The organism is Imperialibacter sp. (assembly GCF_040222385.1).
Taxonomy (GTDB): Bacteria; Bacteroidota; Bacteroidia; order Cytophagales; family Cyclobacteriaceae; genus Imperialibacter.
In genome coordinates, this window is record NZ_JAVKDF010000017.1 from 227,923 (window position 1) to 285,593 (window position 57,671).

The 57,671-nt window shown below is 46.5% G+C and carries 42 protein-coding genes (1 of these 42 running past the window's edge); 14 read left to right on the forward strand and 28 right to left on the reverse strand.

The features are described 5' to 3' along the window. The first annotated feature begins 133 nt into the window (after positions 1–133). Complete coding sequence (gene crtD / locus RIG68_RS04680) at positions 134–1,606, forward strand: 1-hydroxycarotenoid 3,4-desaturase CrtD (RefSeq protein ID WP_350119211.1); 1,473 nt, start codon at positions 134–136, stop codon at positions 1,604–1,606. Here the strand turns inward: crtD and RIG68_RS04685 are convergent. From RIG68_RS04685 to RIG68_RS04710, 6 genes are all read right to left on the reverse strand, one after another. After that, positions 1,598–3,094, reverse strand: coding sequence for an MltF family protein (locus RIG68_RS04685; RefSeq protein ID WP_350119214.1), 1,497 nt, complete (start codon positions 3,092–3,094; stop codon positions 1,598–1,600). The genes crtD and RIG68_RS04685 overlap by 9 nt on opposite strands. Positions 3,095–3,179: 85 nt before the next feature. After that, a complete protein-coding gene (locus RIG68_RS04690) occupies positions 3,180–4,508 on the reverse strand; it encodes a TolC family protein (protein ID WP_350119217.1) in 1,329 nt (442 codons plus the stop codon). A gap of 15 nt (positions 4,509–4,523) precedes the next feature. Further along, on the reverse strand, positions 4,524–7,583 hold the full coding sequence (locus RIG68_RS04695) for an efflux RND transporter permease subunit (protein ID WP_350119220.1): 3,060 nt from the start codon (positions 7,581–7,583) through the stop codon (positions 4,524–4,526). 12 nt (positions 7,584–7,595) lie between these two features. Further along, on the reverse strand, positions 7,596–8,669 hold the full coding sequence (locus RIG68_RS04700; protein WP_350119223.1) for an efflux RND transporter periplasmic adaptor subunit: 1,074 nt from the start codon (positions 8,667–8,669) through the stop codon (positions 7,596–7,598). A gap of 143 nt (positions 8,670–8,812) precedes the next feature. Continuing rightward, positions 8,813–9,622, reverse strand: a complete 810-nt coding sequence (locus RIG68_RS04705) for an alpha/beta fold hydrolase (protein WP_350119226.1) — start codon at positions 9,620–9,622, stop codon at positions 8,813–8,815. Positions 9,623–9,731: 109 nt separating this feature from the next. Beyond that, positions 9,732–12,956, reverse strand: coding sequence for a TonB-dependent receptor (locus RIG68_RS04710; RefSeq protein WP_350119229.1), 3,225 nt, complete (start codon positions 12,954–12,956; stop codon positions 9,732–9,734). 481 nt (positions 12,957–13,437) lie between these two features. Here RIG68_RS04710 and RIG68_RS04715 point away from each other — a divergent pair, with 481 nt between their 5' ends. Next, positions 13,438–13,950, forward strand: coding sequence for a hypothetical protein (locus tag RIG68_RS04715; protein WP_350078362.1), 513 nt, complete (start codon positions 13,438–13,440; stop codon positions 13,948–13,950). Here the strand turns inward: RIG68_RS04715 and RIG68_RS04720 are convergent. The 5 genes from RIG68_RS04720 to hppD all read right to left on the reverse strand — a co-directional run bounded on the left by RIG68_RS04720 (position 13,947) and on the right by hppD (position 17,042). Beyond that, entirely contained in the window at positions 13,947–14,216 is a 270-nt protein-coding gene (locus RIG68_RS04720; RefSeq protein ID WP_350078364.1) for an acylphosphatase, read from the reverse strand. The two genes, RIG68_RS04715 and RIG68_RS04720, sit on opposite strands and share 4 nt — an antisense overlap. 84 nt (positions 14,217–14,300) lie before the next feature. Beyond that, entirely contained in the window at positions 14,301–14,963 is a 663-nt protein-coding gene (gene deoC, locus RIG68_RS04725) for a deoxyribose-phosphate aldolase (protein ID WP_350119233.1), read from the reverse strand. A gap of 39 nt (positions 14,964–15,002) precedes the next feature. Continuing rightward, positions 15,003–15,341, reverse strand: a complete 339-nt coding sequence (locus RIG68_RS04730; protein WP_350119236.1) for a hypothetical protein — start codon at positions 15,339–15,341, stop codon at positions 15,003–15,005. Positions 15,342–15,413: 72 nt separating this feature from the next. Next, entirely contained in the window at positions 15,414–15,887 is a 474-nt protein-coding gene (locus tag RIG68_RS04735) for a MarR family winged helix-turn-helix transcriptional regulator (protein WP_350119239.1), read from the reverse strand. 21 nt (positions 15,888–15,908) lie between these two features. Beyond that, positions 15,909–17,042 (reverse strand): 4-hydroxyphenylpyruvate dioxygenase, encoded by a 1,134-nt coding sequence (hppD, locus tag RIG68_RS04740; protein ID WP_350119242.1) that lies wholly within the window; start codon positions 17,040–17,042, stop codon positions 15,909–15,911. Positions 17,043–17,209: 167 nt separating this feature from the next. Between hppD and RIG68_RS04745 the strand changes: the two genes are divergently transcribed. After that, positions 17,210–18,322, forward strand: a complete 1,113-nt coding sequence (locus RIG68_RS04745) for an amidohydrolase family protein (RefSeq protein ID WP_350119245.1) — start codon at positions 17,210–17,212, stop codon at positions 18,320–18,322. A 53-nt stretch (positions 18,323–18,375) separates the two neighbouring features. On the opposite strand, the gene RIG68_RS04750 is transcribed toward RIG68_RS04745, so the two are convergent. From RIG68_RS04750 to RIG68_RS04765, 4 genes are all read right to left on the reverse strand, one after another. After that, positions 18,376–19,845, reverse strand: a complete 1,470-nt coding sequence (locus RIG68_RS04750; RefSeq protein ID WP_350119248.1) for a c-type cytochrome domain-containing protein — start codon at positions 19,843–19,845, stop codon at positions 18,376–18,378. Positions 19,846–19,874: 29 nt separating this feature from the next. Continuing rightward, entirely contained in the window at positions 19,875–21,254 is a 1,380-nt protein-coding gene (locus tag RIG68_RS04755; RefSeq protein ID WP_350119251.1) for a DUF1552 domain-containing protein, read from the reverse strand. Further along, positions 21,251–23,221, reverse strand: coding sequence for a DUF1592 domain-containing protein (locus RIG68_RS04760; protein ID WP_350119254.1), 1,971 nt, complete (start codon positions 23,219–23,221; stop codon positions 21,251–21,253). The genes RIG68_RS04755 and RIG68_RS04760 overlap by 4 nt, the downstream gene beginning before the upstream one ends. Before the next feature lie 154 nt (positions 23,222–23,375). Then, on the reverse strand, positions 23,376–24,752 hold the full coding sequence (locus RIG68_RS04765; RefSeq protein ID WP_350119256.1) for a 3'-5' exonuclease family protein: 1,377 nt from the start codon (positions 24,750–24,752) through the stop codon (positions 23,376–23,378). Between the two features lie 242 nt (positions 24,753–24,994). On the opposite strand from RIG68_RS04765, the gene RIG68_RS04770 reads away from it, so the two are divergent. From RIG68_RS04770 to RIG68_RS04810, 9 genes are all read left to right on the forward strand, one after another. Further along, positions 24,995–25,453, forward strand: coding sequence for a GbsR/MarR family transcriptional regulator (locus tag RIG68_RS04770; protein ID WP_350119258.1), 459 nt, complete (start codon positions 24,995–24,997; stop codon positions 25,451–25,453). A 46-nt stretch (positions 25,454–25,499) separates the two neighbouring features. After that, positions 25,500–26,870 (forward strand): TolC family protein, encoded by a 1,371-nt coding sequence (locus RIG68_RS04775; RefSeq protein WP_350119261.1) that lies wholly within the window; start codon positions 25,500–25,502, stop codon positions 26,868–26,870. A gap of 16 nt (positions 26,871–26,886) precedes the next feature. Next, a complete protein-coding gene (locus RIG68_RS04780; RefSeq protein ID WP_350119264.1) occupies positions 26,887–27,945 on the forward strand; it encodes an efflux RND transporter periplasmic adaptor subunit in 1,059 nt (352 codons plus the stop codon). Positions 27,946–27,957: 12 nt separating this feature from the next. Beyond that, the gene (locus RIG68_RS04785) at positions 27,958–31,131 is read left to right on the forward strand and encodes an efflux RND transporter permease subunit (protein ID WP_350119266.1); all 3,174 of its coding nucleotides are present in this window, start codon (positions 27,958–27,960) and stop codon (positions 31,129–31,131) included. Between the two features lie 66 nt (positions 31,132–31,197). After that, positions 31,198–31,809: a TetR/AcrR family transcriptional regulator gene (locus RIG68_RS04790; RefSeq protein WP_350119269.1), complete on the forward strand. Its 612-nt coding sequence runs from the start codon at positions 31,198–31,200 to the stop codon at positions 31,807–31,809. Between the two features lie 71 nt (positions 31,810–31,880). Continuing rightward, on the forward strand, positions 31,881–34,430 hold the full coding sequence (locus RIG68_RS04795; RefSeq protein WP_350119272.1) for a M14 family zinc carboxypeptidase: 2,550 nt from the start codon (positions 31,881–31,883) through the stop codon (positions 34,428–34,430). Positions 34,431–34,544: 114 nt separating this feature from the next. Further along, positions 34,545–36,245, forward strand: a complete 1,701-nt coding sequence (locus RIG68_RS04800; RefSeq protein WP_350119275.1) for a GMC oxidoreductase — start codon at positions 34,545–34,547, stop codon at positions 36,243–36,245. A gap of 11 nt (positions 36,246–36,256) precedes the next feature. Further along, a complete protein-coding gene (locus RIG68_RS04805) occupies positions 36,257–36,823 on the forward strand; it encodes a gluconate 2-dehydrogenase subunit 3 family protein (protein WP_350119278.1) in 567 nt (188 codons plus the stop codon). 176 nt (positions 36,824–36,999) lie between these two features. Further along, on the forward strand, positions 37,000–37,533 hold the full coding sequence (locus RIG68_RS04810) for a DUF4136 domain-containing protein (protein ID WP_350119281.1): 534 nt from the start codon (positions 37,000–37,002) through the stop codon (positions 37,531–37,533). 33 nt (positions 37,534–37,566) lie between these two features. Here the strand turns inward: RIG68_RS04810 and RIG68_RS04815 are convergent, their stop codons facing one another. Together RIG68_RS04815 and RIG68_RS04820 are read right to left on the reverse strand one after the other, a co-directional pair. Continuing rightward, positions 37,567–38,982, reverse strand: coding sequence for a L,D-transpeptidase family protein (locus RIG68_RS04815; RefSeq protein WP_350119284.1), 1,416 nt, complete (start codon positions 38,980–38,982; stop codon positions 37,567–37,569). 33 nt (positions 38,983–39,015) lie between these two features. Then, entirely contained in the window at positions 39,016–39,429 is a 414-nt protein-coding gene (locus tag RIG68_RS04820) for a hypothetical protein (protein ID WP_350078395.1), read from the reverse strand. A gap of 219 nt (positions 39,430–39,648) precedes the next feature. On the opposite strand from RIG68_RS04820, the gene RIG68_RS04825 reads away from it, so the two are divergent. After that, positions 39,649–40,683, forward strand: a complete 1,035-nt coding sequence (locus RIG68_RS04825; protein ID WP_350119287.1) for a TolB-like translocation protein — start codon at positions 39,649–39,651, stop codon at positions 40,681–40,683. A 6-nt stretch (positions 40,684–40,689) separates the two neighbouring features. Here the strand turns inward: RIG68_RS04825 and RIG68_RS04830 are convergent, their stop codons facing one another. The 7 genes from RIG68_RS04830 to RIG68_RS04860 form a co-directional block, all read right to left on the reverse strand. Continuing rightward, on the reverse strand, positions 40,690–41,253 hold the full coding sequence (locus tag RIG68_RS04830; protein ID WP_350119290.1) for a transposase: 564 nt from the start codon (positions 41,251–41,253) through the stop codon (positions 40,690–40,692). Positions 41,254–41,301: 48 nt separating this feature from the next. Further along, positions 41,302–41,580 (reverse strand): hypothetical protein, encoded by a 279-nt coding sequence (locus RIG68_RS04835; RefSeq protein ID WP_350119293.1) that lies wholly within the window; start codon positions 41,578–41,580, stop codon positions 41,302–41,304. Positions 41,581–41,787: 207 nt separating this feature from the next. Beyond that, a complete protein-coding gene (locus RIG68_RS04840; protein ID WP_350119296.1) occupies positions 41,788–42,663 on the reverse strand; it encodes a hydroxypyruvate isomerase family protein in 876 nt (291 codons plus the stop codon). 21 nt (positions 42,664–42,684) lie between these two features. Continuing rightward, positions 42,685–43,614 carry a polysaccharide deacetylase family protein gene (locus tag RIG68_RS04845; protein WP_350119299.1) on the reverse strand — a complete coding sequence of 310 codons (930 nt, stop codon included), beginning with the start codon at positions 43,612–43,614 and terminating at the stop codon, positions 42,685–42,687. 58 nt (positions 43,615–43,672) lie between these two features. Then, positions 43,673–44,725 (reverse strand): mechanosensitive ion channel family protein, encoded by a 1,053-nt coding sequence (locus tag RIG68_RS04850; protein WP_350119302.1) that lies wholly within the window; start codon positions 44,723–44,725, stop codon positions 43,673–43,675. Beyond that, positions 44,722–45,129, reverse strand: coding sequence for a gamma-glutamylcyclotransferase family protein (locus RIG68_RS04855; RefSeq protein WP_350119304.1), 408 nt, complete (start codon positions 45,127–45,129; stop codon positions 44,722–44,724). The genes RIG68_RS04850 and RIG68_RS04855 overlap by 4 nt, the downstream gene beginning before the upstream one ends. Further along, positions 45,116–49,402 carry a hypothetical protein gene (locus RIG68_RS04860; protein ID WP_350119307.1) on the reverse strand — a complete coding sequence of 1,429 codons (4,287 nt, stop codon included), beginning with the start codon at positions 49,400–49,402 and terminating at the stop codon, positions 45,116–45,118. Before RIG68_RS04860 ends, RIG68_RS04855 begins: the two co-directional genes overlap by 14 nt. Positions 49,403–49,576: 174 nt before the next feature. On the opposite strand from RIG68_RS04860, the gene RIG68_RS04865 reads away from it, so the two are divergent. Further along, entirely contained in the window at positions 49,577–52,198 is a 2,622-nt protein-coding gene (locus tag RIG68_RS04865) for a WG repeat-containing protein (protein WP_350119310.1), read from the forward strand. A 35-nt stretch (positions 52,199–52,233) separates the two neighbouring features. Here the strand turns inward: RIG68_RS04865 and RIG68_RS04870 are convergent, their stop codons facing one another. From RIG68_RS04870 to RIG68_RS04885, 4 genes are all read right to left on the reverse strand, one after another. Further along, positions 52,234–53,697 carry a glycoside hydrolase family 32 protein gene (locus RIG68_RS04870; RefSeq protein ID WP_350119313.1) on the reverse strand — a complete coding sequence of 488 codons (1,464 nt, stop codon included), beginning with the start codon at positions 53,695–53,697 and terminating at the stop codon, positions 52,234–52,236. A gap of 153 nt (positions 53,698–53,850) precedes the next feature. After that, entirely contained in the window at positions 53,851–56,211 is a 2,361-nt protein-coding gene (locus RIG68_RS04875; protein ID WP_350119316.1) for a caspase family protein, read from the reverse strand. 22 nt (positions 56,212–56,233) lie between these two features. Then, the gene (locus RIG68_RS04880) at positions 56,234–57,127 is read right to left on the reverse strand and encodes an SDR family oxidoreductase (protein WP_350119319.1); all 894 of its coding nucleotides are present in this window, start codon (positions 57,125–57,127) and stop codon (positions 56,234–56,236) included. 3 nt (positions 57,128–57,130) lie between these two features. Continuing rightward, positions 57,131–57,671, reverse strand: the 3' portion of a protein-coding gene (locus RIG68_RS04885) for a peptidylprolyl isomerase (RefSeq protein ID WP_502880616.1). 323 nt of this gene lie beyond the right edge of the window; the window shows 541 of its 864 coding nt (coding positions 324–864); its start codon lies beyond the right edge, outside the window — the gene reads right to left on this strand; the stop codon is at positions 57,131–57,133.

Consider the following 57,671-nt stretch of genomic DNA (forward strand, 5'->3'; position numbering starts at 1 on the left):
ATAAAGGTAACCAATTTTTAGAAACTATCTTATAAAAAATATAATTTTTTTTAGTAAAATTTTCCTGTGCGAAAAAATTGTGCTCAGAGAATAACCTAAGCCTGACTTTAATGTTACTAAGAAAATACATTTAATGGAAAAAACCGTCGGAATTATTGGAGCGGGTATAGCAGGCATGGCTACGGGTATCAGGTTGGCTAACAAAGGATACAAGGTCACAATTTTTGACATAAATAATTATCCTGGAGGCAAATTGACTGAACTCAGGCTTGGGAAATATAGATTTGATGCTGGCCCTTCCCTATTTACAATGCCAGACTATGTCGATGAATTATTCAGAATATCAAAAAAAGATCCAAAAAATCACTTCAACTATAGGCCACTCTCTAACACCGCTAATTACTTCTTCGATGACGGGATTTCTCTGCAGGCTTCTGCCAACCCACAACTATTGGCCGCAGAGCTCGAGGACAAACTGGGAGAGCCAGCCGCAAACACACTGGCAGCTCTCAAGCACAGCTCATTTTTGTACGAGCACCTGGCCGACCTCTTTATTCACAGGTCGTTGCACGATGTAAAGACGTTTTTCAACAAGCAGGCGCTTAAGGCTTACAAAGTGCTGCACAAGCTTGACCTTTTCAGGACCATGCACGCTGCCAACCGACAAAGGTTCGCCAGGGACAAAACCACGCAACTATTCAACAGGTATGCGACCTACAATGGCTCCAGTCCATATTTAACGCCGGCCACGATGAATATCATTCCTCACCTGGAGTTTGGTGTGGGTGCATTCATACCAGAAAAAGGCATGCACCAAATAACAGAAAGCCTCTTTAAGCTTGCGAAAGAGAGTGGGGTAGAATTCCGCTTCAATAGCTCGGTGCAAAAAATCAATCTGAAAAATGGTAAGGTAACCGGCCTCAGGGCTAACGGCCACGATCATCCATTTGACAACATAGTCAGCAATATGGACATGGTGGCGACCTACAAGCGCTTGCTCCCGGAAACAAAAGCGCCAGCGAGGCTTTTGAACCAGCCAAAATCCAGCTCAGCCCTTATCTTCTACTGGGGAATTAAAAAGAATTTTAAGCAACTCGATCTCCACAATATTTTCTTTAGCAGTGACTATAAAAAGGAGTTTGATCATATATTCTCCAAGGGAGACATTTATGCCGACCCTACAGTATATGTAAACATTACATCAAAAGAAGTGAGCGGCGATGCGCCAGCAGGTTGTGAAAACTGGTTTGTGATGATCAACGTCCCTCACAATTCAGGGCAAGATTGGGAGCTGCTGAAAGCCCAGGCAAAAGAGCACATCCTTACAAAGCTTTCCAAGGTTTTGAAGACCGACATATCGGAACTGATTGAAGAAGAAGCAGTGCTTGACCCCATCAGCATTGAGTCAAAAACATCTTCCTCGCAAGGAGCCCTGTATGGCAACAGCTCTAACAATAGGTTTGCTGCCTTTCTCCGTCATCCCAACAGAAGCCGGAGGGTGAAAAATCTTTATTTCTGCGGAGGAAGCGTACACCCAGGAGGTGGCATTCCGCTGTGTCTATCGTCTGCCAAGATTGTGGCAAGCTATTTTCCAGACCTACACTGAAATCATTTGAGAATACTGATCGAACAGAGACAAGATGTCGGCAACGTAATTGACCGGCTCGGCTCCACGGCAGTAGCCAAATTCGGCCACGGGATCATTAAAATAATTCGGTTCTGACTTTTTAAGAAGATACTCCGAAACATCGTTCCAGCTAGTAGCATCTCCATGATACTTCTCAGTGAGCTTAACCGCATCTATCACATGGCCCTGGCCAACATTATACGATGCCAATACAAACTTTATCCGCTCCTTTTTATCGGGAATGCGCTTAGTCCACAATTTATCCAGCCATAGCAAGTACTTAACTCCTGCGTTGATACTCTGAGTGGGATCTGTCAGGTCTTTTGCTCCATAAAGCTCGCCAGTGTCAGGCACCAACTGCATGAGTCCGACAGCCCCAGCCCACGATTTTGCTTTGGGTTTAAACTGAGACTCCTTAAATACCATTGCAGCCAGCAGCTTCCAATCCCAGCCCAGTTCATGAGAAGCTGCTTTAATTTCCTCATCGTAAGGAGAAATGGTGTTGCTGTTCAGGTTAGAAAAGTCACTTTGAGCCAGCAATGTATATGTCTTCGTGTTCTTGAAATACCGGTTATAAATAACATAGTAATCGGCCGTTTTCCGCATATCATCGATCCAAAGGTTCAAAGACTCCTGCAGCTGGCTTGCGTTTTTTCTTACACCCCAGGCTATTTGCTGCGGCAGGCTAATAGCGGTATTGACGTCGAGAATAGGGAAATAAGTGGCGTTGAGCAGGGCAACATTCTCTTCTGCAACCGTGTATTGAATTTTGCCTGTAGCCACCTCATGAATCAGGTTCTCCGTCGTCTGCTCGGCGAAAGCCGGAACAAGCACAATGTCGCCACCAATTTCGTCGCTTAGGTTCTCCAGCCGGCTTATGTATGACGATCCCTTGCGCACAACAACCTCTTTGCCAATGAGGTCGACTGGGTTCGTCAAAAGCTGATCCTCAATCTCATGAAGCTTCATCTGGTACCAATTTTCAGGCTTTCGTTGTATAAGCACCAGCCTTACAAGGTTGTGGTAGTGTGTAAACGCAATCCTTTCCTTTCTTTCTTTTGTAACTGTGAGGTTGTAGGCAAGAATATCTCCTTCCCCGCTGTTGAGCTTCCTGAAGCTTTCTTCCAGATCCTGAGAAATGATGAACTGTAGCCTCACTCCTATGGATCTGGCGTACCTTCGCAGCAGTTCATAATCATAGCCCATGGGCTGGCCTTTATATATAAAGTAGCTTGTCGAACTGTTTTCGATGATGACTTTCAACAATCCCCTGGCCATGATCTTGTCAAGGTCGAGGTTGGCTACTTCTTCGGTCGCTTTCTTATTCTTGTCAATGGCTTTCGAATCAGAAGAAGTCCTGCCGCATCCAGCAAAAAGACACAGGGAGAAGCAAAGGAGCAATCGATAGTGAATGCTAAATGTGCGTAGGCACAACAGCGTTATCAGGGTACGTTTGCAAAGAAACATATCCTAAAATAGGCTTTTTTTGGTAAAAAGCTAGTTTTGATTTCTAAAGACACAGGAAGGGAGGTCACGCCACCCTTTCTGCAACCTACTCTGAGAACGTCGTGATCAGGCTCCCGCTCAGCCTGAGCAGCTCAATTTCAGCCAGCTTTGTTGAGAAGGCGGCATTGATAAGACGGCTCTCAGCCTGTACGGCGTTTATTTGTGCTTCTCTTAGCTCCAAAGGCGTATAATTACCAAGCTGATATCTCTCCAACGCAATGCTTTCATTTTCTCGGGCGACCTCGAGATTTTGCCGTTCAATATTAATAAGGTCCAGGCTTGTGATGTACCTATTGTACATCTTGTTAATGTCGGCTTCAAGAGACAATCTCAAATCTGCTATTGAGTATTCTGCCGTCTCCATTAGCACCTTTGCGTTCTGCACTCTTCGGTTAAGATTAAAGCCATTGAAGATATTTACGCTTGCAGTCACCCCGTAGTTAAAACCATTCGTTCTGGTCAGCGCAGCAAAGCCAACCTGCGAACTGCTATTGCCTTTTGAATATGCTGTAGTTAGAGAGACAATTGGGAATCGATCACTTTTCAATTCCCTCATTTGTAAGTGAGCAATGTTCAGTTGTCTTTGCGACTGAAGCAAAGAAGGGTTCTTCATGTTTGCCGATTCAAGCAGCTCGCCCAAAACCAAATTTTCGTTGATATCAATCGTTTGGTCAACTTCAACGCCTGCCTCGATTTCTCTTGCCAGTACTCTGTTAAGATCTACCTTGGCTTGGTATAGCAACTGTTCCTCATTGATCAACAAAGTTTTGTCGGTATTGAAGTCGACTTGAGCAGCTAGGAACTCAACCTTGCTCGCTTTACCTATTTCATATTTATTCTGAGCTATCTCAAGCCTTCTTTCGGATAGCTGCAACGAGTTGTTTAGCACCTTTATTCGCTCCACTTCCAGGGCTACAGTATAGTAAGTGGACAGCACTTCTGCTACTGTGTTCTCCATTGTCACTTTCATCAACAAGTTGCTGGCTTCGTTCTGCTGCCCCAACCTGTCATAGGCATAAAACATTCCTAATCCATCGAAAACAACCCAGTTAAATGAGGCACCTATACTAGCCTGCTCCGACTTTGCCCCCTGAATATCAACTATTGTCCGGTTCGCATCGTTTCGCTCCTGATAAGTATCATTGGATGCAAAGTTTTTAAATGCTGTAACTCCAACAGTCGGTAAAAACCCAGCATTGCCCCTTGTAACATCATTTTCAGAAATTTCCCGGGTATTGTCAGCTATTTTAATGTTGTAGTTGCTTTCGAGCGCTATCCTTACCGCCTCTGGCAGGCTCATTATGTCCTGAGACATCAAGCTCTCTGATAGCAGCAGCGCACCCAGAACGAAAAACGCAATCCTCACTTTGTTCATATTATTATTTAAAAATTAAAATCTAGCCATTCGTTTTTCCTTGCCAGAGATATAGACGTACATGGCAGGTATTACATAAAGGGTGAGTATTGTAGCAAATAATAGTCCTCCAATGATGGCGATACCCATCGACACACGGCTTTCTGAGCCTGCACCAAGTGCCAATGCAATTGGCAGAATACCCAGGATAGTCGAAAGACTCGTCATAAGAATGGGGCGGAATCTTTGCTGTGCCGCACCCACTATGGCTTCTGTCACCGGCATGTCATGGGCTTTGCGCTGGTTGGCAAATTCTACTATAAGGATACCATTCTTTGTTACCAAGCCAATCAGCATGATGATACCTATCTGGCTGAAAATGTTAAGTGTCTGGTCAAAGTACCATAGCGATAGAAATGCTCCTGCAATTGCCATTGGCACTGTAAGCATAATGATAAAAGGGTCTCTGAAGCTTTCAAACTGAGCCGCCAGCACCAGGTAAATCAAAATAAGAGCAAATATAAAAGCGAAGTACAAACTTGAAGAGGAGTCTCTGAACTCTGCCGAAGGGCCCGACAGCTCTGTTTGAAAAGTGCCGTCAAGAACACGGGCTGCAATGGCATCCATAGCATCAATTCCATCCTTGATTGTGTAGCCGGGCACCAACGATGCTGATACAGTTGCAGACACAAATCTGTTGTAGCGATAGAGTTGAGGTGGTGTGCTTTGCTCAGTAATCTTTACCAGGTTATCCATCTGGATAAGGTCTCCTACCTGGTTCTTTACATAAAGTGCCTTCAGGTCTAGTGGGTCGTTGCGATCTTCTCTGTCCACCTGCCCTATTATTTGGTACTGCTTTCCGTCTTTGATGAAATAACCAAACCTGGAACCGCTCAATCCAAGTTGGAGCGTTTGAGCGACATCCCGGATCGATACATTCAAACTACGGGCCTTGTCACGGTCTATTTCTATGTTGATCTCAGGCTTTGTAAATTTCAGGTCGAGATCAACAAAATCGAAATGCTCGTCGTCAGTTGCGGCATCGACAAAGGCTGGCAACACTTCTTTCAATTTCTCAATGGTAGTAGCCTGTATCACATACTGGACAGGTAGTCCGCCCCTTCTGTTACCTATCGATTGGCTTTGAGAAACAAAAGAACGGGCTTCTGTCATTCTCATAACCAATGGGCTGATAGCATTCACCACATCCTGCTGTGACCGGGTTCTCTCCGACGGGTCGACCATCATCACCCTCACATTTCCAGAATTCACGGATCCCGATGATCCAAAGCTCGGACTGGTCATGCTTATGAGCGCCTCTTTTTCAGGCACTGCCTCACTGATCAACGCAAGCATCTTATCAAGGTAGGCGTCCATATACTCGAAGGTGGCTCCCTCCGGGCCGGTGCTGTTAATCCTGAACTCACCCCGGTCTTCCATGGGAGACAGCTCGCTTTGGATATTATTATTGAGCAGGTAAATGCCCCCAAAAGAAAGTACGAGAATGACCAAAGCGAGCCATTTACGAGCCATAAAGTTTTCAAGCGACTTGTTGTAGCCTTCGTTCATCCAATCGAAGAATGGCTCCGTCACTCGATACAGCCACTGCTTTTTCTCTCTTTTCTTAAGAATTTTGGTAGAGAGCATTGGCGTAAGCGTAAGGGCAACAAACGACGATATTATTACCGCCCCTGCCACGACGATGCCAAACTCCCTGAAAAGTCGGCCTGTGAGCCCGTCAAGAAACACAACAGGCATAAACACCGCCACCAAAGCCACGGTGGTGGAGATAACAGCGAAGAATATCTCTGTCGAGCCCTTTAGTCCGGCCTCCAGCGGCGACATCCCATCTTCTATCTTGGTGTAAATATTCTCCAACACCACAATTGTGTCATCCACCACGAGTCCTATTGACAGCACGATGCCGAGAAGCGTAAGTACGTTGATGGTGAACCCGGCAAGGTACATGATGAAGAAAGTACCTATCAGGGAAATTGGGATGGTGGCGACAGGAATTAGCGTGGTTCGCCAATCACGCAGGAAAGCGAAAATGATCAACACCACCAGCACAAAAGCCATGAAAATAGTCTCCTGCACCTCAGTAATAGATTGCCTCACATACTCCGTGACATCAAACCCGATTCCGAGTTCAATATCGGCGGGGAGATCCTTCTTGATAAACTCCAGCCTGCGGTAAAACTCGTCTACAATCTCTATGATATTAGTTCCGGGCTGTGCCTGAAGCACAACGCCAACCATGGGTACGCCATCTCTTTTAAGTATGGTTCGGTTGTTTTCTGGTCCCAGCTCAGCTCTCCCAACATCCTGAAAACGTACAACATTGTTGTCGTCCTCTTTGACAATAAGTTGGTTGAATTCTTCTGGCGTGGAAATGCGGCCCATGGTTCTCACCGTGAGTTCCATGTTGGTGCCTTCTACCAGTCCCGAAGGAAGTTCGACGTTGTCACGTGTAACTGCATTCAGCACCTCCAATGGCGTAAGTGAGTAAGCCGCCAGCTTGGCTGGATCCATCCAAAGTCTCATAGAATAGCGGCGCTCACCCCAAATCTGGACGGCCGCCACTCCTTTTATCGTCTGAAGTCGCTCCTTAAAAATATTCTCTGCTACATCGGAAAGGCCCAAAAGAGTTCTTTTGTCACTTTTTACATTCAAAAAAACAAGGGGCATAGCATCTGCATCCGCTTTTCTCACCGACGGCGGATCACAGTCGGGTGGAAGGTTTCTGGTAGCCCTCGACACCCGGTCTCTGACGTCGTTGGCGGCAGCTTCCAGGTCAATTTCCAGGTCAAACTCAACCCTGATAGAGCTGGCTCCATCCCTACTTGTGGACGTAAGACTTTTGATACCGGCGATTCCGTTGATCGACTCTTCCAGGGGCTCGGTGATCTGCGACTCAATGATGCTCGCATTGGCTCCGGTGTAAGAGGTGCTTACTGAGATAATAGGCGGATCGACACTAGGATACTCTCTGATGCCCAGAAAGTTGAATCCTATGATGCCAAAAATGATGATAATGATGGACATTACCACCGCCAGCACGGGTCTGTTAATACTGATGTTGGATAGACCTGCCATAGTTTTAATGTTTTAGTTAAAATCCGTGATCTCCACAACAGAATTCGGGCGAATCTGGAGTAGCCCTGAAGTGATCACTGTGTCGCCTTCCTTAATGCCCTCAATTATTTCAATGCTGTTGGCAGTACGTATACCTATTGTAACGGGCTGCTCAACCACTTTTCCTCCTCTCTCAAGGAACACTTTATGGCCAGCCAGGTCATTTACCACTGCTATAGACGGCACCATTAACGCATTGTCCTTGTGGTTCAATACTACCTCCACCCTCGTAAACAACCCCGGAAACAGTTCACCTTTGGAGTTGTCGCTGGTTGCCCTTATCCTCATGGTTCTGGTAGCCTGGTCAATTTGTGGCTCAACAGCGTAAACAGTACCCTGATAGGTCTTATCGGAAGCGTCGGTAGTAAAGAAAATCGGGTCGCCGTCATTTATCACTGTTCCATACTTTCCAGGAATTGAAAACTCTACCTTGATGGGATTGATGTTAATTAAACTTGCAATGCGGGAGCTTGAGTTGATGAAGGCTCCATCACTGATGTACCTCAAGCCAATAGTACCATTGAACGGTGCCCTGATCTTGCTTTTTGCAATTTGAGCTTCCAGCACTTTGATGTCGGCGGACGCTGTGTTTAACTCAGTCAATGCCACGTCGTACTCCTCCTGGCTAATTGCTTCCTTTTCAAGCAGCTGACGTTGGCGATATTCACTGGTCTCTCTCAGCTTCTTCGAGAATTTCAATTTCTCCAACTGGGCCTCCTGGTCTTCTGTATTTAAAGTCAGCAGCAGGTCTCCCTTTTTTACCTTAGATCCTTCTTTGAAATAAATTTTTTGCACAACTCCAGATACTTCGGACGCAATCTCTACCGCCTCATTGGCGATAAGAGCACCTGTAATAACCAGTTTATCATCAAGAGCCTCTGGCTTCATGACTATGGCTGTCACTGGCAACGCCCCACCTGAGGACCTTGTCTCAGTCTGAGCAACTTCTTCACCCTGGGAAATAAAATGCAACTTTCGGTCGGCCAGATACACCAAAACAACCAATACCATTACATAAAATAGTACCCTTCTAACTGTTTTCTTCATACGTTTGGTTGATAGAACGATCCGTTTTTGCGGATTTCTATTTTTCGGAAATGACAAAATTACACTCAAAAAACGGCGTGCATTGCAATTTGTTTGTTGTTTGTGGCAAGCGGGGTGAAGGGTAAATAAATGGTGTTAAAGGCTCAGTAACCTGTGACCGCTCGTGTATTGCCAGCTGAATAATGAATGAACCTGATCGATTCCCTGTTGAATATGTCGGCTTGGTCGACATTACAGACATGTCCTGCATTTTGAATAACAGTAAGAAACGCAAATTTGTGCTCCACTATTATTTTTTTCACCGGAGCAAGAAAAATGTAATCTTCGGCGCCCATTAGGTAGAGGACAGGAATGGGTAATTCTTTTTCGTGGAAGTATCTCAAAATTGGGTTCAACTCATTTATCAACCGGAACCACCGTTTTGTTTCTTTTTTATAAAGCTTTCTCGCCTCCTTGATAAATAAAGACCTTGACTCGGCGTGACTTTTTCGTGGCATCATAATCCATGCAAAGAGCTGATATAACCAAATGAACGGCAGTATATTTTTCAACCTATTGCCTGTTGATACCAGAAATCGTGCCCTAAGATCAAGCCGTGTCACGGCTCCACCCAGCACCATCGATTTCACTCTGCCAGGCGCCATTTCAGCAAGAGTTCGAATGAGAATAGTGCCAAGCGAAATGCCTATAAAATGTGCTTTTTCGACCCTTAGGTGATCCATCACCTCCAGCACGTCCCGACTGATACTTTCAAATGAATAGTCTTCTTTGATGTAGGCTTTCAAAAGATCTCTTGACTTACCATGGCCTCTTAAGTCAAGAAGGAGTACATTAAAATGCTCCTTGTATTCCCTTACCTGCTTGAACCAAATGGTGGAACTACCGCCAGCACCATGAATAAAGATCGTCCATTCTTTTGATGAAGGATGTAAGAGGCATTTGTGATACAACATTGATAACCAAGTGAATTCAATTAACTCTGAATGCATTCAGATTGTTGTTGCGGCAGCATAAAAAAAGGCCCTTTTCGGGCCTTTTTCATATATCGTATGATGAAGTAAATTATTTAAATATATATCTCAGGCCAATCTGCATCTGCCAGCGGGAACTCTGGAAACCAGAGTCATCAATTTGCCATGGCTGGTAGTCTGCACCTTTCCGGTATGTAAAGTTTGGCACTGTTTGCGCCGCATCAGCCCATCCTTCAAATCTAAGCAATTCTGCACTTTGGAAGTTGCCTCCATCGCTCACAAAATATCTTCTACCCCAATCCTGATTGATGAGATTTGTTATGTTGAAAATGTCAAGTGATACCTGGAGGGTATTCCTTTTACCAGAGGCTGTTTGAATATAGAAATCCTGTAAGAATCTGAAGTCAACTACTCCCTCGAAAGGTGATCTGCTTTGATTTCTGTCAGCATATTCACCTCTGTGCTCGCTGAGATACTTATCAGATTTGATGAATGCATCCAAATCGGCCCATTGCTCAGCGGGAGACACCGTGTAACTTGAGGTAGAAACCAAGTTGATATCACTTTGAGTAGCAGGGATATAAACCAAGCTTCTTTCTCTTGAATCTTCCCTGGTCAAGTTACCACTGTCGTCATATATGTAAGAATAGGTTCTGCCCGACTGTCCGTTGTAGAACAGCGATATTTGCGAGGCACCAAACCCAAGGTATTCTTTTCGATACGAAAGTTGCGCAATAACTCTTGACCCCATTGAGAAATCAGACCTCATGGCCTCGTCAAATACATTGCGGCCGTTCACAGAGTGAAGACCTCTCCACTGCGAAGAGTTCTGTGATGAGGTACCGTCGTAGACTGAAAAGGCATCATTCCAGGTGTAAGACAAGCTAGAGGTAAAACCGTTAGAGAACGGCTTAGCCACAGTGGCTGACAGGTTATAGGTATACCCCTTATTAGTATTAGAGGCAAGATAAATGCCTGTATACGTAGGGTCGACTGGACTAGATCTGTTGTATTTATTTCGATCATCGGGGGTACCGGATAGCTGTGTAGCAGCCGGTCTGATGTTCAGGTTCTCATAGAAAATATTATTAAGAAACTTAGTATAAAGTGCTTCAAAGGAGCCCACCATTCCCCAGGGAAGTTTTTGATCTACTGCCAGGTTGGCCTTGAATACCTGTGGCAACTTAAAGTCAGACGCAAACAAATCTATCTGTCCTGACGGCGAACCTTGTCCGGGAGCTACGTTGCGAGGCTGGCCATCCCACTGGCTATTGAAGGGCACATTGGTCCTGAAATCTCCACCAACTGTCAATCCATTGTTGTTGTATGCACCACCTGGCCACACCAAAGGAATTCGGCTATTGAAGATTCCCAATCCACCTCGAAGCTGAGTCGACCTATCACCAGTCACATCGTAGTTAAAGCCAAACCTTGGAGCGAAAAGAATAGATGAGCCAATAAACTCACCAGTTTTCGCACCTTTCAGGTCATACCCTGCGGCCTCAATTAAGCCTGCTGTTGTTGTATTGAAAGCCGTGTTTTCAAGCGTTTCATCGCCGAAGATTGGCATATCAATGCGGAGGCCCAGCGTCAATTTCAACCTATCAGTAGCTTGAAATTCGTCCTGGCCATAAACCCCAAGCTGCATGCCACCAAATTCAGCTGCACCGGCCGAACCGTCACCAACCTTTGTGTCTACCAGAGAATAGCTGACATTGTAGTTATCGGCGTTCAGGTTATTCATAAAGCCTGAAAGGCTGTCATAGTTGTATGATCCAAAAGCCTGGCGAATGAACAGGTTGTACGACTTATAGAATTCGTTGTGTGTGCCGATGGTGAAAGTGTGTCTTCCCTTGAAAATCTGGAAGTTATCCGTCACTGTGATCACATCTTGTTTCAACTGGTTGGCAGTTGAGAATTCTTCGCTACCAAATGCTATTGAACCAGCGCCGTCGCTGATTCTCACAAATGGGAAGGGGTCGCCCGCCTGGTCTCTGTCGTCATTAACAAATGTGGCACCGATGGTAAGGTGGTTCGACATGTTGCTTCCAAAATTGCTTTTCAACTCAAGCGCAGAAGAGTTGGTTGTTGAAGGGAAGTAAACAGAAGCGTTCTGGAAGTTGATTGAGGTTGTTCCCGACTGGTTAGCCTGTAGGTTTTCCGCCTTTACGTAGGAGTGGCGCACAGACAACTTATGGTTCTTGCTAAGGTTCCAATCAATCTTGGCAATCACCTTGTCGCTATTCAGGTAAGAGGCATTGTTGGTATATGTGCCCGGATCGTACCCATACTCACTTTTGAGCTTGGTAACCAACGCTTGAATGTCGGCTATTGAGGCATCGCCAGTGTATGTAGCTGCGTTGAATGGCCTGGGTGTTTCGTCTCTCTGCATCTCGGCGTTAGCAAAGAAAAATACTTTGTTTTTCACAATTGGGCCGCCGATACGGAATCCCATAGTTTTGGCAGTGAATTCATCCAGCTGCTCTCTCTCGAAGTCCTTGTCATCCGTCGGTGTCTTTCCGGAAAGCTTTTGATTTCTTATAAAGCCATAGGCTGACCCTTCGAATTCATTTGTTCCGCTTCTTGTTACTGCATTGATGGAACCTCCGGCAAAACCAGACTGTGTTACATCAAATGGCGCAACAGCTACCTGAAACTGCTCAATGGCGTCTATTGAAATAGGAGACACTCCAGTCTGGCCACCGTTGGTTCCGCTAGCTGCAAGGCCGAAAACATCATTGTTAACCGCTCCATCTATGTAAATAGCGTTGTAGCGGTTGTTCATTCCGGCAATTTCTATGGCGTCACCCTGAATGTTTACAAGGGGATTAAGGCGTGTGAAATCAGTAAGCGACCTTGATACGGTTGGCAGCGTGTTGATTGTTCCTTCATCAATAATTGTTGACTGACCGGTCTTGTTGCCGTCGAACACATCATTACCACTGGCAATGATTTCCACTCCTTCGAGTTGTGTGCTTTCTTCCTCAAGAACAGATTTGATCCTGAAGGTTTGACCAAGCGTAAGAAATACGCCAGACTGCTGGTAGGGCTTGTAGCCCACAAATGAAATCGTTACGGTATAAGGTCCGCCTACCTGCATTCCGGAAATACGGAAATAACCTTCCACATCCGAAACATTGCCATACTGGGATCCAGTTGGTGTGTGCACAGCAAGCACGGTAGCACCTGGCAGGGCAACCCCATTTGCGTCTACCACCTGCCCGTTAAGCGCAGAAGTGGTGGTACCTTGCCCGAAAAGCGTCGAAAACGAAGCCGTAATCAACAGTGTCAGAGCCAATTGTAAAATTCGCCTCATAATTTGTTTTTTTGGTTGTCAATTAATTTTCACGGTTGAGAAAATATGGTGCAAAGCTAAGGCATACATGTTTTTACACCAGTATGAAAAGATTAACTTTTCGATATGAATGAAATTAAATTTTAACGAAAGATTAACCCTAAAACGCCTTGTTAAACAATGCTTTAGATTCAAGTTATTCTTTTGACCAGATCAATTTCTTTAGTATAAAACCCTGCTATAAAGTGATGTTGCCAAAGATAAATTGACCCGAACCTTCAGGCCAGTCAACTTAAGTCAAGAATTTCTACTATCCCGGTGCGCATTAAGACTACTGTCGCCAACCGAAAAATTAAGGGGATGTTATTTAATTGTTAAGATAAGGTGCGGAAAAACAAATAGCAAAACACTTTGGAATGGTTTTAAGGGAACCCATTTTTTCATGTTCTAATTCTATTTTTTTTGGTGTGGTAAAAATTCAAAAGCTTATATTTGTGCCTATATGGAGTTGACAGATCACCGCTTTTTTCCCTACGACAAAAACCTTATATTAAAGCAAGCCCAGGCCCATCTGGAAGCCGACCTTCTCACGGAGCTGATCTCAATTTCAAAAAGTGCCTATCAGCAGGTTTATAACCCATTGGGGCTCAACGACGACACTTCGCTGCGCATTGAAAGCTACGAAAAAAACCAGCTCATTTATCTCCATACCTTCTACACTTCTCTGTGTGGAATCTACAGATACAAATACGGCAACAACCAACTTGAGCTCATCTGGGACGGCAGCAGTCACTTCGAAAAGTATTCTAAAGAATGGACGGAACGATTTGTAATCTGGTGCACTGAATTTGGGCAAAACCCTCAATTCCTTAAAGCCGTGCTGGCCGCCACCGTTTTTTGCAAAAACAGAAGACAAGGGGAGCTTGCTGAAAACCGCTTGCGGGTATTTTTAAATAGCCAGTTTGAGGTGCGGGTTCACAAAGTAAGAGGCATAGTGCCCATGAAAGTGGCCTAGTGCCTGATCAAAAATACGTTGTGATGCTTTAAATCGACCTCAATACGTTCTATGCTGTCAACCTTGGCGTGCAGAGGCCCCTTCTTACACCAGGCCATTAAATCAATCAGTTTGTCCTTGGTGCCCTCGGCTTCTATTAATACGCTGCCGTCCACCTCATTCTTCACCCATCCCTTCACGCCCAGTTCATCGGCCACGGTTTTAGTGCTGGCTCTGTAAAAGACACCCTGCACCTTGCCCACCACACGTATTTGATAACAGACCATCTAACAATTGCCGGTTTAGGATTGAAAAATGAAAATTCCAATTCAAAAATCAAACAGCCTTGTGGAAATAAATGAGAACGAAGTTCAGGAGGGCTTTAAAAGCTCACTAACAATGGCCACGCCGGACGAAGTGCCAATCCGGTCAGCGCCTACAGTGATCAGCTCTATCGTTTGCGCCAAAGTTTTGATGCCGCCTGAAGCTTTGATCCCTACATGGGATGGCAATATCTCTCTGAGCAGTTTAATATGCTCAACCTTTGCTCCGGCACCCGCAAAGCCAGTACTGGTTTTAACAAAGTCAGCGCCAGCATCTTTGGCAGTTGTAGCTGCTTTTTCTATTTCTGCGTCTGTCAGGTAAGCCGTTTCGATAATCACTTTCAATATGGCCTCTTGCTCATGAACTAGTTTAGCTACTTTAGCCAACTCAATCTTGAACCAGGGGTGGTTCATTTTGAAAGCAGAAATGTTCATTACTATGTCTATTTCTGTTGCGCCATCCCTCAATGCCAATCTGGCTTCTTCAAGTTTAGTTTCGGTCATCTGGTAGCCCAGTGGAAAACCAACTACTGTTACGAGTTGAATATCTTCGGATCCAATCTCCCGCTGCGCTCTTTTCACCCAAAAGGGCGGCACACATACCCCACAAAAGCCATAGGCTTTAGCTTCGGACACCAATTGGTCAATGTCTTTGTCGGACAATGTCGGGTGTAAAAGAGTATGCTCAATGCACCTGGCTATGTGCTGCATGCGCTATAATCAGAACTGGAATATTTTAGAGCAATGTTATTAGTGGACAATTCCGCATTCTTTACAGAATTTACGTTTGCCGAGTGGTCTTTTCTTAGGTGGCTTTTTGTGCCCAAAATAGGACTGGTCGGAATACTGCGGCTTTTCCATTTCTCTCGCCGCTTTTCTGTCGGCTTTTGCGTTATCCTTCATCCGCTCTTGATATTCTGCGATAAGCTGGTCTTTCTTGCTCTTCCTTTTCTTCTTTACCTTCTTTATCTTTTGAGTAGAGTTATACTGAGAACCCTGTTTCTGTGCCGTATTTACCTCCCTTGACGATTGAGCCGATGCCCCCCAGCTGAGAAAAAAGAAAAAGACGATTACACCAAAATACTTCATACACCAAAGATTATAATTATACATAACACTGCCTAATTAACGGGCTATGTTTGAATATATTACCTTCAAGTCTCAGGCGGCTTTGTCGTCAGAAATAGCGGTAACATCCATGAGTGTAGCTGCCGATGCTATCTCGAAGTTATGGACTATTTTGGTCATGATCCGATGCAAATGCGCATAATCTTCTTCATTCAGGCCTTCCCAACCCTGGTTTCGAAAGTCATCCACTACAGGTTTGAGCTGTGTAATGAGTGTCTCTCCTTCAGCAGTTAATCCCACGCTGAATTTCCTCCTGTCATTGGGGTCGGCCTTCCTCACCACCAGGCCCTTTTGGCCAAGCAAATCTATAATGCGGGTGACAGTTGGGGGATCCTTGTACACGGCTTCCACAACCGCCACCTGCGACTTAGGCCCAGTAGCCAGCTTATCGAGAACTACCCACTGGTCAACCGTTAAGTCAGCTCCCGAGAGTTGCAGCTTTCGCTGAAACGCCTGTTTTATTTGGCGGGAGGCTACTTCAATAAGAAATCCATATTTATTCTGCATGTATCAGCAATTGGAGGGGAACTACAATGTTCCCCTTAGCTCTTGTTCTCGTTCTATCGCTTCAAATAATGCCTTGAAGTTTCCTTTGCCAAAGGATTTGGCCCCTTTTCTTTGGATGACCTCGAAAAACATGGTCGGCCGAGGCTCTACTGGCTTGGTAAAAATTTGCAGTAGGTAGCCTTCGTCGTCTCGATCGACAAGAATGCCAAGCTTCTTCAAAGGCTCTAGATCTTCATCAATATGACCTACCCTATCCAACAAGTCATCGTAATAGGTAGTGGGAACATTTAGAAACTCAACACCTCTACTCTGAAGCTGCGTAACTGTTTCAATGATGTCATCGGTCGCAACGGCAATATGTTGAATGCCTGACCCGTTGTAAAAATCCAGGTACTCCTCCACCTGCGATTTCTTCGCACCGTCGGCTGGCTCATTGATCGGGAATTTTACCCTACCATTGCCATTGCTCATCACTTTGCTCATAAGAGCGGTATATTCTGTAGAAATGTCTTTATCATCGAAAGACACCAGCTGAGCAAATCCCATCACATTGGCATAGAAGTCGACCCACTGATTCATTTCTCCCCAGCCTACGTTTCCTACCATGTGGTCAACATACTTTAAGCCAATGGGTTTAGGGTTGTAGCTGCTCTTCCATGGCTTAAAACCCGGCAGAAAAACGCCGGTATAGTTTTTTCTTTCGACAAAAATGTGAACAGTATCTCCATAGGTATAAATACCTGAGCGAACCACTTCGCCATTTTCGTCCTTTTCAACTTGCGGCTCCATGAATGGCTTGGCGCCCCTTGCTGTTGTTTCTTCGAAGGCTTTAGTTGCGTCTTCAACCCAAAGTGCCACCACCTTCACACCATCGCCATGCTTATCGATGTGTCTGCCGATTTCGGTATCTGCCTTTAAGGGGGTTGTCAGCACCAGGCGGATCTTGTCCTGCACCAGCACATAGGAAGTCCTGTCCTTCACACCTGTTTCCAGCCCACAAAAAGCCAGCGATTGAAAGCCAAAGGCTGTTTTGTAGTAATGTGCTGCTTGCAAAGCGTTACCAACATAAAGCTCCAGATAGTCTGTGCCCAACAGGGGCAGAAAATCCTCCGGTGCCTCAATTGTGTTTTGATGAGAATGATCTAAAATATTCATAATGGGTATATTGTTGTTATACTAACTATTAGTAATATAACAAAACTAACTCTTTGCTTTGAAGTTTCAAAACGTTGAAGTTCATACCCTCTAACTACCGTTCCTATAAGCTGTTATGCCCAAGCCTTTCTATCTTTCGTAATTAGATAAGTTATAAAATCTATCTCATGAAGAAACTCTTACTTACCCTTGCCTGTGGTCTTCTTGTTTTTTCGCAAGCACTGGCACAAAAAGTGGACACAGAAATGATCATGGACTGGGAGAAATATGATCCCCCGTCAACACTGGTTGTGCCGGAACACCCGTTGACAAAATCGAAGTACCCGTTTGTAGATGTCCACAATCACCAATTCAGAATGAATCAGCAGGATCTTGCTCCTTTAGTGAAGGAAATGGATGATTTGAACATGGGTGTGATGGTCAATTTGAGCGGAAGGGGACGGGGAAGCCGTGGATATTTGCTGGAGGTGCTGGATAACGTAAAGAAAAACTCGCCCAACAGGTTCATCATTTTCACTAACCTTGATTTTACAGGCATAGATGACCCGGAATGGGGTAAAAAGGCTGCGGCCTCTCTTGAAGAAGATGTGAAAGCGGGAGCTAATGGCTTGAAAATTTATAAAAGTCTCGGCTTTAGTGTTACAGACGGCTCGGGGAAACGGGTGGCTGTGGATGATCCAAGAATTGACCCTGTTTGGGCAAAATGCGGTGAACTGGGGATACCTGTGCTGATACACTCTGCAGATCCAAAGTCGTTCTGGGACGACTATGATGAAAATAACGAGCGGTGGCTTGAGCTAAAAACACACCCGAACCGTAAGCGCTCTGCTACCGATCCGGTTCCGTGGGAGCAAATTATAGAGGAGCAGCACAACGTGTTTAAGAAACACAAGAAGACAACCTTCATTAATGCTCACTTTGGCTGGTACGCCAACGACCTGGCTACACTAGGCAAGCTGCTGGACGAAATGCCAAATATGTATACTGAGATTGGCGCTATTATCGCCGAGCTTGGCAGGCAGCCAAGAGCAGCCAAAGCATTCTTCACGAAGTATCAGGACAGGATTTTATTTGGCAAGGATGCTTACAATCCGGAGGAATACTACACCTACTTCAGAGTGCTGGAAACAGCCGATGAGTATTTTCCCTACTACAAAAAGTACCATGCCTTCTGGAGAATGTATGGGCTGGATTTACCTGATGAGGTGCTAAAGAAAGTGTACTATAAGAACGCTCTCAAAATCATTCCTAATATTGACAAGAGTGTGTTTCCTAAGTAATTGAAATAATTATTTCCGGGTGAACATTCGTGCGAATGTTCACCCTTTTTTTGCTAAAAGTACGGCCCCTCTTCAAAAAGAATCTTCAATCCCGGCTTGTTCTTTCTAAGTGCTTCGACCACCTGCGGTGTGCATTTGGTGCCAAGCAAGTACACCTCCTTCAGGCTCGGGAACTTCAGTAGATCTAAAGCAGCCTTGTCATCAATTTTGGTGAAAGAAAGATTGAGAGTCTCAAGGTTTGGCATTTGCATCAGGTAGATAAATCCTGACCCATCAATATTTGTTTTCTGGAGGAAGAGCTCCTTTACGTTTGTCATTTGGCTGATGTGGTACAACCCATCGTCATTGATGCTACTGGAGACGATGGAAAGCCGGCTGAAAGCGTCATTGTAAGGAGCCAGTTCCCTGAACTGGTCATTAGAAAAAGGAGCCGGTGGAAATTTCACTCTCAGGCTAAAAAGGCCTGGTTCAAGGCTGTCGGGTGCAATGGCGACGTTCAGCTTTTCAGCTACTATTTTCAGTTCTTGGGTTATCTCCTTCAATTTTAAGTCGGCCATGGTCTGCCTGCGGCGGTACTTTGTCAGCTGAGGCAGAAGTTCGTTAGCAACTCCGGCAATTTCGGGTTGTGCTTGAAGCTCTGTCACTTTCTGCTCGGGGGAGGCCCCAGAAGTAATCCAGTATTTAAGCAATTCAATTTCCTGCTCACTCATGGGTGACTGCCCTTCCGGGGGCATTACGTCATCGTGGTCAGCGGGAAGGGTCACTCTGTTGAATAGCTCGCTTTGCTCCAAATCTTCAGGCGTTATGAGTGCCAGCCCACTGTCGCCTCCTTTCGCAATACTTTGCAGGGAACTCATGGTGAGTCCGCCTTTTGACCGGGACTGATTGTGGCAGCTCATGCATTTGGCCTCGAAAATAGGGCTTATCATATCGTCGTACACCAGCATCTCCTCAACCTCTTTGTTACCGCTTGCTTCTTCCTGAAAAACGAGAGGAATGTATTCGGTAAGGTAGTCCTTACCGTGGGTGATGGAGCCTCCGATATGTCCGGTGAAACCTATCGACAGATTAGTAAGCACCAGGAGGCCAATATAGAATGGGTAGACTGGCGTAAAGCGCTGAGACAGTAAATACAGCCCGATTACAAAAAATACGCCTGCCCCGCTCACCGTAGCTCCCCAAAAATGCTGCTCCATCAGCTCTCCCGAATACTCTCCGCCAACAAAAAGGAAATAGCCAGCCAGAATGGCAATCAATGCCGTGAAAGCAGAGGCCGCAAGCAACGATAGCTGAAGGCCGGGGGCGTTAGGAACGAATTTGAACTTAATAGCCAGCTCCAGCATCAAAGCCAGGATAATAAGGACTATAGGAAAATGCAGCACCAGGGGATGGAACCTCCCCAGCATCAAAAAGAAAACCGGCGCCTCAATTTTGCCAATAAATGGCAATCCCAAAACAAGAACTCCGATAACAAACGAACAAACAACCAGCGCCGGATGCTTAACTAATGCTTCTACTCTCAAATGCCAAACTAATTATAGGGTCTTGTTAACTATGCCAGTATGTTTGCCAATTTGCCGGTGCTGTCGGCAAAGCTGGTCTTTTCAATGTTCAATGCCTCCAGCATGGTCACATAAAGATTGGCCAAAGGGGTTTCTTTTTCGTAGATCAGGTTTTGCCCCGGGTTAATTCTTCCCCCAGCCCTGCCTGCCAAAAGCACGGGCAGGTTGCGGGGCGAGTGTCGGTTGCCGTCCCGCAGGTCGGAGCTGAACATGATCATAGAGTTGTCGAATACATTGCTCTCACCTTCCTTCATCGATTTCAGCTTTTCGATAAAGTAGGCGTATTGCTCCATGTGCCATTGAGTGATCTTTACATACTGCGCCAGCTTTTTCTCGTCATCCATGTGGTGAGAAATGGAATGGTGGCCGTCGTTTACGCCAGGCAGGAAGGAGAAGTTACGGTTGCTCACCGAGTTGCCAAACAAAAAGGTGCTTACCCGTGAGGCGTCGCTCCAGAATGCCAGAGCCATGATATCGAGCATCATGCGGGTCTTTTCGGTCACGTCCACTCCGCTGCGCACCTCGGCATACTCTTCAATGTTCTGATTCAGGCGAATCAGTTCCTTTTTAACGTCACCAGTCAGGTTGGCTGCAAACTTTTCCTGATTGGCTCCGTCGGAAATTCTTTTTTCCAGGCTGTAAACAGAATCCAGGTATTCCGTCAACTTATCCTGATCTGACCTTCCCAGGTTTCTCTTGAGACTTTTGGCATCATCCAGCACGGCGTCGAGCACACTTTGCTTCCACGGATCGTTCTTGATTTTTGCCCCGGGAACATACCTCCCAAACAACCTGTCGAAAGCCATCTTTGGGTCGATCTCCTTGGTTAGCGGTTGCGTGGCAGTTTTCCAGGAGATACTTGAGGCGTACAATCTCGTCAGCCCTACGTTAATGTCCACGCCTGTAGCAATGCGATCCAGGCCATATTCTAATGAAGGAAACAAGGTGTCTCCGCCCACGTGATTGGCGATGACCTGATCGATAGAAACCCCTCCGCTGTTGATATTGTCACCGGTAGTCTGCCGGATTCTTGTGGAAGTAAGAAGGTTGGCGGTTTTGGTGTAGTGACCGTCAGCAGTCCTGAGCGAATTCATATTCATCAGCTCGCCCAGCACGAGGAAATCATCTTGCAGGTGCTTAAGCGGCAGTAGCTGTTGGGTAAACTCATAACCCCGGCCAACGGTAGCCGGTGTCCAGTGATGAGGATGGACGCCGTTTGGCATCACAATAAAGGCTGTTCTCAGCGGGGACTTAGACGGAACCGGGGAACTTAGGCCGGGAAGCGCCATGGCGTCGAGAAAAGGCAAGGCCATGCAGGCACCCACCCCTTTTAGCATTCGTCTTCTGGATATTTGCCACTTCTTGCTCATAATACTTCATTTATCTTGTCCCTGAAATCATTGATTTTCATTCTGAAAGGATAGCTTTTCACCAATTCAACAATAAATGGGTCAGGGTTAAAATTATTTTCTAATAGAGCTGTTTCCAGCTTGCGAAGCGCTGGCTCGTCTGTAAAAATAGTACCACGACCTAAAGCATACGAAAGCACTTTTGTCGCCAGGTTTCTCGCTATTTTTTCTTTTTCGTCCATCAGCAGCACCTTTAACTCAGCAGGGCCATTGAACTCTCTCCCATCAGCCAAAGTACCTGAGGCATCAATAGCGGCCTTGCCGTAGCTGTCTCTCCACCGGCCCGTAGCATCAAAGTTCTCCAAGCCCAGGCCCAGCGGATCCATTTTCTGGTGGCAGCTAAAACATCCGGGACTCGAACGATGCCTCTCCAGTAGTTTTCTAAGGCCCAGTTCGCTATGTGCGCCTTCATCTTCTACCAACTCAGCCACTTCTGGTGGTGGTGGTGGTGGTGAAATACCCATGATTTGCTCCATCACATATTTCCCTCTCAGCACGGGGCTTGTGCGCACAGGTAGTGAAGAAACGGTCAACACACTGCCCATGCCCATCACGCCCCCTCTGTTGGCATTAGCCAAAAGCACCTTTTTGTATTCGTTGGTGAAGTCGCCCTCCACACCATAGAAATCCGCAAGCTTCTGGTTCAGGAAGGTGTAATTGCTGTTGACCAGCTCCATCATGTTCTTGCTGTCAGTCAGCACATAATAGAAGTACTCCACGGTCTCCCGGTAAAGCGCCTCCCGAAGGGGCATGTCGAAGTCAGGGAATTTCTCGGGATCTACTATAGGCTGTGTATCAAGTAGCTTGTTTATACCCAGCCATTGTGTAGAGAAGCTTTCTGCAAATCGCTTAGCCTTTGGATCGGCCAGCATCCGTTTCACCTGCCCCTCCAGCACCAACGTGTCCTGCAGCTTGCCCAGGTAGGCCAGGCTGAATAGCTCATCGTCAGGCATGCTTGACCACAAGAAATAAGAAAGCCTGGAGGCCATCTCAAAATCGCTGAGGTAATAGGCTTTACTGTTTGGTGGTTCTTCTTCTGTTCGGTAAAGAAAATTCGGTGACACTAACACCATCTTGTACACCTGGGCGATGCTTTGGTCAAACCTCTGAGGGTTATCAAGCGTGTCCATGCCCTGGTACACCTGGGTGAACAAAGTGCCCAATCTGGCTTTCTCGTCATCTTTCAAAAACCTTCGGTAGGCTTTGGTAGCAAATGGGAAAATGGTTTTTTCGGCCGCCAGTTGTGCATGAGTCATGCTACTATAAGAGTCGGCGAAAAGAGATTTCACCCACACAGTTAGCCTGGTCAGCCATGAGGGGTCATATTCCTCCGGCGCTATGTTTCTCCACAATTGTTCGTTTTCCGCCACCCCTTGAAGAATAAGGTCTGCTGCGTCGTAATACCTTTCCAGTTTCAGGGGCGTGATGAAAAGTGAGCCTCCCTGATTGTCGAAGCCACCACCACCGGAACCATCGGAGGGGAAATAGCTTCGGGCATCAAAGTCATATCCTGTCAAATCTTTGATAGTGTACTGATACTCAGTGTGGCTGAGACGCCGGATGACAATTTGACCAGGCACGTGCTCTTTGAGCGAGCTCTGAAGAATGCCATTAATGCCATCTACCAGCAGGCGATAGTCTTCGTCGGAAAGAGGTGACTTTGACTTGGGCGGCATGTCGCGGCTCTCGATTTGTTCAAGTACCTTGAGCCAAAAGGCACCATCTTTGACTACCCTGGCCTTTTCTTTGTAATTATCAAGGTTGACATTGGCCTTGGGCATGTTCGTGTTGTGGCATTCGAAACACTTCTGCGAGAGCAGAGGCCTGATCTCGGTATCGTAATCATATAGCTCCTGAGCTGAGGCTTTTGTTGTAAAAACGCTCAGCAAAATCGCCAGGCAAAAGCATATAAATTGAAGGTGTCTCATAAAGATTTTGCAGGTGCTGGCAGCGAATGTTCCCGCACAAATTCACAGCAGATATGAATTTAGGAATTTTCTGCTCTGCAAACGATCTAGATCAGAGGGGGGGTTAAAAAATTATGTGTTCGGAGGAATGGAGTGATTGAGAATAGCCCCATCCTCAATATTCAACCACCGCCTCCACCCTTTTGGTTTCCAGGTAGTGGTAAATCAGGCGGTTGACCTCTCTATTTGGTTTCTTTGGTTGAATGCAGTCCCTGATCAGGTCGGGGCTATTGCCCAGCAGGTCGGCGTCGGCATAACCAAAGCCTTTGTAGTTGCCATTTTCGATGCAAATAATTGTCTTCTCCTCCGTATGGCGGCCTTTGTCAAAAATAAAGCAGTTGGGATGCTTGAATTGCCATGAGCGCATCGCCAAAGTCGCTCGCTCATTATAAATATCACTTTCCTCCTTGCCAACGCAGGCCCCTTGACATGACTGCAAGCTATAATCAAAGCAACCCCGCTCCGGGGTCATTTGCCTTTCCAAGCCTGCAATATGAGCGCATAGCTGAAAACGTTTGACCAATCGCCTTAACACTTTCAACGATTCGTCCTCGGAGGAGCAAACCACAAATGGTTCTGCTTTCCCATCAATCTTCCCTACTTTAAAATGGATATAGCCATCGATATGGAGGTCGGCAAAAAGGCCATACCTATAGGAGTTCCGCAACTGCATCCTATTGTACACAGGCTGCACTTTCTTAATTTCCTCGCTCTCCAGCAAAAGCGCCACCAGCTCATTGCCCGTCTCTTCAAAAGTGACCGAAGCTGCTTTACTTTTCAGTTCTCTGCCTTTCAAGCCAGCCGGCTTCTTCAGGTGTTGCGTAACCCGGCTTTTGATGTTCTTGCTTTTGCCTATATAAATCACCTCACCGGCCTGGTTATGGAAGTAGTAGACGCCTGGGTTTTCTGGCAAGCTGGAAATTTCCTCCCAGGTTAGGAACTCGTTGACCTTGCCAATGCCCACTCCGGCCTCTAAAAATTTGTTGAAAACCGTTCCATTATCGGTCTGAAGCAAAATCTCAATCAGCTTTACTGTAGCGAAGGCGTCGCCTCCAGCCCTGTGCCTGTTCTCTATCTCTATACCAAGGCTCTTGCATAAGTTGCCAAGGCTGTAGCTCGATTTGCCAGGCAATATCTTCCGGCTGAGCTTAACTGTGCAAAGAGTGTCCCGCTTAAATTCATACCCCAGGCGCTTAAACTCATGCCTCACAAATCCGTAATCGAAATTAACGTTGTGTGCGACAAATATTTTGCCTTCGGTGATCTCAACAATCTTCTTTGCCACCTCAAAAAATCTGGGCGCATCTTCAACCATGTCATTGGTAATACCAGTGAGTTTGGTGATGAAGGGGGGGATATTGCACTCGGGGTTAATCAGCGTCGTAAACTCGTCTACGACCTGAGCGCCATCATGGATGTAAATGGCAATTTCCGTGATTTTAGAAAACTGCGCATTGCCCCCCGTGGTCTCAATATCTATGATGGCATACATACACTCAAATATGTGAAGTTTTTTCGGCTTTCTGAAGCTGTGGGAAAGTCAGTGGATAACAAAAGGCCGTAATAAGGCATTCCGGCCCAGGCAATTTTTTTCATTTGGCCTGTCAACCAGCGTCGTCTAAATCGTTTGCGTAATTTTTTTTGTAAAAACTGGAAACTTTCCGAAGCCTACTTCGTTTCTTTGCATATTAGTTCGTTTGAAACCGAACTAAATAAACTAAATTTTTAGCACCCATGAACGAAAAGGCCAGAGTTGATTATGTTGAGAAAGTCGGCGTGTTCTTTGAGCAGAACGGGTACCCCCCAGTGGCGGGAAGGCTCATTGGGTATCTGATGACCTCCAACGAGAAAGGAAGAACCTTTTACGAAATTCATCAATTCGTGAACGCCAGCAAAAGCTCTGTAAGTACTGCGCTCAATAAGCTTGTTGAAAAGGGATTGGTTAAATATCTGACCATTTCAGGAGACAGAAAAAGATACTTCTTTCTTGACCTTAAACCATGGATTAGTAAGACTAAAGAGAGAGCAGAGTTCTTTTCTTCATTCGCCTCACTGATCAGCGACTGCGTAGCACTCAGAGGTGACAAAGAGTCGGAATTTACCCAAGACCTGGTGAAGCTGGAAGCGTTCCACAAATACCTGGCCGAGGAAATGCCAAAGATTATTGACAAGTGGGAAAAAATGCATTTGTAAAAATTTTATATAGTTAGTTCTCTTAAAATCGAACCAAACGAATCAAATGAAAGAAATAATAATGTGTGTGGGGTTAGCAGCTGTCAGTTTGTCTGCACAACCAGTACTGGCACAAGAAGCTGCGTCGGATGGAAATTATAGCCTGCAGGAAATACTTGGGCTGGCGCTTGAGCACCATGTAGATATACGGAAAGCAGATCTCAGCATTTTGGAAGGTCAGCAAAAAGTAAGAGAGGTGAAGGCTCAAGCATTGCCACAACTCAATGGCAACGCCAACCTAACCGACAACTTATTATTGCCTGTCCTTATTTTGCCGGGTGAATTTACCGGCAATCCCGGCACGGTGTCGCAGGTTCGAATTGGTACACAATACAATTTTGCTGCCTCAGCTTCAGCGTCCCAGCAAATATTTAACCAGTCGGTGTTCACCGGACTTCAGGCAGCCAAGGCCAGCGAAGAGTTTTATGAGCTGAGCAAGTCACTTACTGAGGAGCAGGTGATTGAGCAGGTAGCCTCGCTTTACTATCAGGTGCTCATTACCCAGCATCAGTTAGAGCAGATGGAAAGTACATTACAAAAGCTGGAAGAAAATGTGAGGCTGATAGCGTTGCAGGTCGATGCGGGCTTTGTAAAGAAAACTGATTTGAGTCGCCTGAAGGTAAGTCAGACCAACCTGAGAACGCAGGCTCAGGGCATCAGCGATGGCCTGTCGCAACAAAAGAATTTACTAAAGTATTACACTGGCATTCCGCTTGAGCAGGATGTTAGTTTGGAAGGATTAAACCCAGCTGAAATGCCCGGTCAGGTTCAGTTAGCTGACAATTCGGAAGTAACTAACCTGACCTCCTACCGCCTGCTCGATGCACAGCAACACTTGTACAGCCTGGAAGAAAAAAGCTTCAAGTCGGGCTACTTCCCTACTCTGGCGCTGACAGCCCAGTATGCCTACAACGGCGTGGGCAACAACTTTGACTACTTCAAGTCGAAAGAAAACAGCACACTGAACTGGTACGACAATGCATCAATCGGGCTTCAACTGAGCATCCCTATTTTCGATGGGTTTAGAAAGGATGCCCAAATTCAACAGTCAAAAATTCATCTGCTGAAAGTACAGGAAGACAAGAGGTCAACAGAAAAAATGTTGAACCTGCAAAGAGCCAACGCTTTGAACACCATCCGAACAAGCAGAGAAAGCCTGTTTGCTCAGCAGGAAAATGTAAAACTGGCACAGGAGGTTTACAATGAAGGCCAGCAGACTTATAGCGAAGGAGTTACTTCGCTGTCAGATCTGCTAGATGCCGAGACAGCACTCACAGACGCTCAGCTAGGCTATGCATCTGCCCTTTTACAATACAGATTATCAGAACTCCAACTCCTCAAGTCAGAAGGAAATATCAAATCATTAGTCAATCAATAACACATCGACAAAGAAGATGAAAAAGATCATTATAAATATAGTAGTAGTGCTTGCCATCATTGGCGGTATTGTGTGGGTGCTGAAAGGCAACAAGGAAGAGGCCGCCGCATTAACCAGCCTGGCTCAGCAATCGAACGGCTACGTCGCCGTGAGGGTGGAAAAAGCTAAAATGGAGTCGCTGAAAGATGGCTTTGCTGCCTTCGGAAATTTTGAACCGACGAGAGAGCTAACCTTTGTTTCTGAAATTTCGGGCAGGGTAGTTTCGATCAATGCTGAGAAGGGGGACAAAATTTCTAAGTCTCAAACAATGGCAACGCTTGATCATGAGCTCCTTCAAAACGAGGTAGTTGCTACAGAAGCGGCGTTCAAAAAGATTAGAGCTGATCTTGAAAAGTACGAAAAACTAGCCGAGGGCGGTGCCATCACCTCTCAGCAACTGGAAGATGCCAAGCTTGGCTACACCAACGCTGACATAAGGCTCAAAAATGCGAAGAGGAAACTGCAAGACTCGAGCATCAAAGCGCCGTTCGCAGGCACCGTGAATGCCCGTTACATCGAAGTAGGCTCCTATCTGAACGCCGGCGCCAAAATGTTTGACATTGTTGACGTGAGCAAGCTGAAGCTGATGGTAAAGGTAACTGAAGCTCAAGTCTTTAAAATAAAGAAAGGTATGCCCGTGACTGTTTCGTCCGACATCCTTCCCAATAAGACATTTGAAGGGAAAGTGGCTTTCATTGGTGTGAAGGCAGACGCAAGCTTGAACTACCCTGTGGAAGTAGAGGTCAACAATTCAACTGAACAACTGAAAGCTGGCATGTATGCACAGGTGCAATTTGGCACAGGAGATGTGACTCCCCAGCTTACTGTAACCAGAAATGCAATCATTGGCAGTCTTGACCACGCCCAGGTGTATGTGAATGAGAGCAACAAGGCTGTGCTAAGGTCTGTGACCACTGGAAGCTCGGTGGGCGAAAGGGTAGCTATTGTAGCGGGTTTGAAAGAAGGTGAATCAGTTATCACCAGTGGTCAGATCAACCTGAGCAATGGTGATGTCATTGAAGTACTTCAAAACTAAGCACCGGCAATCATGGAAATTACCAAAATATCTATCAAAAGACCATCGTTAGTAGTGGTGCTGTTCACCATCCTGATCTTTCTGGGTGCTATCAGCTACTTCTCACTCAACTATGAGCTGATACCAAAATTCAGCCCTCCGATACTAACTGTAAGCACAGTTTATCCGGGTGCTTCTCCTTATGAAGTGGAGAACTCAGTGTCGAAAGAGCTGGAGAACACACTTTCTTCGTTGGAAAACATCGACCAGCTCCGTACCACCTCCATTGAAGGGGTATCCATCATTGTGATTCAGCTAAAAGCTGACGCAGATGTCGACCTGGCCCTGCAAGAGGCTCAGCGAAAAATCAACACCATTATGGGCAACCTGCCCGAGGACGTAAGAGCACCTGCCCTCAACAAGTTCAGCTTCGATGACCTCCCCATTATGAGAATGGGAGCCACTGCTGACATGGAGGCGACCAAGTTTTACGACGTGGTGGAAAACAGGATACAGCCAGCTCTGGCACGTATCCCCGGTGTAGCACAAATCAATATCATAGGCGGTGAAGAGCGTGAAATCAGGGTGAACATTAATCGTGAGAGACTGAATGCTTACAACCTGTCCGTCCTTCAGGTATCGCAACTTATCCAGAATGCCAACCTTGACTTTCCAACCGGAAAAATAAAGACGAATGAAGACCAGGTGCTTGTTCGTCTGGCTGGTAAATATGAGTCGTTGGATCAGATGCGCAATCTGGTGGTGACTGTGGTGGATGGTGCGCCTGTGAGGCTGAAAGACATTGCCGAAGTACAGGATACAAAGAAAGAGGCTACCATGATCACCCGGGTTGATAGGGTTAACTCGCTGGGAATTTCCATTCTTAAGCAGTCGGATGCCAACGCCGTGGAGGTAAGTCGTCTGGTGAATGCCGAAATCACCAAGCTTCAAAAAATATACGCCGGCGACAATTTGAGATTCAGTATTGCCTCCGACTCTTCTGGATACACTCTGGAAGCAGCTGATTCTGTAATACACGACTTATTTATCGCTATCATTCTCGTAGCAATTGTGATGCTGTTATTTCTTCACTCGCTGCGAAATGCCATCATCGTAATGATTGCGGTACCCCTGTCACTCATTTCGACGTTCATTGCTATCAACCTGCTGGATTATTCATTGAACCTGATGACACTACTGGCGCTTTCGCTGGTGGTAGGTATCCTGGTGGACGACGCCATTGTGGTAATTGAGAATATCTACCGCCACATGGAAATGGGGAAAAGCAGGGCCAGAGCTGCCTTTGACGGTGTGAAAGAAATCGGGTTCACCGTTGTATCGATTACCATGGTGATTGTGGTGGTGTTCTTCCCTATCGCCCTCACTTCAGGACTTATCTCTAACCTGATGAAGCAATTTTCGATAGTGGTTGTGATCTCCACATTGCTCAGCTTACTGGTTTCATTTACGGTCATCCCTCTTCTTTCCTCCAGGTTTTCAAAGCTCGAGCACCTTTCTAATAAAAACCTCTTTGGAAGATTTATCCTTGGCTTCGAAAAAGGAATTGACGGGTTTGCATCCTGGCTCAAGGGAATTCTTGTGTGGGCCCTTGGTCATAAGTTTGTCACCATCGCTGTCACTTTCGTTCTCTTTGTAGCAGCCGTAGCGCTGGTTCCGATGGGTTTCATTGGCGCTGAATTTGTCACACAAGGCGACCGTGGAGAGTTTATCGTTCAGGTGGAAATGCCAAAAGATGCCACGTTGGAACAAACAAACCTTGCCACCAGAAAAATTGAAGATCTTCTGGCAGAAAAGCCTGAGATCACCTCGCTATTCACTACTGTTGGCCAGCAGTCTACCGGTGGTGTGGGTGGATCCGCACAGGGAACAGCTTATGCTGCCGAAATTACCGTTAAGGTATTGCCCGAAGATCAGAGAGAGCACTCCAGCAATATCCTGGCTAGCTTACTTAAAAATGAGTTGGAGGCCAAAGTGCCAGAAGCCAAAATCAAGACCACACCGATTTCCATTATGGGTACGGCCAACCAGGCGCCCATCGACATCATTGTGAAAGGGCCTACCCTTGACAGTGTGATGGTGTATGCCAACAAAGTGTTGGAAGAGGTGAAGAAAGTATCCGGCACCACAGAAATGAAACTGTCGGTGGAAGCAGGTAACCCTGAAATATTTGTGGCGGTTGACCGTGACAAGATGGCGTCACTTGGTTTGTCGCTTGAGATGGTTGGTGCCACGATGCAAACAGCATTTAACGGCAACAACAATGCGAAGTTCCGTCAGGGAGAGTACGACTACGATATCAATATCAAGTTCGACGACTTCGACAGGAAGAGCATAGACGATATAAAAGCACTCAGTCTGGTCAACAATAAAGGACAGCTTATCCGGCTGGATCAATTTGCCGCCGTCAAGGAAAGTACAGGCCCGTCAAGGTTGGAAAGAAAGGACAGAATTACTTCCGTGTCTGTGCAGTCGCAAGTGATAGGTCGCCCCTCAGGTACTGTAACTGCTGAGATCAGGGAGAGATTGGCGAAACTCGATCCTCCGACGGAGGTAAGCTATGAGTTCGGTGGGGATGCGCAGAACCAGTCGGAAGCTTTCTCAAGTCTTTTGATAGCTTTCGCTTCTTCCATCCTCCTGGTGTATTTAATTCTCGTAGCGCTGTACGATAACTATGTGTATCCTTTCGTGGTGCTATTCTCCATTCCACTGGCCATGGTTGGTTCGTTGCTGGCCCTCGCTATGACACAGAACACGCTCAGTATCTTCACCATTTTGGGTATCATCATGCTCATCGGTCTCGTGGCGAAAAACGCCATTCTGGTGGTAGACTTTACGAATCACCTGAAGGAGAAGGGTATGAAAACGAAGGATGCCCTGGTTGAAGCTACCCAGGAACGTCTCAGGCCCATTCTGATGACCACCATCGCCATGGTGATTGGTATGCTTCCGATTGCTATTGCTACCGGCCCTGGTGCTGCGTGGAAAAACGGTTTGGCCTGGGCCATCATTGGTGGCTTGATCAGCTCTATGTTCCTGACCCTGGTCGTGATACCCGTGGCCTATCAAATTGTTGACAGCGTCCTGGCCAGGCTTGGGCTTGACAAAAAAGGACACGACTATGCCAAAGAACTTGACGAAAGCGAAGGCGTGGAAGAGAAACACATCGAAGAATTAATGCACGCATAAGTTTGGTTGGTGGATGGGCGGAGTTAAGGAGTTCATGGCTCCCCTCCGCCCTTATTTCTTGAATACATGGAAGCAAACGACACCAAAGAAAGAATCATCAGCTACCTGCTGGACAAATTCCTGACAGAGCCAACCAGGCTGGACACTGTCGACGAATGGGCCAGAGACCTGGGCATGTCCAAGAAGACGATCTACAAGTATTTTCCTGCAAAAGAGCATTTGCTTAGCGAGCTGTTTTCCACGATGCTGGAAAAGCAAAGACTGATGCTAACTACCATGCTGGAAGGCGAGGGCTCCTCTCTACACAAATTGCTGCTCTTCATTAACCACTTCAAAATGGTGCTTGAGAGAATCCCCGGCGGCGTCATTCTTCAGATCGAGAAGCACCACAGGGAGGTGTACAGTATCTGGGAGGCCTACAAACAAGAATTCATCGATCAGATCTTTGTCAGAATGGTGGAAGGAGGCAAGAAGGACGGACACATTCTGCCTGAAATGGACCCCTTATTTCTCTCCCGCTTCTGGGAAAACAACGTAAGAAATCTCATTCTCCAAATGCCCTATGTTTCGCTATTGCCCACCCGGACGGCATTTGACGAAATGAGAAAAATTTTCCTTCGCGGCATAGCAACCTCTGAGGGAATCGCCGAACTTGAAAGAATCGGCGCACTAAAATAACCACTCATCCCAAATAGGTTGAGGCCGTTGCAAGTCATGGTAACTTTGATATTCACCATGATACCACGGTTATGAAGCGCATTTTTCTACTACTATTTGCCATTGCCTCCACCGGGCTAGCTCAGGCCCAAAACGACTACTTCTTTCCTGAGCACAGAAACTTTGACCCCAGCATACCAAGCCCGGAGGAGTTTCTCGGCTACCCCATCGGGGAGTGGCATACTCGCCATGACAACATCGTGGCTTATATGGAAAAGCTGGCTGCCGTTTCCGACAGGGCTACTGTTCAAAATATTGGCTACACCTATGAGCACAGGGCTCAGGTGGTGCTTACCATCTCCAGCCCGGCTAATCTTGGTCGTCTCGAAGCCATCCGCACCGAGCACCTCAAGCTCACCGACCCTGCGCAGCCAATGCCCGACATCAGCAAAATTCCTGCGATCATTCACCTGGGCTACAACGTGCATGGCAATGAACCCAGCTCAGCAGAAGCTGCTCTGCTTACTGCCTATTATCTGGTGGCTTCCAATGAGCCGGAAGCCGAACAATACCGCCAAAACGGGGTGATCTTTATCGAGCCCTCGCTGAACCCAGACGGCCGTGACCGCCACGCCAACTGGGCCAACATGCACAAAGGCTTCCCGCCGGTGGCCGACCCAATCGACAGGGAGCACAACGAGGTGTGGCCCGGCGGCCGAACCAACCACTACTGGTACGACCTCAACCGTGACTGGCTGCCGCTCGCTCACGTCGAAAGCCAAAACAGAATCAAATGGCACCAAAAGTGGTACCCCAACATGGTGACCGACTTTCACGAAATGGGCACCAACAGCACCTATTTCTTCGAACCGACCAAGCCTTATGGCTCTGAGAACCCTGTGGTTGGTCGCAAAAACTACGATGTGCTGAATCCGGTCATGGCCAAGTACTTTCATGAGTCGCTGGACGGCTTAGGGTCTCTTTACTTTCTGAGGGAGCAATACGACAACTCTTATCCTGGTTACGGTGCCACCTATGCCGATATTCATGGCGGCCTCGGTGTTACTTTCGAACAAGCCAGTAGCCGTGGGCACTTGCAGCACACCTCTACAAAAGACATTACTTTTGCTTTCACAATTCGTAACCACGTGGCCACCAGCCTGGCGACTGTCAAAGGCGTGGTAAAGGAAAAAGAAACCTTCCAACGCCACATGAAGGAGTTCTTCGAAGAAAGTGTGAAGCAGGGCGCAGCCGACCCCATCAAAGCCTATGTGTTTGGAGATAACTTTGACAGCGGCAGAACCAATGCCTTTGTTGATCTTTTGCTTCAGCACCATGTAAAGGTGTATGAGAATCCAACAACTCAAACCCTGTCGGGGCAGCGTTTCGAAAGCGGAAAATCTTACCTCGTACCTACCAACCAGAAGCAGTACCGCATGGTGCGCTCTGTTTTCGAGAAGGTGAAACAATACGATGACTCTGTATTTTATGACGCCTCCACCTGGACGATGATACTGGCCTACGGGCTACCACATGCCGAAATCAAAGCCAAAGCACCTGCTCTTGGCACAGAGCTGACAGCAGTTCCAGTGGCGAAGCCAACTGTGGAAAAGGCAACCTACGCCTACATTCTTGACTGGAGAGAATATGCGGCACCAAAGGCACTTTATCATTTGCTGAAAAACGGGGTTTTTGCCAAAGTGGCTTACCAACCCTTTTCAGCCATAGTGAAGGGGGCAGAAAAAAACTACTCTTATGGCTCCATACTCGTATCTGTCGCTGATCAGAATGTAGACCCCGATAAGCTCTATACGCTGGTAAAAGAAGCCAGCGAACTTTCTGGTTTGAGCTTCGACGCCACGGCCACCGGCTACACCGACAAAGGAGTCGGGCTTGGTTCCAGGAGCTTCGAAACCGTTACGCTCCCCAAAGCGCTGATGGTCATCGGTGAGGGAATATTCCTTTATGAAGCTGGCGAAGTGTGGCATTTGCTCGACAGCAAAATCGGTATGCCCATCACAAAAGTGGACAAGGGCGACATAGGACAGGTGAGGCTCTCGGACTACAACACAGTGATTCTGGTGAACGGACGGTACAATGATGTGTCAGATAGTTTCATTGAAGATTTGAAAGCCTGGATTCGTGGTGGTGGGACACTTATTACCCAAAAAGGGGCTACCCAATGGGCGATCTCCAAAGGACTGGTGAAAGAAAAACTGGCAGAAAGTAAAGACGAAAAGACGCCAGGGAGAATGGACTATGAAGATGCCCGCAACTACTATGGTGCTCAAAGTATTGGTGGAGTGATTTTCGAAGCTGACATCGATTTAACCAACCCAATTGCCTTTGGGTATACCTCAAAGAAACTGCCGGTATACCGGAACAGCACCATCTTTATGAAACCTAGCGAAAACCCTTTCCGCACGGTGGCACAGTACACTGCCCAGCCCTGGCTGGCGGGTTTTGTCACCCCGTCTAATGTAGAAAAGGTGAAAGATTCTCCGTCGATTCTGCTCGATGGAAGCGGCCGGGGCAGAACTATTTTGTTTACCGATAACTGCAACTTCAGAGGCTACTGGTATGGCACCAACAAGCTGTTTTTGAATGCGCTGTTCTTTGGAAGCACCATTTCGGTACCTTAATTCCGGCCGTGGCCCTGATTTTAGTATGTTTTAAAAGGGTAAGCCAAAAAGATTTTCTATATTTTGAATTGATTACAACGGATACATAATATTTAAACTACACATCCTCATCTCATGAATTTGAACCTGAAAGCAAAGCAGCAAAACTCCTACGATGCGATTGTGGTGGGAACCGGAATCAGTGGTGGCTGGGCAGCCAAAGAGCTCACAGAGAAGGGACTCAAGACATTGGTGTTGGAAAGAGGCAGAATGGTGCGCCACGTTGCTGACTACCCAACGATGAACCTGAATCCCTGGGAGCTTGAAAATGGCGATAGAATTACCGCCGAAGAGCAGAAAGATTACGAGAAGCAAAACCGAACGGGCTATACGGTAAAAAACTCTACCAAGCACTGGTGGATCAAAGATACAGACCAGCCTTACTCAGAAGTAAAAAGATTTGACTGGATCAGAGGCTACCATGTTGGAGGTCGTTCCATTATGTGGGGCCGCCAAAGCTACCGCCTGGGTGATTTTGACTTTGAGGCCAACGCAAAAGACGGAATTGCAGTAGACTGGCCTATCAGGTATGCCGACATGGCACCCTGGTACGACTACGCCGAGCAATACATCGGAGTAAACGGCATTGCCGATGGCTGGATTGGCTTGCCTGACGGAAAGTACCTGCCCCCAATGGAGATGAACTGCATCGAAAAGCATGTAAAGCAGGGCATTGAAGCCAATTTCAAAGACAGGATCATGACCATGGGCCGCTCGGCCAATATTACTCAGGATCACAACGGCCGCCACAAGTGCATGTACCGTAACCTGTGTATAAGAGGATGTCCTTTCGGCGGCTACTTCAGCAGCAATGCATCAACATTGCCGGCCGCAGAAGCAACCGGCAATATGGAGCTACGCCCCAACTCCATCGTTCACTCGATGATTTACGATGAGGCAAAAGGCAAGGCCACCGGCGTAAGGGTAATCGACGCAGAAACGCTTGAGACAGTTGAGTATTTTGCCAATATCATTTTCCTCAATGCCTCTACTATCAACACCACATCTATCATGCTCAACTCCATTTCGGATCGGTTCCCTAATGGACTTGGCAACGACAGTGGCGAGCTTGGGCACAACCTGATGGATCACCATTTCCGTGTGGGTGCCAGGGCTGATTTTGATGGCTTCGAAGACGAATACTACGTGGGCAGAAGGCCCAACGGCATCTATATTCCACGTTTCAGAAACATCGGAAGCGACAAGCAGGACTACATCAGGGGCTATGGCTACCAGGGCGGTGGCAGTCGTGATGGCTGGGGCCGTGGCGTTGCGGAAATGGAAGTTGGGCCTCAACTTAAAGAAGCGATGATGACACCCGGCAAATGGGGCATGGGTCTCACTGGCTTTGGCGAAATGCTTCCTTACCATGAAAACAAAATGGTGATGAACAACGACCTGAAAGACAAGTGGGGCATGCCCACGGTCACTTTTGATTGCGAGATCAAAGAAAACGAGTTGAAAATGCGGGTGGACATGAAAGAGCAGGCCGTGGCCATGCTTGAAGCAGCCGGTTTGAAAAACGTTACACCATACGACGACGCAGGTGGGCCTGGACTGGGTATCCATGAAATGGGCACTGCCAGAATGGGGCGTGATCCGAAAACCTCAGTGCTGAACAAATGGAATCAGGTGCATGCCTGTAAAAATGTGTTCGTAACTGATGGCTCGGCTATGACTTCGGCTTCCTGTGTGAATCCATCGCTTACTTATATGGCACTGACTGCCAGAGCGGCTGACTATGCAGTGAAGGAAATGAAAAAGCAAAACCTGTAAACAGAACAACCATGAACAGAAGAGAACTAATAAAAAAGACAGCCCTTTTCATGGGAGCATCTGTTTCAGCTCCCGCCATTATGGGCATTTTGAATGGATGTACTGCGGAGCCCAGCCTCTACTGGACACCCAAGTATGTTACCAAAGAACAGGCCCTTGAACTGGAGGCCATCGCAGAAGCCATCATTCCGGCTACCGATACCCCGGGCGCCAAAGATGCCGGAGTGCCTGCTTTCATTGAAAAAATGGTGCACGAAGTGTACAAGCCGGCCGACGTGAAGAAATTCATGGATGGCCTGGCTGCTTTCAGCAAGAAGGTAGAAGACAAGGAAGGTGACCCTTTCAGTCAATTGGATGCCGCCAAGCAATTGGAAGTCATCAAAGCTGAGAACTCTGCCGCACTGAGCGGTGCGGGTGGTGGCGAAAGACCATGGTTTTTGTCGATGAAAGAGCTAACCCTGCTTGGATTCTTTACCTCAGAGATTGGTGCCACACAAGTGCTCCGCTACGAAGCGATCCCCGGCAGGTATGAAGGCTGCATTCCATTTTCGGAAGTAGGCAAAACCTGGGCGACTTAGGAATTTTGGATTGCTGATTTGAAATTTATGATTTTGGATATGGAAAGCCCGGTAAACAACTGGGCTTTCTGCATTTTTGCTGGCCGCCTATTACAAACAAAAGGCATACATTAAATTGATAATTGTCATTCAATGGCCACCAGCACTTCGTTAAGTTTGGTTCTAAAGCAAAACCAATGAACAAGTTAATCGCATGGATCGTGTTTTTAAGCCTGGCCGTGGGCGGATGCGCCACTAAGGTCAGCACCTCATTCGACAGGCAGGCGGATTTTAGCAGGTATAAGACTTTTTGCTGGCTGCAAGGTTGCGAGTTCACCTTTACCGGCCCCGGGTACATGAACGACAGCGCTGTTGTTAGCAACCTTAAGAACGCCATTATCAAAGAAATGGAAGAAAAGGGCTTCATCTACGACGCCGAAAACCCCGACCTCCTGCTCGATTTTCACGTGACCGTGGAGAACAGGCAAACCAATGTGTACAGGTTTGAGGAAGACAGGTTTCTGCAACTCGACCCGGTTGATCAGTCAGACGTCTACTACTTTCTGGAAGGCACCCTCATCATGGACATAGCCGACAGGGAAACAGGCCAAATGATTTGGCGCTCCAGCGCTAGCCGCTATCTGGAACTAAATCCTGAAATGACCGAGAAGAACCTTCGAAAAGGAATTGGAATAGTGTTGAGAAAGTTTCCTCCGAAAGAGAAGAAATGATATTCCTGCCGTGCCTCACTCCTTCGGCCTGTTTCACAGAATCACACGGGAAAGCACCCAACCATCCTTATTATACACATCGGGGTAATAAACTATTTGACCGTCTTCTGCCCAGGCAGTGAAATACCTGACATAAATGGGAATAGGCTGAATGACGCTTATCTCTGTGCGTTTCTTAAGCTTAAAATATTGCTCCAGCAATAAAGGGTTGCTGTATACTGTGTCGTTCCTTACGAGATAATAGGCAAACTCTTCTGCCTTTTCCATGCGAATGCAGCCATGGCTCAGTGCTCTTTCCTTTCTTGAGAAAAGCTTTGGAGCATTTGTGTCGTGCAGGTACACACCAAAAGGGTTATCGAACCGAAACTTAACAATCCCCAGTGCATTTTCCCGCCCTTCTTTTTGGCGGAGATAGTAGGGAAAGTTATTTTCATCGTACTGAGACCAGTCAATGGCCTTCGTATCCACCAGATTGTTTTTGTAGTCGAGCACTTCGTAGAGATGTCGGCTGAGGTAGCCGCTGTCTGTCTTCATCTTAGGCAGAATCTCTTTCACGGCAATGCTCTTTGGTACCGTCCAGTAGGGGTAAATTGTGAAGCACCAGATGCTGCTTTCCAATACTGGCGTGGGAGTACTTTTAGCACCTACTATCACCTTCGACTGGAGTACAGCCTCGCCTCCTTCCATCACAGTAAGCTGATAGGCCGGAATGTTTACGAACACATACCTTTCTGGCAGCGGCCCTGTCTCCCAGCGCCACCTTTCTATGTTGACATTTAACTTCGAAATCTGGTTTTGAGTGCTGACAAGATCAGCCTTTGGATCCAACTGCTCCCTCAAAGTACTCTTTAGCTTCTTCCTTAAGGCCAGGTATTGTTCTCCGCAAGGCTCTTGCGACTCAAGCGACTTCCTTACCTCACCCGTTCTCAGCGCCTCGTTCAAAAGCTCTGCGTAGGCAACATCCATTTCATGGGAGTTGACAACCAGGCGGGAAAGACCATGCCCTAAATGCCTGGCCATGGAGACAAATGCGTCGGTCAGGAGAATATCCAGTCTGTCGGGCGTTGTAAACTGGAAAGCCAGTAGGTCGTTGCGCAACACCTCCAACTCAGCCAGCTTATAGGCTTCGGGTGGCAGGCCATATACCCCGGCATCCCTCACCATCTGCAGCATCGAATCAGCGGCTGGCAGCAAATTGCTGTCGCTGAACCAGGCCAGCGAAGCACCGTTGCTTTTGTAGAACGCCATAACGGACGATGTCGAATTCAGGCCATATTCTTTGAGCAAGGTGGTATCAACTGTCGTGGCAGCCACTCCAATTTCCAGGGAATCGTCCGGGCCACCGAGCACATGGCCCGCTGTTGGTTTGCAACTGTTGAGCACTACCATAACAGCCGCCAATAAAATGGCGATAAACACTGCACTGTGGTATGTGACCCTTTTTCTCATTTCTCTTCACTTGCCCGACCGAAACCCCACTATTCACTTCAACTGAGACTCCTTCACTTCAAACAGGTGCTCCAGCCTGTCCAAATACTCATGCTCAGCCTTGCTTATTCCTCTGAAAGAGACTGCAATATCAGTCGCCGTGGTTAGTATCTTGGCCTTCAGTTTTTCGCTAAATACTGCCTTGTGTATTTCATAATACTCCTTAAAGGTATTGAAGGCCTCCTCCGCTGTCGTGAAGCTGTCGGTCAAGTAATCAAACGATATGTAGATATAATAAGCGGCATCGGTGCCAAACTCATCTGTTGAATGCTCCAAAGGCACCCACTCTTTATTCACAAGTTCTTTCAGCTTTTCCACCTCTTTGTGCTTGAGGTGATTGTCGGCCATAGCGATGGCAAAAAACAGGTTGCCCAGTTGTTCGTAAATCTTTTGATAATTGGTAGTCATGGTTGTAAATGTTTAGTTTCTATTGCTTTGCTCCAGGTGATCTGTCGGTGATGACCTGATCACATATAAAACTACCGTTTTGATGGTGGATATCGGATGATTGAGATCAGTCGAAAAGGCTGATTATGGTCAACCCATTATTTTTGCAAGGCATTTGACAAGTCTGGGAAAAAAGCCACAATATCCCTACGTGCCCTGCGTTTGAACTATATTTAAAATATGAAATTTCTCATCAAAATATTCTTCATACTGCTGATCACTTCTTCCTGTGATAAAAGCAACAAATACTCGGAGGGTCATTTCCCTGATGTAGTGGTCAACTTTGAGGCGGTAAACTCCAGTGAGGATGACTACAACATGGATCTTCCGGTAATTCACGATGAACACATGTTTCATTTCTCATCAAACAGGGGAGATGTAAATCATTACGACATTGTTGGTAAGAACCTCATTTTGCAATGGGACTATGCTGCGGAACATTTAACAATTGATGTAAATAAGGCCCGGGGCACTTCGTTACCGATGCGCTCCCTCTTCGACTCTGTCAACACATTCTGCAATGAACTGGGGCCATACTCATTTACTTACGAAACCCAGGCGAACAGCAACATCCAGCTGACCTATTTGTTCCTGTATGCCAATGATTGTGCCGGCAATTTTGATATCAAATTTACGTATATCGATCCCACTGAAAATAATCAGATACCAGCAGCATCGCCCACCAGCATCGCCATGGTTAACACGGAAGCCAATGAGCTTTATCCAGCATTCTTTGGTAAGGATTTTAAATGGGAATCCCGGTATGCTACCGATCCTACGACAGTAGAGAAGCTGATTTATTGCACAGACAAGGACGGTGTCTATAATTTCTATCAAATCGACCTGACTATTGACGACCCCATTGAGTCACTATCAGATGCGGAGGCTATTGCACCTGAGAAACTCTCTATCAGCAGCGCTGAAGGAAACGACAAATGTGCCTTTATTAATGGCAGGGTAATGGTTTTTACCTCTGACCGACCCGGTGGCTATGGTGGCTTTGATCTGTACTACAGTCTTTACGAAGGAAATGCCTGGTCGGAGCCGGTCAATTTCGGAGAGCGTATCAATACGGAATTTGATGAATACAGACCTGTGATCCTGACCTACGATTCGGGCTTTGACAATAATCTTCTATTGTTCTCGTCGAACAGGCCGGGAGGCAATGGTGGTTTTGATTTGTATTATGTGGGAGTGGAGAAGATGATTAATTAACCGCCATCAATTAGGCTCTTTATCGGCACCTTTCAGCCGATCCGTGTCCCAGTTCGCCGGATTATTGATAATATATTGGGCTATACGATCATAAGATTTTTGATCCCGTATGATATGTTCCCAATAATTCCGTTGCCATAATTTACCTTTAAATTCAGGCCACCTGGCATTTTTTACACCACGGATATATTCGTTGGTTGTCATAGTTTTGAACCATTGTATAACCCGATATAGGGGCGAACCCTTGTGTTCGCCCAGTAATTCCGTGGCCGAATTATTGGTTGAAAAGGATGCGTCCGATGTGTTATTTGGACCGACACACGGGTCGGCCCCTACGGGATTGCCGTTGTTGATTATAATGGCATGGAAATGATTGGGCATCACCTGCCAAACATCACATTTTATATCCGGAAATTTGTTAGGTAATTCCTGTACCCATTTATCAACCATGATCCCGGCGTCATTCAAAATCATGCTTTGGTCAATCACCTCCCCAAAAAAACAATGCCTATCCTTGGTACAAATTGTGACAAAATATGCCCCTTGTTGCGAATAATCATATACCTTCAATCGGATCGATCGGCGATGGTGTTTTTGAGGATCGTAAACCATGGGGGCTTAACCGGCAGCTACAACAATGCCTTTGGTTTCAGCCAATTCCCATATCACCTCTTTTATTTCCTTTGAAATTGACGAAGAAGTGTGGTACTCTACTTTCTGGACACTCTCAGTCAATTCAAAAATTATAGAATATGACAGCAGTGTAATTGCCTTTACATCAGCCCAATGCACAATCGTATTCTTTTGAAAAAAACCACGGCGGATTTCTATGTGCTCATCTGTTACTTTCACCTTTGGAGAATACTTTGACCTTTCGGAGGTGATCGTCAGGGCCATAAAAAAGTAAAATATGCCGCCAAGCATAAGTAGCACGCTCAAAATCCACCACCAGCCCGGACGACTATCCGGCTTCCAAAAATGGAATGATCCCTGGAGTAAAAAAATTGCTCCAGCAAAAAAATAAAGTCCTCTCTGAGCTTTCAGAGAGAACTTATGATTGCCAGATCCTAGAAGGATAGTCTTTTCCAATGCTTCTATGCCTGATTAAACATCACAGATATCAATCGACTGTCTCAGCGAAGCAAACATGTCCTCTCTTTTAGGAATGAACTCTTGCGCCACATAGCCCTTGAAGCCAGTTTCAATAATGGCTTTCATAATAGCCGGATAGTAAAGCTCCTGTGTTTCGTCGATCTCATTACGGCCTGGTACTCCACCTGTGTGGTAGTGCGAGATGTATGGGTGGAATTCTTTGATAGTAGCAATTACGTCACCTTCCATGATCTGCATGTGGTAGATGTCGTACAGCAGCTTGAAGTTTGGCGAGCCCAGCTTGTCAACCAGCTTCACACCCCATGGTGTCAGGTCGCACATGTAGTCGGGGTGGTTGCGCTTGCTGTTGAGCAGCTCCATGCTGATGGTCACACCGTATTTTTCGGCCACCTTCATCACAGGCTCAAGGCCTTTGGCGCAGTTTTCCAGGCCTACCATGTCATCCATGCCATTCCTGTTGCCAGAGAAGGTAATCACATTGGTAAAACCAGCATCAGCTGCCTTTGGTATTGATGCCGTAAACTGCTTCAGCAGCTCAGCATGCAGGCTTGGGTCGTTGAATCCTTTGTTGAGTCCAATGTTTGAGCCGTAAGCCATGGCGCAATGCAGGTTATACTTCTTAAGTGTAGGCCAGTCTTTTTCACCCAGCAGCTCCACCGACTTGATGCCTATATCAACAGCCGCTTCACAAAGCTCCTCTATCGTTTTCTTGCCGTAGCACCATTGGCAAACAGAGTGGTTGATATTGCCTTTCCGTGCTGCTTTGCCGGTTGCCGGAGTCGCCTGGCTTATGATAGATGGTGCCATCGCCACTCCCAGGGAGGAGACGGCCATCTTTTTTAATGCTTCTTTTCTCGTAATGTTCATGGTAAATATATTTTAAGTAGGCTATTTCTGGTTAAACGTTATTTCCTGTATCTGTCGCCAGGTCACTGGCTGAATTCCCTCGCTTTTGAGCACTTCTTTAAATTCATCACTCAGCACATAATCGAGGTCTCTTTGCCGCCATGCAGCTCCAAAGTCGGGGTGATTGACTGTCACTGCCTGCATTTCGTCGTCATCATAAGCCAGATGCACCAGCAACACATTAAGTCCGGGCTGCAGCTCTTTCATCCAACCTGTGTAGGTACTGCCCCACTGGTCGGCAGCCACACCCTCCCCCATCATATATAGACGGTTAACCGGCACGAAAACCTCATCTATCGCCTCAAAAAGTGGTGGCGCTGCTTCCAATAATCCGGCCGGAATCATCACAGGTATGCCAAACTCCCTCCCCACCTTTTGGTATATTTTGAAAAGGTCAGAGGTTTGAAACAGGCTCCCCATGTGAGAATCGAGGTGTGAGGGTTTCAGGCCTGCGTCGATTGCCATTTGCACCTGCGCCCTTATTTCCTTCTCCACCTCTTCTGGTTTGGCATTCTGTGCCACTTCCTCAGAAGTAGGATAGAAGAATCCGTCGGCTCCGATAAGACTCGGAATTTGTGACGGCATTGAAACTCCATCCCATTTGTAGTTTTCCCATTCGGCCGTCAATGTAAGATGAAGGCCAAGGTCTTTGTCGGGGTGTTCTTTTCCGTATTTCGCAATCTCAGGAAACCATGGGCAGGGCACCATAATGCTGGCGGAGCTGATGCCGCTTTTTTCAAATGCTTCGATAGAGGCCGCATTTTCTGAATGTGCTACTCCCAGGTCGTCGGCATGGATAATCAGCAGCTTGGTGTCAGCCGGATAACCCAGCTTTTCTGCCGTATTGGGTGGTTGACAGGCAACGATGGCTGCCAATAGACACAAAAAAATCAGTATTTTTTTTGAAATCATGAAAGCGGGTGTAATAATCGACTATCAAATTATCACCTATTCCCCTATTTCAAAAGCTTTATTCCTTTTTATCCACAGGCTCCATCAAAACCCGTGTGGTTGGCAGATAGTGTGGGTAGTTGTCTTTAATAAAGGTGATAAGCATTTCCCGCACGTTGCACCGCAGGTCAAAGGCATCTGACGAATTGCGGGCAGAAACCAGGGCTCGCACCAGCATGGTGGACTCTGTGGTGTCGGTGACCTGAACAACTTGTGTCTCTTTGTCCCAGAGAGGATCCGTTTTCAGGTATTTTACCAACTGCTTACGTAACGGCTCCAGAGGAAGTCGGAAATCGGTATAAATAAACACCGTACCAATCAGGCTGGCCTCGGTTCTTGTCCAGTTTTGGAAGGGTTGCTCCACAAAATAAGTGATGGGCACCACCAGCCTTCGTAAGTCCCATATCTTCACCACCACATAAGTGAGATTAATTTCCTCAATCCTACCCCACTCCTTTTCCACTATCACCACATCGTCTATTTTGATGGGTTGGGTAAAGGCAATTTGCAGCCCTGCAAGCAGATTGGAAATAGTCTTTTGCGCAGCTAAACCTACAATGATAGAGAGAATGCCGGCAGATGTAATAAGTCCAGCTCCAAATTTTCTACCCTCCTCAAAACTTAGCAAAATGGCGGATAAAGCGATGATGCATAACCCAACAATCACCAGCTTTTTCATAAACGTAAGCTGGGTAATGACCTTTCTTTCCTGGATATTGTCATCCTTCTCTATGTCATATTGACTGAGGATAATATCCTGAAAAACTTTGGTTAATCTGATAAGAAACCAGGTACCCGAAATAATAAGCAGTATCTGAAACAACTGTCGCCAGTTGTGGAAGGTGTCTTCAGGATCGTAGAAAGTGAAAGTCAGGAAAATTACCAATATAGGTACCAAAGTGAGGCTGGCGGTCTTTACCTTTCTGAGTGATTTGATGAAGTCAGTTTGATCACTTCCTCTCAGCCCTAGTTTTATGCTTAGAACGATAAAAAACCTCAGGATCAGCCCACCAACAATTCCACTTAGAATGATTAGTAATGGCAAAGGAATTTTATTGAGAAAATCCGTCATAGTTCACTTATGTCTGGATAAAACCTGCCGCCGGCAATCAGCTTTCCTTTCTTCGGGCCGGTGAATAAATAAGTCCACGCAGTGAATAATTTGCCATCCAGTCTTACTTGTACCTGCCCTCTGACATACTCTTCGCCTACTAACAACACTGGGTCGACCCCCTCATATTCATCAAGGGTGGCCCAAAAAGTTACTCCGGACGATTCCTTGATTTTGTACAATTCACCAAACGCCAGCGCTTCAGGTGACAGCACCAGGCCCGGGTACCAGGAAACATGGTAAAGGTACCCACTACAGCTGGCCTCTCCCAGCAGGTCAGCATTTTTCCTAAGAAAAACTGCATAGGGCCCTTCGAAACCCGACATGAGTGTGCCGTAGACAAAGATCAAATCACTTTTCTTCATTTGTTCCGCTTTGCTGAATGGCATTCTTCTCGTACACCTCCTCCTGCCATTGCTTGATTTTGTCTTTGTTGCTCCGGGCACCAATACTGCTGATAACACCACTTAAAAACGCCTTTGACCAATAATTGATAATACTCCTTGATGTATCCCTTTCGAAGAAAATTCCGCCCTGGCGGGTAGAAAAAAGAGTAGGGTTGTTAGAGGAAACGATAAATGCGTTGGCAAAAAAACTTTCAAAGGCCTTCCCGGTTCCCTGTTTTTCCTCTTTTCTATTTAGCACGTTTATCTTTAAATCGTTGTAAAGAAAATCCATGTTGCCAACAGCCACAGACGTATCGGCCTCAAAGTTGAAATAGGCTTCGTTGAGTTTGCCGTCCCTCACCTGAACAAAAGTTATTGGGACAAGAAAAGAGTTTGCTTTTTGAAGATCCGTTGGGCCGACAGTGCCGGTCACATAATGGGTACCAGCTTTGCTGGTCAAATCAAACACAAAGTCGGCCTTCAGTAGTCCGGCATCCATCATGAGCGCCTGCGCATGTAAATTGGCGTAAGAGTTACGGGCAATGGCCTCAGGCTTATTGGTGATGTTTGTTCCCCGTGCGCTGAGCTCCGAAATCATCAACTCGCCTGGCTCGGTGCCATCCTCGGCAAACTCCAGGTAGAGCAAGGCGCTATTTGTGAGCAAAAGCGAGTCGATTTGCAATGGCATTTTCATTTCCAAAAGCTGAAGCTGTGGCAAGCTTCTTACCTGGTCAGCAGGAAATGGCATGCGTTTGTCCTTAAACATGCGAACATAAAAATTGCTTAATTCGACCTTGCGAGCGACAATTTCGTCACCCTGAAGCAACCCAAAAAGATTGGGATCATATAATGCTATCTGTCGCCCCTTCGCTTGTACCCAGGGAGTTTGATGCCCTACCACATGGGCATGCTCGTACATACCGTAAAACGGCAACACGGTAGGCCCCTCAATCACCACCTGTGGTGCCTGAGAGTTAATAGAAAGTCTGTCAACTTGAACTCTATAGAGGCTGTCGGGCAAGCGAAAAGCGATATTGTCCAACGACACCTTATAAGCTTCGCTAAACAGCAAACGATCTTCTTTCATCTTCTGATTCTCATTCATCAGGAAACCCCTGAGCTGTATCTCGAACGAAGGAATCTCCCACGAACGGTTCTTTGCTGCATTCTGATAGCTTAGCTTGTCGCCGTCGATGTTGATATACCTCACTTCCAAATTACCAAGTGCAGCATTTCCGTTTGCTGGCTTAATCTTGCCGCTTTTTGGGGCTGCATTATTTCTATCATCTATGGCTAAAAAATCTAACCTGGCCTGTATCGAATCTGCGGAAAAATTGCCGGTAAGCAGCAGTTCCTTTAAATCCAGCCCGGAAATATCGAGCTGCGGAGCAAAAGCCATAGCAATAAACTTGCCTTCCCTGTCAGTAGCCAGACGAAAGTCCAGTAGAGAAATCTTCCGGTCGGCCGTGCTTAGCAACAATCTGTTCAAGGTAAAAGTATCGAACCCGTCCAGCCAGGAAAAATCCTGCTGGTTTGTCTCCATAGATATATCCCGGGCAAAGCCTATGGGCGAACTGGCAACGGTAGACTGTTTGTCGAAATAGATGTCGCCCAGGTCAAAGTTGATATTGCTAATCCTTTTTGAAATGGTGTCCTGTCGGGTTGTGAGCAAGCGCAGAGGAAAGTGTATCTCATTTCCTTTCACATAGTCATAGCCACCAAGTATCCGGGTTTTTACTTTATTGATTGCGGCTTCAATTCCTTTTCCCTCAGACGACCCTGCTGCGACCGTCCATTCGATGCTCGCTCCGCCGAAAGTTGCCCGGTTCCATTTAATATGATCACCCTTTATAACTGCCAGTATATCTATTCCGCTGATGTCAATACCCGGTGTAACAAGCCTGGCAAGCCCCTTTCCTGGTGGCAGTGTATAGTTAAAATTGAGGGTGGAAAAAGTTGAGTCACTAAGTGACGCTTTAATCTCTTTCACATCCATGTTCACCTTGCCCGGCAAAGCAATTTTGAGTCCGGCAATACTTGTGCTTGCATCGTTTATATGCCAATTCGTAGTCCGGCCGATTTGGTACCCAACACCGGTCATTTCAATTGAGTAATCGGAAAGTTGCAGCGAAGAAGTGTCTCTCAGGTTCACAAAAAGATTGCCTCTGTATATGTCCAGTTTCTTTACTTCCACTTTCCCCAGAGAGGCCTTTTTCAGGCCTTTCCGCCTCTTGTATGAGTTGATCCTGATGTCGGGGTTTATCAACATCACGCTGTCGGCCAGCCATTCACCCTCTATCAAAAATTCTTTCAGGTAAAAACCGGTCATTTTCATCTGTCTGATTTTCCCCTCAGCCGACCAGCCTGATGGCGTATAGGGCGTTACCACCACGTTCTCAACGATGTAATTACCCTTGATCGGGTTAAAACTGAAATCTCCTATCTCCAGAATATGGGAATCGTCAGGGAAAAGCAGCCGGGATTGCCCCACTTTCACAACTAAATCATCGGCGTGAAAAAATTTTGTTGAGTCGAGCTGAGTAAGGCTATCGACCCGGAAGGAGCTTGCAAACACCTCGATTTCCGGCGAACTGAACCGCTGTTTTTCTCTATCGTAGAAATACACTTCACTTTTGTCTACCTGAAGTTTGGCCACCGACAGACTTGAGAAGATATGGCTGATATAGGGGTAAAAGTTAGCTATTTCACGGAAGCCAACTTTCTTCTTTGGGTCATTGAGCCTTTTTAGAAAAAACTCAGAGCTACTCACCTCCAGCTTCCCGACCACCAGTTCTTTGTTTTCCCAGCCGTTCCAAAGCTCCACCTGACTAAGCTCAAAAGAAGGCACATAAAATCGCTTTTGCATATCCGCCTTCTCAGCAAACCACCTCTGACTCAATCCCGGTATTGGTGCAATCACCAGGCTGTCGCCACGAATAATGGAATCGAGTGTTGAAAACCGGAATTTCTTAATAAACAACCGGTGAATGCTGTCTGGCAGAAAGTAAGCGTACTCATCAACTGTAAAATCAATGTGCTCAAAAATCTTGTTGTCCCGGCTAAAAATAACGGTGCTGGTGTCTATTCTAAACTTTCTGAGCCCCACACTGGCATTTTGAACTGTGAAGCGATCCTGGTTCTTTCCTCCATAGAACTTAAGATCCAACAGGGCCCTGTCTAGGTCAAAGTTTTGAACTTCAATAACATCGAAAAGAGAGGTGAGAAGCTCTACAATAGAAGTACTCTCCTGATTTTCTCCCCGCTTTCTGGTGACCCTGGTTACCTCGTTAATATTGATGGCAGGCTGTTCAAAAAATATTTCTCCTATTTGAAGGATATTGTCGTTGTAGGCCTGAATAAAGTCGACGTTTGTTAGCCTAAACTTAGGAATGAAAACCTCGTAGCTATTTACGCTGTCGGGCACTGGCAGCTTTTCCACCCTTGGTTTAAGCTTTAGGTTGGTAAATACAATGTCGGAAGTCTCGGTTGACAGGGAGAGGTCGTCGAACTCTACCACGTGGATGCTGTCTGCCAACTTCACGCTCTGCTTACTTATTTGCAATAAAAGCTTTTCGGTATTCAAAAACCTGTCTTCCTTCTTCACCGACTGCCCTATCTCGAAGTTATCAACTGACGCATTGACCGGGCCTACCAGGTAGGTCTGTTGAACATCATTCAGATCTTTGATATAAGTGAAATAGCCTTCAGTGATTTTGAAGTCTGTAATCTCAAAATGATTAAGGTAATCTGTTATCAGCTGATAAAAATCTCCCGCTTCCAATGACAGCGTGACAGATTTCTCCTCCTTTGGGTTTTTATACCATTTGATATCGGGCTGAAGAATATCTATTGCCGTTACCTGAAGATTGCGGTTAAGGTATAGGTTGTACAAACTTTTAATTCGCAACGTGAGAAGCGGTATGTGGGTGATATACATGTTCTCCCGGCTATCTTCCCCCGAATGGAATCGATTTTGTGAAACCGAGTCTACATTCAGGCGAAAGTTGCTGAAATTGATTTGGCGCCGGAAAAGATCAATTTCAATTTTATCGAAGCTAACGCCGTAAAAACCATTGCTCTCCTCCTCCACTACCTGCACAATGATGGTTCCGGCAAGCTTAACAGCCATCTCCCTGAGGGTGCCAATAGATAAAAAGTACAGAGCCACTGCCGACAATGTGGTAATGACAGTAATCTTCAGCAGATAACTTGAAAGCCGTGTCTGTTTTCGGGGTGGGCGGGGAAGCTTCATAAATTACACCATAGCCATCAGGTTTTTTGTAAATACTTACTAATACTGAAATTTGCTAATCATTCAGTACAAAGAGAAGTGGTGTTGTCTGCTTAGCCACAATAAAATTAGTAATTTCGCAGTCTATAGTAATTGAGATCAGCTAAAATATATCGGTATCGACTATTTATGAAAATGCACAAACCCTTCTTGCTGGTACTGACAGTGCTGATAAGTTTTTCGTTGCATGCCGATAAAAACAAAAAAGCTGCCAAGGCACTAGCCAAGGGCGATGTAGACAAAGCCAGGGAAATAGTGATTGAATCGCTACAGGACGACATCGTTAATCCAGGGGGCAATTATCTCTACTCACTTATCTACACGATTGACTCACTTCCTGATTACAGTATTGACAGCGCCCAAAAATATATACTTGCAGCAAGAGTCGACTGGCCATTGCTTACTGAAAAAGAGCAGGGAAAAAGTATCAAGAATGGGTTTTACCCGTCTCTTTTTGAAGTACAAAAGGAGCGAATAGACAGCCTGGCGTTTCTAAGAGCTGTCGAACAGGGCGATGTTGCGGCCTACGAAGACTTCATGGCGCAATTTGCTGATGCCGACAAGGTGCCCCTTGCCAGAACAAAAAGAGATAGTGTCGCTTTTAGCAATGCCTCCGAAGTCAACACATGGCAGGCCTACCAGCGGTTTTACGAAACCTACCCCGAGGCTGAGCAGGTGACTGAAGCCCAGGAACGGTATAAAGTGCTTATTTTCAACGACCTTACGAAAGATAGAAAGCTTAGCAGCTTCAAAGATTTTCTCAGAAATTTTCCCGCTACCCCTTTTAGAAAGGAGGCCGAAGAGCAAATATTCGAAATCATGACTGCGGCCAATGAGCCCGAGTCGTACCTTAGGTTCATGGCAGAGTACCCCAACTCGCACATGAAAAAACGGGCTTTCGATTTCCTTTTTACCATTGACCAGGCAGCCTATAACTTTCAATACTACTCACGTTATACCCCCACCAGAGCCATTCAGGATTCGCTTGACAACCTGAGAAAGCTTGAAAACATGTATCTGGTGCCATTTTACGAAAATGAGAAATATGGTTTTTTGAAGCCAAACGGTGCCGTGCTGTTTGAGCCTACCTTTTCATCGATAAGTAGCGGTTACCTATGCGGCGACATTGTAAGTGAGTTTTTGATGGTGGATGGTAAGATTATTAACCGTCAGGGAGCTGTAATTACGGAGGGGGAGTTTGATGTTGTTGAGAGTATCGGCGGTGGGTTGATCAAGGCGGGATCGGAAGGGAAGATGGGAGTCTGGCACAAATCCGGCTACCAGATTCTTGCCCGGCAATATGACGACATTGCGCTGCTCGACAACAGGTTGCTGCTCATCACAAAAGGAGAAAAAGCTGGCCTGGCTACCTACAATGGCCGGATTCTTGTCAGTCCGCAGTATGATGACATTACTGTGGAAGGCCAATTCTGGATTTTTATAAAAGATGACCTGTTGGCCTTCACCAACATTAAAAAAATTGCTGCCGTTGCCAATCAGGAAGAGCTAAAGCTTTCTTTCGTCTACGAGGAATTGGAAAAGTTGCCAAACGGAGACATGATTGGCTACAATGGTGATTCAGAATGCATCATTGACAAAAACCAGGAAGTTGTTATTCCGATGGGTGTTCAAAATATCTATCCCATGGGAGACAACTGGCTCGTGAAGCAGCCTTTTGGCTACCGTATTTTCTATGCTGACACTCGAAAATACTCTGACAATCTTTTTCCGGAAGTTGAATTCAATTCCCAGTGGCTGGCATGGAAAAGCGACACAGCATGGGCACTTGTTAATAAGCAGAGCGCCCGGGGGATCATTTTCCGACTCGACTCTGCAAAACTTATCAATGAAGACGTTGCTCTTACCTTTAAAGACCTGAAAGGCACTGCACACTTTAATAACGGTGGCAGGGTCGATTTCATCAAAGGTGATAAGGTGTACGTGCTTGGTGATCCCTACCGGCAAGACAGCTATGACAGCAAAAGTCAGTTTTTAGTTATCGAAAATAGTAAGCTAAAAAAGGTTTACAATATGCAGGGAAGGCTTCTATTTGACTTGAAACAAGGCTCGCTTCGTTACCTTTCTCCAAATTATCTGGTTGTTGAAAACAGAGGGAAGCAAGGCATTGTGGACACCACGGGCAGGCAAACCCTGGCCATCAAATACGACGGAATTGGGCAAGCTGATGCAGAAGGGCTGGTGACCGTGCTGCTCGATGGCAAATTTGGCAGCTATCACCTGGCCACCGGTGCGCTGGCAGCCCCTAAATACGAAACACGGGCAAGGTATTTTAATGACCAATTGCTCACTACCACCTTCAAGGGTGCAACAGGCCTAACCAACTTTGAGGGAAAAACCGTGCTCCCCTTTGAGTATGAGAAGGTGCAGGTTTGGAACGACACACTGGTGATGGCTCAGAAAGAGGGCTTATGGAGCATCACTTCCCTGGATGGAAAAAAAACGTACTATATGCCTTTCATCAACTTTCAGGTGGTGAGAGATGACAAGGAAGAAAGAATCCTAAAGATATATACTAACGATGGATATGGGGTTTTGAGCAGCAAAAATGGCGTTGTACTCGCCCCTACTTACAACGACCTTGTTAACCTTGGAAGCGACACCCTCCCGCTTTATTTCGCCGAAAAGCATGTGCGGGAAGCCGAATTTTATGTGGTAGTATACGCCGATGCCAAAGGCAATCCCATCAAATCGCAAGCCTTTCGGGGTGAGGAGTATGACAAAATCTTCTGCCAGTAATCGCTCATGCTAACAAAGCAAGCGAAAAATGGTTGCTACCAAATAGCTTCTACTTTGCTGAGGGTTACATTTTTCACTACTGCACCTTCCTGCCAGCCCACCGTAAGCTTATCGTAAGGTTGTGTTGGAAAAACCAGCTCGGTCAGTACCAGCTCACCTTCATTGATAAAAACCTCCAGGGATGCAGTGTCGACAAATATCCGAATAGAGGCTGGGCGTGTGCCATTAGGGAGCTTTCCGCTATGACTGGCAGCAAAGCCCTTCTCAAAACCTACCAGGCCAGATTTTGACCTGTCGATTGAAACCACTGAGTCTGAAAAATCAATCAACACAACTTCATCAGTACCATTGCCCAGGCTGATTGAAAGACCATCGAAGCTGGCGCCGTCCAACACCATGTCAATCGCCACAAGAGCATCAGTAAGCTCGATTATCTGACCATTTTCTGGTTGGAAAGATTCCCCACTGCCAACAATGTTCCCAACCTCCGCTACAGGGAAGTTGGTCAACACAAGCTCGCTCCCGACCTGCTTTAGCTTAAGTTCCCTTGGCAAAGTCATAGCACTTCTCCAGGCTTCGGTGGGCACCACTTGTGCATATTGCCAGTTGCTCATCCAGCCGAGGAAAAGTCTTCTGCCATCTTCTGCAGGCACATCCGACCAGGTGACCCCGGCGTAGTTGTCGGTGCCCTGATCTACCCACCTCGTGGTAGGTATTTCTTCATCGGGTACAAACTGCTTGCCATCAAAACTTCCCACGAAATATTGTGTAGCCGACCCACCATTAGGCCCGCCGGGATTGATGCTCACCAGCAACACCCATTTTTCTTCATCGCTATCCTCGACCTTCAGTTGAAAAAGATCGGGGCACTCCCAAACACCGCCGTGAGCTCCTAATTCTTTGCCGAAGTCACTTTCGAAAGCCCAGCTCTTCAAGTCAGGCGAGCTGTAAAAGCTAATGTGGTCGGCAACAGCCAGCGTCATGATCCATTTCCCGGCGGCAGCATTCCAGCTGACCTTGGGGTCACGGAAGTCACGAATTCCCTGATTGGGAAGCACAGGGTTTCCCTGATACTTAGTCCAGTTGCGACCCTTGTCAAGGCTGAAGGCTATTCCCTGGTATTGAAAATCATCTTTTCCGGCCTTTTCCATTGCTGCGTCGTGATAGGTAAAAATGGCCACCATGGCGGGGTTGTCTTCAGTGCCAAAGCCAGATGTGTTGTTCCAATCAACCACTGCACTGCCCGAAAAGATATAGCCGAGGCTGTCAGGATAAAGGGCAATAGGTAAGTGTTCCCACTTCACCATGTCAGAACTCACGGCATGCCCCCAGTGCATAGGCCCCCAAACGGTGCTGTCGGGGTAATACTGGTAAAACAAATGATATTCACCTTCATAATATACCATCCCGTTGGGGTCGTTCATCCAGTGGGCTTCAGGAGAGAAGTGGAACTGAGGACGGAATTTCTCCTGATAGAGTTTTGCCTGGGGTTCTTTCATTGGCTTACTTTGACACGCTAGCAGGTATAGGAACAAGCATAACAGGGAGGTTGTTTGAATGGCTTTCATAAGTGCCAATATCTGGTTTTACCCGAAGATATCGAAACAAGTAGCCACTTTCATGAAAATTTCTAATTGCTGCTAAGCTGGCGCTCACTTCTTTTGCAAAATCTGTATCGGAAAGTCGTTGCCAAATGAGAAGCTGGCGGGGTATTGTGATTTACCCTTGTACTCCTCTGATAGGGCTGGCACCCGCTGCTCAATATAAGAGCTCAACTCTCTGATGGTAATGATCCCATCAGTCGAAGAAGCCATGTTTTTGCCGGACAACCCTTCGAGGATGGAGTAGGTAAAAACACCGTGGCCCAACTGTTCAAATTCGGTGGCAAATTGCTCCGAGCCCGCAGCCGTAAGCCAAAAGGTGCCGGTGCTTCTGGCCAGCTGCGCCAGGGCTTTCTCCTCAGCCGCTCCTCTGGTGGCAACTGTTTGCAGCGCACCGGCCGACTGGCAAGCGTCGATAATAAAGACCTGCTTCTGGGCATTTATTTTCATAGAAAGTTCTTTCAGATCTGCAGCCGAAACAGCCCTGTCCTTCAAGGAGCCAGCGTTTCCATACATTTGGGTGACATCATAAGGCACTAAATAAAATTCATTCTCCGCATCTTCCTCACTTACAGTGCCGTGGCCTGCATAGTAGAACACAAACAGATCTTGCTCATTGATGTTCTTTGAAATCTTTGCAAAAGCGGCAAGGATACTCTCCTTAGTGACCTGGCTGTCGTAGAGTTCAGTCTTCTCCACTTTTGCAAACAAGTCCGTGCTGGAAGCATCCAGCTGCTTAGCCACACTCCTGGCGTCTGTTAAAGCGTAGTTGAGCTCATATTTAGGGTTCTTGTATTTGTTGATCCCCACAATAAGCGCCACCAACTTGGGCCTGGCCTCTGCATTCGCCTGATACTTGACGATCAGTTTGGCTTTTTCTGACTCTATGCCCTCTTTGTTGACTGCCACGGCATAGAAGTAGTTTTCTTCCCCATAAGCATTGTTGAGACTGGCGGTAAAATCAAAGTCGGTGCTGTTTCCCAGGCTTTTCTTAGTGGCTAGCAGCTTGGCATTGTGGTAAAGCCTCACTTCTGTGGTGTACTCCGGATGTTCAGTAATCTGCACCTTCAGTTCCAGATTCTTTTGGCTACTGGTGACAGGCGCAGAACCTCCTGTTGCATTTTCAGCCAGGGTCAAAGTGATGGAAGAAACATGCTCTATGTCTTGCTCTAAAGTTGCGCTGCTTGCCGAAATGGTAGCTCCTGAGAGGATTTTGGCCAATAAGTTGGGTGTGTAGTACTTATCAAAAGTGGCATCAAGACTTACCCGACTGAGCAAATTTCGCTCTGTCCAGTAAATTTTTGCAATGGCCTCGAGGCTTCCATCGATTTGCCCTCCTCGGGACACGGTGACAAGATCGTCGTTGGCGTCAGCATAAATAAACCCGACGATTTCATTGGCCTCTATATTGTAAATCTGCGTGACGTTGTTATTACTATAGTTAATCAGAAAGCTTTTTCCGTCGTGCAGCGGATAAATTCTCTTTTTATCGACCCCCTGGTTGGCCGGTGCCATCATCAACTTGACCTTGTCTCTCTTAGTAGAAAAAACTTTTTCCTTTGAGGAAATATCGAACACATCAAAACTGTAGTCGACGCTACTGCTCATCAGCAAGTTGTCCTTAAGCACGGCTGACGTATAAAGCGAAACAGAAACCAGGTTAAGCTGGTCGTAAATTTTATTATACCGTTTTGCGGATATTTGATACTCCCAAAAGGCGATCTTACCCGGTAGGCCTTCGCAAGAAATAATGCTCTTACCATCTACCGAATACTGAACAAAATGATAGTAGGCTTTCCTAAGCTCCTCGATTACTTTGCCCGACTGAATATTGTAAACAATTGCTGGCTCGGCTCCGAGGTATCCAGACTTAAAGCTGGCCAGTAAATTGCCTCCATTTGGGTCGAAATCCAGGCCACTTACGTGATGCGATACGCCACTGATTTTTTGAACCTGCTTCGCATTGTCCGAAAGGTTGTACACATAAATTTCAGATCCGTCAGTCCCAACAGCCAGGAGATTGTCGGTGTAGCTGATTGCCACCCTGGTAATGTCCTTTGCCACATCGATTGCGGCCAACTGCTCCCCATTTTTACTGTCGAGAATCACAATGGAATGACCCTCCACGCTAACAACCTCATTCTTTGATTGACTAATTCTCAGATCAAATGGCGATTGATGAACACCCCTGAATGTCCTGACTGTTTTTCCAGACACGGCATTCACCAGCTTGATCGTTTTGTCATCGAAGGCAAATGCTATTAGTTGACCATCGTTGGAAACAGTAAGGCTGTTTTGCTTCGAGTGAACCTGCTCTTCATCATAGGTCAGCCGTAATTTGTCGACGGTGGTTTGAGCAAACAATGACCCTGTAGAAATGGTGAAAAAAACGAAGCAGAGGGACAGTTTCATCAGAACCAGTTTTGAGGATTGTCTATTTCTTCAGTTGCTCTGCCAGCACGGCTATCCCTTCTTCAAAGCTGTGAGGGTTGTAGCCGAGCACCTTCTTTGCCTTGTCCAGCACAAAGCCCGTTTTTGGCGGACGTTTGGCTGGCTGGCTAAATTTTGAGCCATCCGTTTCATTGATCAGGGACTTATCCAGTCCAAAATAGTCGGCAGTGGCAATGGCCATTTGATAAGGATTCATGAAGTCTTTGCCAGAAATATTAAAAACGCCTTTAGCCTTTTTCTTCGCAATGAGGTAGCAACCCATGGCAAGGTCTTCTGCCAGCGTGGGGGTTCTCCACTGGTCGTTCACCACGTTGATGGTTTTGCCCTCCTCCAGGCTTTTCTTTACCCACAAAATAATGTTGCTCCGGCTCATGTCGAAAGCAATGCCATACACCAAAACGGTACGGGCCATGGCCCAATCTATTTTGCCAGCCATCACGGCCTTTTCCGCTGCCAGCTTGCTATCGCCATAGTAGCTCACCGGATTGGCTTTGGCCTCCTCGTCATACGGGCCGTCCTCCCCATCAAAAATAAAGTCGGTGGAAAGGTGCAAAAGAAATGCACCACTAGCCTCGCAGGCTTTTACTATGTTTTCCACCGCCGTTACATTTTGCAACCAGCAGCCCTCCTTGTCTGTTTCGCACTGATCTACATTAGTCATCGCAGCAGTGTGAATGACCACTTCCGGTTTTTCAGTAGTGATGACTTTTAGTGTCTCGGCAGCATTGGTAATATCCATAGACTGGTACCGGACGCCCTCCAGAGGAATTCTGCTAGCTCCCCTGCCCGTAGCAAGAAAGTCTTCGCCTTTTTCTTTCAGAAGTACTACCAGCTTTTGGCCCAGCAGGCCATTGGCCCCGGTGATCAGTATAGACATAGCTTATTCATTATATTGAATACCGTATTTTTTTGTCAACTCCTTTTTGGGCACTTCTTCCACCTCTACAGTCATGTATACTTCAACAGCAGGTACGGTCTGCACAGTTTTGACTGCGGCAATTTTATCAACAACGTCTAATCCTTCTACTACCTGTCCAAAAATTGTATACTCGTCGTCGAGGTGGGGAGCCCCGCCTATCGTTGTGTATGCCTCTACCCTTTCAGGTGAAATAGTTTTATCAATGTAAATATCAGTGGTGACTTCTTCCTTAACGAGCGGAATAAGGCTCTGTACTTCGGCGGTATAGGCATCAAAATTTCCCGTCTTCCGTCCCTCCATATAAAGCTCAGTCAATCTGTTTTTCACCGCAACCTGCGTAGAATCTTCCAGTAGTTTTCTGATGGCCATTCCAAGCTTTTCCTGGTCTACTTTCAGGGCTTCTTCCGATTCATAAACCGTGCCCTGCACTATGTAAAACTGGTTGCCGCTTGAGGCCCGGTCGGGGTTAACTTCGTCTGGCTGTCGGGCCGCAGCCAGTGCC

Coding starts and splice junctions, on each gene's coding strand:
- crtD (WP_350119211.1), top strand. CDS start 134: ATGGAAAAAACCGTCGGAATTATTGGAGCGGGTATAGCAGGCATGGCT.
- RIG68_RS04685 (WP_350119214.1), bottom strand. CDS start 3,094: ATGTTTCTTTGCAAACGTACCCTGATAACGCTGTTGTGCCTACGCACA.
- RIG68_RS04690 (WP_350119217.1), bottom strand. CDS start 4,508: ATGAACAAAGTGAGGATTGCGTTTTTCGTTCTGGGTGCGCTGCTGCTA.
- RIG68_RS04695 (WP_350119220.1), bottom strand. CDS start 7,583: ATGGCAGGTCTATCCAACATCAGTATTAACAGACCCGTGCTGGCGGTG.
- RIG68_RS04700 (WP_350119223.1), bottom strand. CDS start 8,669: ATGAAGAAAACAGTTAGAAGGGTACTATTTTATGTAATGGTATTGGTT.
- RIG68_RS04705 (WP_350119226.1), bottom strand. CDS start 9,622: ATGTTGTATCACAAATGCCTCTTACATCCTTCATCAAAAGAATGGACG.
- RIG68_RS04710 (WP_350119229.1), bottom strand. CDS start 12,956: ATGAGGCGAATTTTACAATTGGCTCTGACACTGTTGATTACGGCTTCG.
- RIG68_RS04715 (WP_350078362.1), top strand. CDS start 13,438: ATGGAGTTGACAGATCACCGCTTTTTTCCCTACGACAAAAACCTTATA.
- RIG68_RS04720 (WP_350078364.1), bottom strand. CDS start 14,216: ATGGTCTGTTATCAAATACGTGTGGTGGGCAAGGTGCAGGGTGTCTTT.
- deoC (WP_350119233.1), bottom strand. CDS start 14,963: ATGCAGCACATAGCCAGGTGCATTGAGCATACTCTTTTACACCCGACA.
- RIG68_RS04730 (WP_350119236.1), bottom strand. CDS start 15,341: ATGAAGTATTTTGGTGTAATCGTCTTTTTCTTTTTTCTCAGCTGGGGG.
- RIG68_RS04735 (WP_350119239.1), bottom strand. CDS start 15,887: ATGCAGAATAAATATGGATTTCTTATTGAAGTAGCCTCCCGCCAAATA.
- hppD (WP_350119242.1), bottom strand. CDS start 17,042: ATGAATATTTTAGATCATTCTCATCAAAACACAATTGAGGCACCGGAG.
- RIG68_RS04745 (WP_350119245.1), top strand. CDS start 17,210: ATGAAGAAACTCTTACTTACCCTTGCCTGTGGTCTTCTTGTTTTTTCG.
- RIG68_RS04755 (WP_350119251.1), bottom strand. CDS start 21,254: ATGAGCAAGAAGTGGCAAATATCCAGAAGACGAATGCTAAAAGGGGTG.
- RIG68_RS04760 (WP_350119254.1), bottom strand. CDS start 23,221: ATGAGACACCTTCAATTTATATGCTTTTGCCTGGCGATTTTGCTGAGC.
- RIG68_RS04765 (WP_350119256.1), bottom strand. CDS start 24,752: ATGTATGCCATCATAGATATTGAGACCACGGGGGGCAATGCGCAGTTT.
- RIG68_RS04770 (WP_350119258.1), top strand. CDS start 24,995: ATGAACGAAAAGGCCAGAGTTGATTATGTTGAGAAAGTCGGCGTGTTC.
- RIG68_RS04775 (WP_350119261.1), top strand. CDS start 25,500: ATGAAAGAAATAATAATGTGTGTGGGGTTAGCAGCTGTCAGTTTGTCT.
- RIG68_RS04780 (WP_350119264.1), top strand. CDS start 26,887: ATGAAAAAGATCATTATAAATATAGTAGTAGTGCTTGCCATCATTGGC.
- RIG68_RS04785 (WP_350119266.1), top strand. CDS start 27,958: ATGGAAATTACCAAAATATCTATCAAAAGACCATCGTTAGTAGTGGTG.
- RIG68_RS04790 (WP_350119269.1), top strand. CDS start 31,198: ATGGAAGCAAACGACACCAAAGAAAGAATCATCAGCTACCTGCTGGAC.
- RIG68_RS04795 (WP_350119272.1), top strand. CDS start 31,881: ATGAAGCGCATTTTTCTACTACTATTTGCCATTGCCTCCACCGGGCTA.
- RIG68_RS04800 (WP_350119275.1), top strand. CDS start 34,545: ATGAATTTGAACCTGAAAGCAAAGCAGCAAAACTCCTACGATGCGATT.
- RIG68_RS04805 (WP_350119278.1), top strand. CDS start 36,257: ATGAACAGAAGAGAACTAATAAAAAAGACAGCCCTTTTCATGGGAGCA.
- RIG68_RS04810 (WP_350119281.1), top strand. CDS start 37,000: ATGAACAAGTTAATCGCATGGATCGTGTTTTTAAGCCTGGCCGTGGGC.
- RIG68_RS04815 (WP_350119284.1), bottom strand. CDS start 38,982: ATGAGAAAAAGGGTCACATACCACAGTGCAGTGTTTATCGCCATTTTA.
- RIG68_RS04820 (WP_350078395.1), bottom strand. CDS start 39,429: ATGACTACCAATTATCAAAAGATTTACGAACAACTGGGCAACCTGTTT.
- RIG68_RS04825 (WP_350119287.1), top strand. CDS start 39,649: ATGAAATTTCTCATCAAAATATTCTTCATACTGCTGATCACTTCTTCC.
- RIG68_RS04835 (WP_350119293.1), bottom strand. CDS start 41,580: ATGGCCCTGACGATCACCTCCGAAAGGTCAAAGTATTCTCCAAAGGTG.
- RIG68_RS04840 (WP_350119296.1), bottom strand. CDS start 42,663: ATGAACATTACGAGAAAAGAAGCATTAAAAAAGATGGCCGTCTCCTCC.
- RIG68_RS04845 (WP_350119299.1), bottom strand. CDS start 43,614: ATGATTTCAAAAAAAATACTGATTTTTTTGTGTCTATTGGCAGCCATC.
- RIG68_RS04850 (WP_350119302.1), bottom strand. CDS start 44,725: ATGACGGATTTTCTCAATAAAATTCCTTTGCCATTACTAATCATTCTA.
- RIG68_RS04855 (WP_350119304.1), bottom strand. CDS start 45,129: ATGAAGAAAAGTGATTTGATCTTTGTCTACGGCACACTCATGTCGGGT.
- RIG68_RS04860 (WP_350119307.1), bottom strand. CDS start 49,402: ATGAAGCTTCCCCGCCCACCCCGAAAACAGACACGGCTTTCAAGTTAT.
- RIG68_RS04865 (WP_350119310.1), top strand. CDS start 49,577: ATGCACAAACCCTTCTTGCTGGTACTGACAGTGCTGATAAGTTTTTCG.
- RIG68_RS04870 (WP_350119313.1), bottom strand. CDS start 53,697: ATGAAAGAACCCCAGGCAAAACTCTATCAGGAGAAATTCCGTCCTCAG.
- RIG68_RS04875 (WP_350119316.1), bottom strand. CDS start 56,211: ATGAAACTGTCCCTCTGCTTCGTTTTTTTCACCATTTCTACAGGGTCA.
- RIG68_RS04880 (WP_350119319.1), bottom strand. CDS start 57,127: ATGTCTATACTGATCACCGGGGCCAATGGCCTGCTGGGCCAAAAGCTG.